At 66.4% G+C, this 54,472-nt stretch carries 58 protein-coding genes and 1 tRNA gene (2 of these 59 running past the window's edge); 32 read left to right on the top strand and 27 right to left on the bottom strand.

Annotated elements, in window-relative coordinates:
* The 5 genes from nadB to IAG41_RS19825 form a co-directional block, all read left to right on the top strand.
* On the top strand, positions 1-1,185 hold the 3' portion of the coding sequence (nadB, locus tag IAG41_RS19845) for an L-aspartate oxidase (protein ID WP_187730394.1). The gene continues 402 nt to the left of window position 1, outside the view; only the last 1,185 of its 1,587 coding nucleotides appear in the window; the start codon falls outside the window, past its left edge; it ends in the stop codon at positions 1,183-1,185.
* A 214-nt stretch (positions 1,186-1,399) separates the two neighbouring features.
* Positions 1,400-2,446 (top strand): serine hydrolase, encoded by a 1,047-nt coding sequence (locus IAG41_RS19840; protein WP_187730523.1) that lies wholly within the window; start codon positions 1,400-1,402, stop codon positions 2,444-2,446.
* A gap of 56 nt (positions 2,447-2,502) precedes the next feature.
* Positions 2,503-3,201 carry a 2OG-Fe(II) oxygenase gene (locus IAG41_RS19835; RefSeq protein ID WP_187730393.1) on the top strand — a complete coding sequence of 233 codons (699 nt, stop codon included), beginning with the start codon at positions 2,503-2,505 and terminating at the stop codon, positions 3,199-3,201.
* A 43-nt stretch (positions 3,202-3,244) separates the two neighbouring features.
* The gene (gene polA, locus IAG41_RS19830) at positions 3,245-6,001 is read left to right on the top strand and encodes a DNA polymerase I (protein ID WP_187730392.1); all 2,757 of its coding nucleotides are present in this window, start codon (positions 3,245-3,247) and stop codon (positions 5,999-6,001) included.
* A 56-nt stretch (positions 6,002-6,057) separates the two neighbouring features.
* Positions 6,058-7,512 (top strand): lipopolysaccharide biosynthesis protein, encoded by a 1,455-nt coding sequence (locus IAG41_RS19825; protein ID WP_187730522.1) that lies wholly within the window; start codon positions 6,058-6,060, stop codon positions 7,510-7,512.
* A 4-nt stretch (positions 7,513-7,516) separates the two neighbouring features.
* Here the strand turns inward: IAG41_RS19825 and purH are convergent, their stop codons facing one another.
* Genes purH through IAG41_RS19805 form a run of 4 tightly spaced genes read right to left on the bottom strand, consistent with a single transcriptional unit; the run spans position 7,517 to position 12,876 of the window.
* A complete protein-coding gene (purH, locus tag IAG41_RS19820) occupies positions 7,517-9,088 on the bottom strand; it encodes a bifunctional phosphoribosylaminoimidazolecarboxamide formyltransferase/IMP cyclohydrolase (RefSeq protein WP_187730391.1) in 1,572 nt (523 codons plus the stop codon).
* Positions 9,089-9,142: 54 nt separating this feature from the next.
* On the bottom strand, positions 9,143-10,876 hold the full coding sequence (locus IAG41_RS19815; RefSeq protein ID WP_262408778.1) for a heparinase II/III family protein: 1,734 nt from the start codon (positions 10,874-10,876) through the stop codon (positions 9,143-9,145).
* Positions 10,873-11,532 (bottom strand): ribulose-phosphate 3-epimerase, encoded by a 660-nt coding sequence (gene rpe / locus IAG41_RS19810; protein WP_187730390.1) that lies wholly within the window; start codon positions 11,530-11,532, stop codon positions 10,873-10,875. Before rpe ends, IAG41_RS19815 begins: the two co-directional genes overlap by 4 nt.
* Positions 11,533-11,580: 48 nt before the next feature.
* Positions 11,581-12,876 (bottom strand): RsmB/NOP family class I SAM-dependent RNA methyltransferase, encoded by a 1,296-nt coding sequence (locus IAG41_RS19805; protein WP_187730389.1) that lies wholly within the window; start codon positions 12,874-12,876, stop codon positions 11,581-11,583.
* A gap of 41 nt (positions 12,877-12,917) precedes the next feature.
* On the opposite strand from IAG41_RS19805, the gene IAG41_RS19800 reads away from it, so the two are divergent.
* A complete protein-coding gene (locus IAG41_RS19800; protein WP_187730388.1) occupies positions 12,918-13,076 on the top strand; it encodes a DUF1674 domain-containing protein in 159 nt (52 codons plus the stop codon).
* 20 nt (positions 13,077-13,096) lie between these two features.
* Here IAG41_RS19800 and IAG41_RS19795 read toward each other — a convergent pair whose 3' ends face one another.
* Entirely contained in the window at positions 13,097-14,068 is a 972-nt protein-coding gene (locus tag IAG41_RS19795) for an SDR family NAD(P)-dependent oxidoreductase (RefSeq protein WP_187730387.1), read from the bottom strand.
* A gap of 142 nt (positions 14,069-14,210) precedes the next feature.
* On the opposite strand from IAG41_RS19795, the gene IAG41_RS19790 reads away from it, so the two are divergent.
* Positions 14,211-14,798, top strand: a complete 588-nt coding sequence (locus IAG41_RS19790) for a TetR/AcrR family transcriptional regulator (protein ID WP_187730386.1) — start codon at positions 14,211-14,213, stop codon at positions 14,796-14,798.
* A 10-nt stretch (positions 14,799-14,808) separates the two neighbouring features.
* Here the strand turns inward: IAG41_RS19790 and IAG41_RS19785 are convergent, their stop codons facing one another.
* From IAG41_RS19785 to tsaD, 3 genes are read right to left on the bottom strand one after another with little or no spacing between them, the layout of a single operon-like run.
* A complete protein-coding gene (locus IAG41_RS19785; RefSeq protein WP_187730385.1) occupies positions 14,809-15,351 on the bottom strand; it encodes a DUF1697 domain-containing protein in 543 nt (180 codons plus the stop codon).
* Complete coding sequence (locus IAG41_RS19780; protein WP_187730384.1) at positions 15,348-16,325, bottom strand: NAD(P)H-dependent glycerol-3-phosphate dehydrogenase; 978 nt, start codon at positions 16,323-16,325, stop codon at positions 15,348-15,350. The genes IAG41_RS19785 and IAG41_RS19780 overlap by 4 nt, the downstream gene beginning before the upstream one ends.
* Positions 16,322-17,347, bottom strand: a complete 1,026-nt coding sequence (gene tsaD / locus IAG41_RS19775; protein WP_187730520.1) for a tRNA (adenosine(37)-N6)-threonylcarbamoyltransferase complex transferase subunit TsaD — start codon at positions 17,345-17,347, stop codon at positions 16,322-16,324. Before tsaD ends, IAG41_RS19780 begins: the two co-directional genes overlap by 4 nt.
* Positions 17,348-17,384: 37 nt before the next feature.
* On the opposite strand from tsaD, the gene hemC reads away from it, so the two are divergent.
* From hemC to IAG41_RS19750, 5 genes are read left to right on the top strand one after another with little or no spacing between them, the layout of a single operon-like run.
* Positions 17,385-18,290 carry a hydroxymethylbilane synthase gene (hemC, locus tag IAG41_RS19770; RefSeq protein ID WP_187730383.1) on the top strand — a complete coding sequence of 302 codons (906 nt, stop codon included), beginning with the start codon at positions 17,385-17,387 and terminating at the stop codon, positions 18,288-18,290.
* On the top strand, positions 18,287-18,955 hold the full coding sequence (locus IAG41_RS19765; RefSeq protein WP_187730382.1) for a uroporphyrinogen-III synthase: 669 nt from the start codon (positions 18,287-18,289) through the stop codon (positions 18,953-18,955). Before hemC ends, IAG41_RS19765 begins: the two co-directional genes overlap by 4 nt.
* Before the next feature lie 31 nt (positions 18,956-18,986).
* Positions 18,987-19,811, top strand: a complete 825-nt coding sequence (locus tag IAG41_RS19760; protein WP_187730381.1) for a hypothetical protein — start codon at positions 18,987-18,989, stop codon at positions 19,809-19,811.
* A gap of 10 nt (positions 19,812-19,821) precedes the next feature.
* Positions 19,822-21,006: an acyl-CoA dehydrogenase gene (locus tag IAG41_RS19755; RefSeq protein ID WP_187730380.1), complete on the top strand. Its 1,185-nt coding sequence runs from the start codon at positions 19,822-19,824 to the stop codon at positions 21,004-21,006.
* Positions 21,006-21,518, top strand: coding sequence for a GNAT family N-acetyltransferase (locus tag IAG41_RS19750; RefSeq protein ID WP_187730379.1), 513 nt, complete (start codon positions 21,006-21,008; stop codon positions 21,516-21,518). The genes IAG41_RS19755 and IAG41_RS19750 overlap by 1 nt, the downstream gene beginning before the upstream one ends.
* Here IAG41_RS19750 and IAG41_RS19745 read toward each other — a convergent pair.
* Positions 21,515-22,312: a DUF72 domain-containing protein gene (locus IAG41_RS19745; protein ID WP_187730378.1), complete on the bottom strand. Its 798-nt coding sequence runs from the start codon at positions 22,310-22,312 to the stop codon at positions 21,515-21,517. The two genes, IAG41_RS19750 and IAG41_RS19745, sit on opposite strands and share 4 nt — an antisense overlap.
* A gap of 23 nt (positions 22,313-22,335) precedes the next feature.
* Complete coding sequence (locus IAG41_RS19740) at positions 22,336-22,737, bottom strand: DUF2147 domain-containing protein (protein ID WP_187730377.1); 402 nt, start codon at positions 22,735-22,737, stop codon at positions 22,336-22,338.
* 245 nt (positions 22,738-22,982) lie between these two features.
* Between IAG41_RS19740 and IAG41_RS19735 the strand changes: the two genes are divergently transcribed.
* Positions 22,983-23,681, top strand: a complete 699-nt coding sequence (locus IAG41_RS19735) for a FadR/GntR family transcriptional regulator (protein WP_187730376.1) — start codon at positions 22,983-22,985, stop codon at positions 23,679-23,681.
* 104 nt (positions 23,682-23,785) lie between these two features.
* Here the strand turns inward: IAG41_RS19735 and IAG41_RS19730 are convergent.
* Positions 23,786-23,860, bottom strand: a tRNA-Gly gene (locus IAG41_RS19730).
* A gap of 184 nt (positions 23,861-24,044) precedes the next feature.
* Here IAG41_RS19730 and IAG41_RS19725 point away from each other — a divergent pair.
* The 3 genes from IAG41_RS19725 to IAG41_RS19715 are packed head-to-tail and all read left to right on the top strand — an operon-like array spanning position 24,045 to position 25,742.
* Positions 24,045-24,941, top strand: coding sequence for a tetratricopeptide repeat protein (locus IAG41_RS19725; RefSeq protein ID WP_187730519.1), 897 nt, complete (start codon positions 24,045-24,047; stop codon positions 24,939-24,941).
* A complete protein-coding gene (locus tag IAG41_RS19720; RefSeq protein WP_187730375.1) occupies positions 24,938-25,546 on the top strand; it encodes an LON peptidase substrate-binding domain-containing protein in 609 nt (202 codons plus the stop codon). Before IAG41_RS19725 ends, IAG41_RS19720 begins: the two co-directional genes overlap by 4 nt.
* A gap of 40 nt (positions 25,547-25,586) precedes the next feature.
* Entirely contained in the window at positions 25,587-25,742 is a 156-nt protein-coding gene (locus IAG41_RS19715) for a hypothetical protein (protein ID WP_187730374.1), read from the top strand.
* Positions 25,743-25,754: 12 nt separating this feature from the next.
* Here IAG41_RS19715 and IAG41_RS19710 read toward each other — a convergent pair whose 3' ends face one another.
* On the bottom strand, positions 25,755-26,054 hold the full coding sequence (locus IAG41_RS19710; RefSeq protein WP_187730373.1) for a hypothetical protein: 300 nt from the start codon (positions 26,052-26,054) through the stop codon (positions 25,755-25,757).
* The gene (locus IAG41_RS19705; RefSeq protein WP_187730372.1) at positions 26,054-27,271 is read right to left on the bottom strand and encodes a UbiH/UbiF/VisC/COQ6 family ubiquinone biosynthesis hydroxylase; all 1,218 of its coding nucleotides are present in this window, start codon (positions 27,269-27,271) and stop codon (positions 26,054-26,056) included. The genes IAG41_RS19710 and IAG41_RS19705 overlap by 1 nt, the downstream gene beginning before the upstream one ends.
* 128 nt (positions 27,272-27,399) lie before the next feature.
* On the opposite strand from IAG41_RS19705, the gene IAG41_RS19700 reads away from it, so the two are divergent.
* The 6 genes from IAG41_RS19700 (at position 27,400) to IAG41_RS19675 (ending at position 33,282) form a co-directional block, all read left to right on the top strand.
* Entirely contained in the window at positions 27,400-29,715 is a 2,316-nt protein-coding gene (locus IAG41_RS19700; RefSeq protein ID WP_187730371.1) for a DNA translocase FtsK, read from the top strand.
* A 131-nt stretch (positions 29,716-29,846) separates the two neighbouring features.
* Positions 29,847-30,407, top strand: coding sequence for a LolA family protein (locus tag IAG41_RS19695; protein ID WP_187730518.1), 561 nt, complete (start codon positions 29,847-29,849; stop codon positions 30,405-30,407).
* A gap of 243 nt (positions 30,408-30,650) precedes the next feature.
* Positions 30,651-31,433, top strand: coding sequence for an exodeoxyribonuclease III (locus IAG41_RS19690; RefSeq protein ID WP_187730370.1), 783 nt, complete (start codon positions 30,651-30,653; stop codon positions 31,431-31,433).
* Complete coding sequence (ribA, locus tag IAG41_RS19685) at positions 31,430-32,488, top strand: GTP cyclohydrolase II (RefSeq protein WP_187730369.1); 1,059 nt, start codon at positions 31,430-31,432, stop codon at positions 32,486-32,488. Before IAG41_RS19690 ends, ribA begins: the two co-directional genes overlap by 4 nt.
* Before the next feature lie 78 nt (positions 32,489-32,566).
* The gene (locus tag IAG41_RS19680) at positions 32,567-32,809 is read left to right on the top strand and encodes a hypothetical protein (RefSeq protein WP_187730368.1); all 243 of its coding nucleotides are present in this window, start codon (positions 32,567-32,569) and stop codon (positions 32,807-32,809) included.
* A gap of 35 nt (positions 32,810-32,844) precedes the next feature.
* On the top strand, positions 32,845-33,282 hold the full coding sequence (locus IAG41_RS19675; protein ID WP_187730367.1) for a hypothetical protein: 438 nt from the start codon (positions 32,845-32,847) through the stop codon (positions 33,280-33,282).
* Positions 33,283-33,434: 152 nt separating this feature from the next.
* On the opposite strand, the gene IAG41_RS19670 is transcribed toward IAG41_RS19675, so the two are convergent.
* Together IAG41_RS19670 and IAG41_RS19665 are read right to left on the bottom strand one after the other, a co-directional pair.
* Entirely contained in the window at positions 33,435-34,139 is a 705-nt protein-coding gene (locus IAG41_RS19670; protein WP_187730366.1) for an HAD family hydrolase, read from the bottom strand.
* Complete coding sequence (locus IAG41_RS19665; RefSeq protein WP_187730365.1) at positions 34,136-34,804, bottom strand: YggS family pyridoxal phosphate-dependent enzyme; 669 nt, start codon at positions 34,802-34,804, stop codon at positions 34,136-34,138. Before IAG41_RS19665 ends, IAG41_RS19670 begins: the two co-directional genes overlap by 4 nt.
* A gap of 22 nt (positions 34,805-34,826) precedes the next feature.
* Between IAG41_RS19665 and IAG41_RS19660 the strand changes: the two genes are divergently transcribed.
* Positions 34,827-35,354 (top strand): thiamine phosphate synthase, encoded by a 528-nt coding sequence (locus tag IAG41_RS19660; protein WP_187730364.1) that lies wholly within the window; start codon positions 34,827-34,829, stop codon positions 35,352-35,354.
* 7 nt (positions 35,355-35,361) lie between these two features.
* Here the strand turns inward: IAG41_RS19660 and IAG41_RS19655 are convergent, their stop codons facing one another.
* A complete protein-coding gene (locus tag IAG41_RS19655) occupies positions 35,362-36,084 on the bottom strand; it encodes a hypothetical protein (protein WP_316251189.1) in 723 nt (240 codons plus the stop codon).
* 173 nt (positions 36,085-36,257) lie between these two features.
* Here IAG41_RS19655 and IAG41_RS19650 point away from each other — a divergent pair, with 173 nt between their 5' ends.
* Genes IAG41_RS19650 through holA form a run of 4 tightly spaced genes read left to right on the top strand, consistent with a single transcriptional unit; the run spans position 36,258 to position 40,736 of the window.
* The gene (locus IAG41_RS19650; RefSeq protein ID WP_187730362.1) at positions 36,258-36,689 is read left to right on the top strand and encodes a DUF3576 domain-containing protein; all 432 of its coding nucleotides are present in this window, start codon (positions 36,258-36,260) and stop codon (positions 36,687-36,689) included.
* Positions 36,690-36,700: 11 nt separating this feature from the next.
* On the top strand, positions 36,701-39,208 hold the full coding sequence (gene leuS / locus IAG41_RS19645; RefSeq protein WP_187730361.1) for a leucine--tRNA ligase: 2,508 nt from the start codon (positions 36,701-36,703) through the stop codon (positions 39,206-39,208).
* Entirely contained in the window at positions 39,205-39,717 is a 513-nt protein-coding gene (gene lptE / locus IAG41_RS19640; RefSeq protein ID WP_187730360.1) for an LPS assembly lipoprotein LptE, read from the top strand. The genes leuS and lptE overlap by 4 nt, the downstream gene beginning before the upstream one ends.
* On the top strand, positions 39,714-40,736 hold the full coding sequence (holA, locus tag IAG41_RS19635) for a DNA polymerase III subunit delta (RefSeq protein WP_187730359.1): 1,023 nt from the start codon (positions 39,714-39,716) through the stop codon (positions 40,734-40,736). The genes lptE and holA overlap by 4 nt, the downstream gene beginning before the upstream one ends.
* Here holA and IAG41_RS19630 read toward each other — a convergent pair.
* From IAG41_RS19630 to IAG41_RS19605, 6 genes are read right to left on the bottom strand one after another with little or no spacing between them, the layout of a single operon-like run.
* Positions 40,733-41,626 carry a ParB/RepB/Spo0J family partition protein gene (locus IAG41_RS19630; protein WP_187730358.1) on the bottom strand — a complete coding sequence of 298 codons (894 nt, stop codon included), beginning with the start codon at positions 41,624-41,626 and terminating at the stop codon, positions 40,733-40,735. The two genes, holA and IAG41_RS19630, sit on opposite strands and share 4 nt — an antisense overlap.
* Entirely contained in the window at positions 41,623-42,405 is a 783-nt protein-coding gene (locus IAG41_RS19625) for a ParA family protein (protein ID WP_187730357.1), read from the bottom strand. The genes IAG41_RS19630 and IAG41_RS19625 overlap by 4 nt, the downstream gene beginning before the upstream one ends.
* Entirely contained in the window at positions 42,402-43,025 is a 624-nt protein-coding gene (rsmG, locus tag IAG41_RS19620) for a 16S rRNA (guanine(527)-N(7))-methyltransferase RsmG (protein ID WP_187730356.1), read from the bottom strand. The genes IAG41_RS19625 and rsmG overlap by 4 nt, the downstream gene beginning before the upstream one ends.
* The gene (gene mnmG, locus IAG41_RS19615; protein WP_187730355.1) at positions 43,022-44,854 is read right to left on the bottom strand and encodes a tRNA uridine-5-carboxymethylaminomethyl(34) synthesis enzyme MnmG; all 1,833 of its coding nucleotides are present in this window, start codon (positions 44,852-44,854) and stop codon (positions 43,022-43,024) included. The genes rsmG and mnmG overlap by 4 nt, the downstream gene beginning before the upstream one ends.
* 57 nt (positions 44,855-44,911) lie before the next feature.
* The gene (gene mnmE, locus IAG41_RS19610; protein ID WP_187730354.1) at positions 44,912-46,198 is read right to left on the bottom strand and encodes a tRNA uridine-5-carboxymethylaminomethyl(34) synthesis GTPase MnmE; all 1,287 of its coding nucleotides are present in this window, start codon (positions 46,196-46,198) and stop codon (positions 44,912-44,914) included.
* A gap of 4 nt (positions 46,199-46,202) precedes the next feature.
* Positions 46,203-46,442 (bottom strand): DUF6489 family protein, encoded by a 240-nt coding sequence (locus IAG41_RS19605; RefSeq protein WP_187730353.1) that lies wholly within the window; start codon positions 46,440-46,442, stop codon positions 46,203-46,205.
* Positions 46,443-46,497: 55 nt separating this feature from the next.
* Between IAG41_RS19605 and IAG41_RS19600 the strand changes: the two genes are divergently transcribed.
* Both IAG41_RS19600 and IAG41_RS19595 read left to right on the top strand, forming a co-directional pair.
* Positions 46,498-46,980 carry a methylated-DNA--[protein]-cysteine S-methyltransferase gene (locus IAG41_RS19600; protein WP_187730352.1) on the top strand — a complete coding sequence of 161 codons (483 nt, stop codon included), beginning with the start codon at positions 46,498-46,500 and terminating at the stop codon, positions 46,978-46,980.
* A complete protein-coding gene (locus IAG41_RS19595) occupies positions 46,977-47,675 on the top strand; it encodes a dienelactone hydrolase family protein (RefSeq protein ID WP_187730351.1) in 699 nt (232 codons plus the stop codon). Before IAG41_RS19600 ends, IAG41_RS19595 begins: the two co-directional genes overlap by 4 nt.
* A 4-nt stretch (positions 47,676-47,679) precedes the next feature.
* On the opposite strand, the gene IAG41_RS19590 is transcribed toward IAG41_RS19595, so the two are convergent.
* From IAG41_RS19590 to hemE, 5 genes are all read right to left on the bottom strand, one after another.
* Positions 47,680-48,297 (bottom strand): TerC family protein, encoded by a 618-nt coding sequence (locus tag IAG41_RS19590; protein WP_187730350.1) that lies wholly within the window; start codon positions 48,295-48,297, stop codon positions 47,680-47,682.
* A 33-nt stretch (positions 48,298-48,330) separates the two neighbouring features.
* The gene (locus IAG41_RS19585) at positions 48,331-48,975 is read right to left on the bottom strand and encodes a YjbE family putative metal transport protein (RefSeq protein WP_187730349.1); all 645 of its coding nucleotides are present in this window, start codon (positions 48,973-48,975) and stop codon (positions 48,331-48,333) included.
* A gap of 125 nt (positions 48,976-49,100) precedes the next feature.
* Positions 49,101-50,357 carry a transcription termination factor Rho gene (gene rho, locus IAG41_RS19580; protein ID WP_187730348.1) on the bottom strand — a complete coding sequence of 419 codons (1,257 nt, stop codon included), beginning with the start codon at positions 50,355-50,357 and terminating at the stop codon, positions 49,101-49,103.
* Between the two features lie 135 nt (positions 50,358-50,492).
* Positions 50,493-50,945, bottom strand: a complete 453-nt coding sequence (locus IAG41_RS19575) for a CopD family protein (RefSeq protein WP_187730347.1) — start codon at positions 50,943-50,945, stop codon at positions 50,493-50,495.
* Between the two features lie 22 nt (positions 50,946-50,967).
* Complete coding sequence (gene hemE, locus IAG41_RS19570) at positions 50,968-52,002, bottom strand: uroporphyrinogen decarboxylase (protein ID WP_187730517.1); 1,035 nt, start codon at positions 52,000-52,002, stop codon at positions 50,968-50,970.
* A 303-nt stretch (positions 52,003-52,305) separates the two neighbouring features.
* On the opposite strand from hemE, the gene IAG41_RS19565 reads away from it, so the two are divergent.
* The 3 genes in view from IAG41_RS19565 to IAG41_RS19555 are tightly spaced (each overlapping or abutting the next) and all read left to right on the top strand, a layout consistent with a single transcriptional unit that may run on beyond the window.
* Entirely contained in the window at positions 52,306-53,130 is an 825-nt protein-coding gene (locus IAG41_RS19565) for a pyruvate, water dikinase regulatory protein (RefSeq protein WP_262408791.1), read from the top strand.
* Positions 53,127-53,723 carry a Maf family protein gene (locus IAG41_RS19560; RefSeq protein ID WP_187730345.1) on the top strand — a complete coding sequence of 199 codons (597 nt, stop codon included), beginning with the start codon at positions 53,127-53,129 and terminating at the stop codon, positions 53,721-53,723. The genes IAG41_RS19565 and IAG41_RS19560 overlap by 4 nt, the downstream gene beginning before the upstream one ends.
* A protein-coding gene (locus tag IAG41_RS19555) for a shikimate dehydrogenase family protein (RefSeq protein ID WP_187730344.1) crosses the window boundary here: on the top strand, positions 53,720-54,472 show its 5' portion. It continues 69 nt past the right edge of the window; the window shows 753 of its 822 coding nt (coding positions 1-753); the start codon lies at positions 53,720-53,722; its stop codon lies beyond the right edge, outside the window. The genes IAG41_RS19560 and IAG41_RS19555 overlap by 4 nt, the downstream gene beginning before the upstream one ends.

Raw genomic sequence — 54,472 nt, 5'->3', positions numbered from 1 at the left:
GAGGCACTGCTCAACGCCGCGCGCGCCAATCCCAACATCACCTTGGTGCCCGATCTGGTCGTGATCGACCTCGCCACCAGCCGGCACGAGATCCGCTATTCGGGCGCGGGCCAAGTCTGGGGCGTCTACGCCTTCAACCGCAAAACCAACCGCGTCGAGCTGTTCACAGCGCGCGCGACCGTGCTGGCGACCGGCGGCGCGGGACGCACCTATCTGTTCTCAACCGCCCCTCGCGGGGCAACCGGCGACGGCATCGCGATGGCGTGGCGCGCGGGGTGCCGCATCTCCAACATGGAGATGATGCAGTTCCACCCGACCTGCCTCTACAATCTCGAGGTCAAGAATTTCCTGATCACCGAGGCGGTGCGCGGCGAGGGCGGACACCTCAAGATTCCCGGCACCGGCTATCGTTTCATGCCCGATTTCGATCCGCGCGCCGAGCTGGCGCCGCGCGACGTGGTGGCCCGCGCAATCGATCACGAGATCAAGCGGCTCGGCCTCGATTATGTCCATCTCGACATCAGCCAGATGGGCGCGGAGTTCGTGAAGCATCACTTCCCGACGATCCATGCCCGGCTGCTCGATCTCGACATCGACATGACCAAGGAGCCGATTCCGGTCGTCCCCGCGCAGCATTACACCTGCGGCGGCGTGGTGATCGACCGAGACGGCCGCACCGACCTGCCCAATCTCTATGCCGCGGGCGAAGTGAGCCAGTCGGGCCTGCACGGCGCCAATCGTCTGGCGAGCAATTCGCTGCTGGAATGCTTCGTGTTTGGCGAGGCCGCGGCGCACCACATCGCGGCGCATTGGGGCGATTTCGCGCCACCGCCGGCGATTCGTCCCTGGGACGAGAGCCGCGTGGCAGATTCGGACGAGGAAGTCGTCATCAAGCAAAACTGGACCGAGATCCGCCGCTTCATGTGGAATTATGTCGGCATCGTCCGCACCACCAAGCGGCTCGAGCGCGCGGCGCACCGGATCAAGGTGCTGCGCGACGAGATCAACGATTATTACGGCCATTTCCGCGTGACGCCCGACCTGATCGAGCTGCGCAATCTGCTTGAATCCGCCGACCTGATCGTACGCTCCGCGCTCCACCGCAAGGAGAGTCGCGGGCTGCATTACACGCTCGATTATCCCGAGACGCTCCCAGTGGCGGTCGACACCATCCTGATGCCCTGAAACGCCTTCTCCGGACATCTACGATCGGCTTTGTTTTCCGTAGGTTCACGCTTCGTCGTTATACTGACTCGGTTCGTCGCATCGGCGCACCTATATGCTTTGATGCGCGCCGCAGGCGCCGCATGTTGGAGAAGGGCAAGGGGTTGTAAGTTTGAGTAAATTCGGTTTCTCGAGCGTCGAGCGGGCATTGACCGTCGCAGGGCTGGGCCCTGCGATGCTGCTCGGTTGCGCGGTGCACGAGAATCCGCAGCTCGCCGCCTTTCTGCCGGCGCCCAATTACCGCGTCCTGCTGCCCATTCCGTCGGCGACCGCCGCGCCCGTCCATCCAGTGGTGCCCGCCCCCGAAGGACTTGTCTCGTCGTTGGGCACGATCACCCGCAATTTTGATGGCGTCGTCGGCATCGCGATCACCAGCGTCGATGGCGGCTGGATCGCCTCCGCCAATGGCGCCCGGAAACTGCCGCAGCAGAGCGTGAGCAAGCTCTGGGTGGCGATGACCGTGCTTGACGCGGTCGACCAGGGCCGAATCCGGCTCGACGATCCGCTCGTCATCACCCGGTCCGATTTCACCTTGTTCCACCAGCCGATCGCGGCGCTGGTCAAGGGAGACCAAGGTTATGTCAGCACCGTCGGTGAGATCATGCGCCGCGCGCTGACGATGAGCGACAATACCTGCAACGACAAATTGCTCCGCCTGGTCGGCGGTCCCGAGGCGGTGCGCTCGTTCATCGCGCGCAACGCGCTGGGCCCAATCCGCTTCGGCCCGGGCGAGAAGCTGCTCCAGGCGAATACGGCGGGGCTGCAGTGGCGCCCCGAATATTCGATGGGCAACAGCTTCGCGGTGGCCCGGGCGCAGCTGCCGCGCGCGACCCGCGTCGCCGCGTTCGACGCCTATGTCGCCGATCCGCTCGACGGTGCCGCGCCGCTGGCGATCGCCGGCGCGCTGGCGCGGCTGAAGCGCGGCGAGTTGCTCTCGCCCAGCTCGACCGCCTGGCTGATCTCGACGATGCAGAGCTCGCACACCGGCAAGCAGCGCCTGCGTGGCGCGGTGCCCCCGGGCTGGCAGTTCGGCCACAAGACCGGCACCGGCCAGGACCTGTTCGGGCGCACCGCCGGATACAACGATGTCGGCATCCTCACCGCGCCCGACGGCCGCTCCTATGCGCTCGCGGTGATGATCGGCGATACGCCGCGCCCGATCCCCGAGCGGCAGCGGCTGATGCAGGCCGTCGTCCAGGCGATTATCGCGCAGCACGGCTGAGTTCGGGCGCAATCCGCGGGACGCCTGCACCGGCTGGTGCGGCTAGAACCGGCGCCATGACCCGAACCGAACCCATCGACTGGACCCGAATCACAACCGAGCTCGACGCGCGGGGCTGGGCGGTATTGCCGCGCCTGCTGGATGCCGCTGAATGCGTCGCGACGGCGGCACTCTATGACGAGGAGAATCGCTTCCGCAGCACCGTGGTGATGGCGCGCCACGGCTTCGGTCGCGGCGAATATCGCTATTTCGCCGATCCCTTGCCCGATCCGGTGGCGCGGCTGCGGCACGATCTCTATCCGCCGCTGGCGCAGGTCGCCAATCGCTGGGCCGAGCGCATGGGGCGGTCCGAAATCTATCCCGCCACCCATCAGGCCTATCGTGACCAATGCCATCTGGCGGGGCAGATGCGCCCAACGCCGCTGCTGCTCCGCTACGGCCCCGGCGACTATAATTGCCTCCACCAGGACCTGTACGGCGCGCTGCATTTCCCGCTCCAGGCCGCGGTTTTGCTCTCCCAACCCGGCAAGGAATTCACCGGCGGCGAATTCGTTCTGAGCGAACAGCGCCCGCGGATGCAGTCGCGCGTCGAAGTCGTGCCGCTGTCACAGGGCGATGCCCTGATCTTCGCAGTCAATCATCGCCCCGTCACGGGCACGCGCGGCGAGTATCGCGTGACGATGCGCCACGGTGTCAGCACGATCCGATCGGGCCGGCGCCACACGTTGGGGATCATCTTCCACGACGCCACCTGAAAGGCTTTGTCCGGCGCAGCGCTTGGGCTATCCCCAGCGCGCAATGCCTCATCTCTATCTCGTCGACGGCTCCGGCTACATCTTCCGCGCCTATCACCGGCTGCCCCCGCTCACCAACAAGCATGGTGAGCCGGTGGGCGCGGTGTATGGCTATACCACGATGCTGTGGAAGCTCGTCGATGCGCTGAACAAGGCCGACGGCCCCACCCATATGGCGGTGATCCTCGACAAGTCCGAGCACACCTTCCGCAACGATCTCTACGACCAGTACAAGGCGCAGCGCCCGCCCGCGCCTGAGGATCTGGTACCCCAGTTCCCGATGATCCGCGACGCGACCCGCGCCTTCTCGCTCCCGTGCATCGAGGAACTGGGCTGGGAGGCGGACGACCTGATCGCGAGCTACACCAAGGCGGCGCTCGCCCAGGGCTGGCAGGTCACCATCGTCAGTTCCGACAAGGACCTGATGCAGCTGATGACCGATCCCTCGGTCGACATGCTCGATACGATGAACAATCGTCGCCTCGGGCCCGAGGCGACGATCGAGAAGTTCGGCGTGGGTCCGGAGAAACTGGGCGAAGTGCTGGCACTGATGGGCGACAGCGTCGACAACGTTCCCGGCGTTCCCGGTGTCGGTCCCAAGACCGCCGCCAAGCTGATCCTCGAACATGGCGATGTCGAAGCGGTGCTCGCCGCCGCGCCCACGATGAAGCCGGGCAAGCTGCGCGACAATCTGATCGAGCATGCCGACATGGCCCGCCTCTCCCGCAGACTCGTTGAGCTCGCCTGCGACGTGCCGCTGCCCGACCCGCTCGATGATCTCGAGCTCAAGGGCATCCCGGACGCACCGCTGCGCGCCTTTCTCGAGCATCACGGCTTCCGCACCCTGCTCAACCGTCTCTCGGCGGTGGCCGATGCGCCGGTCGAGACGCACGAGACGCCGGGGCTGGAGGAAGATCCGCCGTGCGATCATGACGCATACGAAACGGTCGTGACCGAAGAAGCGCTCGACCGCTGGATCGCCGAGGCCGGTCACCAGGGCTGGGTGGCGATCGACACCGAGACCACCGGAGTCGACGCGACCCGCGCCGAGCTGGTCGGCGTCAGCATGGCGCTCCAGCCTAACAAGGCCTGCTATATTCCGATCGCGCATGGCGGCAGCGACATGTTCGCCGAAAAGCCGGTGCAGCTCGACCGCGACACGGTCCTTTCACGGCTGAAACCGTTGTTCGAGGATCCGGCGGTGCTCAAGATCGGGCACAATCTTAAGTACGATATGATCGTGCTCGGGCGCTGCGGCATAGACGTCGCGCCGTATGACGATACGATTGTGATGAGCTTCGATCTCGATGCCGGTCTGCATGGCCACGGCATGGATGAGCTCGCCGCCACCCATCTGTCGCACAGCTGCATCGCCTACAAGGACGTGGTCGGCACCGGAAAGAGCCAGCTCGGCTTCCACGAAGTCGATCTCAAGGCCGCGACGCGCTACGCCGCCGAGGATGCCGACGTCACGCTCCGGCTATGGCGGCGCTTCAAGCCGCGGCTCGCTTATGAGAGCGCGACCCGCGTCTACGAGATGGTCGATCGGCCCCTGGTAAACGTGATCGCGGGGATGGAGCGCGCGGGCGTCAAGGTCGACGCGCAGGTGCTGTCGCGCCTGTCGGGCGAGTTCACCGAGCAGATCGCCAGGCTGGAGGAGGAAATCCACGGGCTGGCCGGGTTCAAGTTCACCATCGGCAGCCCCAAGCAATTGGGCGATGTGCTGTTCGACAAGATGGGCATCAAGGGCGGCCGCAAGGGCAAGTCCGGCGTCTATTCGACCGACGTCAACGAGCTCGAGCGTATCGCCGCCGACAAGGATTCGCCGGGCCGCGAGATGGTCGTCAAGGTGCTCGACTGGCGCCAGCTCTCGAAGCTCAAATCCACCTATACCGACGCGCTCCAGGCGCAGATCAATCCCGAGACCGGCCGCGTCCATACCAGTTACAGCCTCACCGGCGCCCAGACCGGCCGCCTGTCCTCGACCGATCCCAACCTCCAGAACATCCCGATCCGCACCGAGGTCGGCCGCCAGATCCGCGACGCCTTTGTCGCCGAGCCGGGCAATGTCATCCTCGCCGCCGATTATTCGCAGATCGAGCTGCGCCTCGCCGCGCATATCGCCGACGTCCCCGCGCTGCGCGACGCGTTCGCCAATGGCGACGACATCCACAACATGACCGCGATGGAGCTGTTCGGCGAAGTGAACCGCGACACACGCGGGCGTGCCAAGACGATCAACTTCGCGATCCTCTACGGCATCTCGCGCTGGGGACTCGCCGGACGGCTCGACGTCACGCCCGACGAGGCGCAGGCGATGATCAACCGCTATTTCGAGCGGTTCCCGGGCATCAACCGCTATATCGCCGACACGCTGAACGCCGCCAAGGAGAAGGGCTACACCACCACCCTGTTCGGCCGGAAGACGCATTTCCCCCGGCTCAAATCGCCCAACCCGAACGAGCGCGGCGGCTCCGAACGCGCCGCGATCAACGCGCCGATTCAGGGCACCAGCGCCGACATCATCAAGCGCGCGATGGCGCGGATGGGACCGGCGCTGGCCGAAGCCGGCCTGCCGAACGTCCGCATGCTGATGCAGGTGCACGACGAACTCGTGTTCGAGCTGCCACAAGGCGATGTGGAGAAGGCGCGCGAGGTGATCGGACACGTGATGGCGACCGCGGCGGAACCGGCGATCAAGCTGACCGTGCCGCTGGGCGTCGAGATCGGCGTGGGCCCGAGCTGGGGCGCCGCGCATTGAGCCAGCCGGCCGCTACCGAAGACATCAATGCCCTCGCCAAGGGCGGACGCACCAACATGCTCGGCTTCATGCTGCGCCTCGCCGCGCGGCTGCCGTTCCTGTTCATCGCGGGCCGCGTCTATGGCCCGGATATTGTCGGGCGCTATGCGATCGCGGTGCTGGTGATCGAGTTCGCGGCGCTGGTCGCGACGCTCGGCCTCAAGCGCGGCATTGCCCAGGCGATGGCGAACACGGATCGGCCTCAGTCGCATGTCGCCTATGACGCGATGATGGTGGCGATGCTCGCATCGGCGATCGCCGCCGGCCTGCTGATCGCATTTCCGCAAGCGCTGTTTCCCAATAGTCCGGTGATGGGGCTGGAACGGCTGCTGCCGCTCGTCATCTTCGCCACCGCCGCATCGGACGTGGCGCTCGCCGCGCTGGCCTATCGCCATAATATCGGCGCTTCGGTGACTGCGCGCGCGATCGTCGAACCATGGACGATCAGCATCGCGGCCTGGGGTTTCGCCTATGTCTCGGCGCGAGATGGACTGCTCTATGCCTATGTGCTGTCGATGTCGGCGGCGCTGATCGCGTCGATCGTGCCGTTCCTGCGCGAATATGGCCTGCCCAATGGCTGGCGGCCGCAGCCTGTCCAGATCTGGTCGCTCGCCCGGCGCAACGCGCCGCTGGCGGGTGCAGACACGATCGAATGGGCGACGCGCAACGTCGATCGATTCATCCTCGCATTGCTCTTCGCGCCCAGCGTGGTGGGCATCTATTACATGGCACAGCAGGTCGCATCGGTGCCGCAGAAGCTGAAATCGAGCTTCGACCCGATATTGGGCCCGGTGGTGACCCAGGCGCTGGCCGTCGGGGACCGCAAGGCAGTGGCGAAGCAGGTGCGCCAGGTCGGCTTCTGGGTGACCAGCGCGCAGGCAGCGCTGGCGGTGATGGCGTCGATTCCCGCATCGGGCGTGATGGGATTGCTCGGCCCGCAATTCGTGCCCGGCGCGCTGGCGCTCTGCATCCTGCTCGTCGCCGAGGTGCTCGCCTCCACCGGCGCGGTCTGCGAGACGGGCCTCGTCTTCATGGCCCGGCATCGCAACCTGATGATCTCGGGCACGGTGTTGCTGCTCCAGATCGCGCTGACGTTCGGCCTGCTCCTGCTGGCGCGCAACCATGATGCGCCGTTGCCGATCCAGGTGGCTGCGCCCGCCGTGGCATTGGCGATCTCGCTGACGATCGGATCGGCTGCCAAGGCATGGTTGCTCTATCGGCTGACCGGGGCGAGCGTGCTGAGCATCCGGCCGAGCTTCTTCGCCGCGATCGGCGTCGCCAGCCTGGTCGGCGCGGCGTTCATGTCGCTGCCGCACCAGTTCGAATGGGCCGAGCTTAGCCTTGGCATGCCGGCGATCCTGGCGACCTATCTGTTCGTGATCATCAAGTTTGGCTTCGGGCCGGAAGACCGCTCGCTGTTCCGCAAGATGCCGGCCGCAGGCGCGCCGCTCCCCGCCGAGAGCGTCGCCTAGCGCCTCAATGCCGGAAGTGGCGCATGCCGGTGAAGACCATCGCCAGCCCGGCTTCGTCCGCAGCCGCGATCACATCCTCGTCGCGGATCGAGCCGCCCGGCTGGATCACCGCGGTCGCGCCCGCCTCGACTGCCGCCAATAGCCCGTCCGCGAACGGGAAAAAGGCGTCCGACGCGACCGCCGAGCCGATCGTACGCGGCGTTGACCAGCCGACCTTCTCGGCGGCGTCCTTGGCCTTCCACGCGGCGATGCGCGCGGATTCGAGGCGGTTCATCTGCCCCGCACCGATGCCGGCGGTCGAACCGTCCTTGGCATAGACGATCGCGTTCGACTTGACGTGCTTGGCCACGGTCCAGGCGAACAGGCAGTCGGCGAGTTCCTGCTGGGTCGGCTGGCGCTTGGTGACGACCTTCAAGTCCGCGCCCGTGATGATGCCATTGTCGCGGCTCTGGACCAGCCAGCCGCCGGTGATCGACTTGGCCATCATGCCGGGACGCGCCGGATTGGGCAGGTCGCCGGTCAGCAGCAGGCGGAGATTTTTCTTCGCCGCGAACAGCGCGATCGCTTCCTCGTCGGCATCGGGCGCTACCACGACTTCGGTGAAGATTCCGGTGATCGCCTCGGCCGTCGCGCGGTCGAGCGGGCGGTTGACCGCGATGATTCCGCCGAAGGCCGAGACCGTGTCGCAGGCGAACGCCGCGGCATAGGCCTCGGCGAGCGATGCGCCGCTCGCGACGCCGCACGGATTGGCATGCTTGACGATCACCGCGGTGGGCGGGCCGTCGCGGAACTCGCTGGCCAGCTCGAGCGCCGCGTCGGCGTCGTTGTAATTATTGTAGCTGAGCGCCTTGCCCTGCACTTGGCGCGCCTGGCCGATGCCGGACGAAACCGGGCCGGCATGGCTGTAGAACGCCGCCTGCTGGTGCGGGTTCTCGCCATAGCGCAGCGCCTGGCCGCGCTTGAGCGAGAGGTGAATCGTTTCGGGGAAGGCCTCGCCTTGGTCGGCCAGCGCGAACCAGCTGGCGATCATCGCGTCATAGGTCGCCGTCGCCGAATAGGCCTTGGCCGCGAACTTCCTGCGCTGCTCCAGCGTGGTGCTGCCGCCCGAGACCAGCGCATAGTCGGCCGGATCGGTGACGATCGCCACCGAATCGTGGTTCTTTGCCGCCGAACGAACCATCGACGGGCCGCCAATATCGATATTCTCGATGATCGTGTCGCGATTGGCACCGCGCGCCACCGTCTCGGCGAAGGGATAGAGGTTCACCACCACCAGATCGATCGGGGCGATGGCATGATCGGCCATCGAGGCTTCGTGATCTTCGTTGCCGCGAATCGCGAGCAATCCACCATGCACCTTGGGGTGGAGCGTCTTGACCCGCCCGTCCATCATCTCGGGAAAGCCGGTCAGATCGGAGATGTCGCGCACCTCGAGCCCCGCCGCACGGAGCACCTGGGCGGTGCCGCCGGTGGAAACGAGCTCGATGCCGTGCGCCGCCAGCGCCTGTCCGAGTTCGACGATGCCCGTCTTGTCGGAGACGGAGAGAAGCGCGCGGGTGATCTTGACCTGGTCCATGGCGCGCCCTCTCCCGGATCAGGGCGGCGCGGGCAAGCCCTTATTTCGCCCACATTACTTGGCCCGGTGGAACACCCAGCTCACGCTGGTGCCACCCGCTGGCGTGTCGCCGCTGATCACGAGCTGCTCGGTCGATTGCGGACGTCCGCGCGCATCGATCCACAGCGACGCCTCGACCGCGAGCGTGCCGCCCTTGCAGCGAAACTGCCATAGCGCGCCGGATGGCGTCCGTAGGATCGCGGCCTGGCCATCGGCGGTCGGCGCGACCTCGATATGCGGCGCCAGGTGAAAGCGCACCGCGAAGCCCGTATCGCCGCGGTTGCGCCGGCGATCGGCGGGAAGCAGCATGTCCTCGCCGCGCACGTCGCGCCCATCGTGCGACAGCGCGATCAGGCGGCGGTGGAGAAAGCCATACCGCCGCGCATAGCCGTCATGGCTCGCCTCGATCCGGCTGGAATTGTCGGTCTCGTGCCGCGCCAGCTCGACCTCGCCGACGCCGCGCCCGAGCGTGCCGTCGGCATGGATCGCGGTCGAGTTGCTGTCGCCGATCACCAGGGTCGAATGCGCCGCGGTGGTCCGCAGCCCCCCGACAAGCTCCGCCGGAAGCTGTGCATCGGCCATCCACGCGCCGCCGCAATTGACGACGATCCGGTGCGCGCCGTCCGAAAGCTCGAAGGCGAGCGTCGAGGCGCAGCCGCCCTCAACCATCCGCGCGACCGGCGGCGGTGCGGCGTCCATGATCAAAACCGTATTGCCCGCCGAAAGCCGCTGATAGCCCCAGTCGCGCGCCTGCTTGAGCGGGCGGGTGCGCACGCCGGTCGCCTCAATCGTCTGGGCGATCACGTCACCGGGTATCGGTCCCGATCCCTGCCAGCTCGAAAGCCCCTTGTCGCCATGACAGACGCCGAGCAGCGCCGTGACCATGCGATTGAGCGCGGCGGGCACGAAGGCCGGCGGATCGAAACGGCGCGCGTGATAGGCCTGGACCAGCATCGTCAGCAGCTGGATCGCCTCGAGCTGGCCCGCGGGCGAGCGGCCGACGGTGCCGCCATCCTCGAACACGGACTGGGCGAGCGCGCGGGTGAGCCCCGCTTCGCCGAACGTCCGGCGGGGATCGCCGCCCGGCAGCATCAGCCCGGCCGCGAGCACGCCGCACCAGGCCGCCAGCCGCGGCACGCCGGCCTGCGCCTTGTCGGCCGCGCGATCGATATGCCGCGCACCCCGCGCGAGCGCATGCAGCACCGAGGAGCGATAGACGAGGTCGGTGCTCGACAGGATCAGCGGCGCGTGCGCAGTCCAGAACAGGATGCGGCGACCCCACAGGTCCGCGCGCCAGGCCAGGTCGGATACCTTCTCGCCATGCGCCGCCAGCCAGCGCCGCATGATTTCCTCGGCGATCGGCGCGGCATGGACGCGGGTGGTGACGCTCGACAGGTCGCGCAACCAGGCGAAGCTCTGGAGATAGTCGCCGAACCGAGCCGACCAATCGGGATGCGCGAAATCGATCGCGTCGATCGCGCGACGCTCGCCTCGGAACTGGACCATGCCGTCGAGCAGCGCATTGCCGCGCAGCACGTCGCCGAAAAACGGGTCCTCGGCGACCGCGATCAATTTGAGCGGATGGCGCCCGCGCAGCCGCATCGTGTGGAGCGGGGTGCGCCAGGCGAAGCGCTGGAAGCGTTCGGAGATTCGGTCGGCCAGCGACAGGCCGCGATCGCCGCCCAGTCGAATCAGCCGCTTGCCTTCCTCGACTCCGTCGGCACCGGAGCCGGGAGTCAGGTCGTTCAACTTCCTCTTAGCGCGGCGATATTGGCGGCATATTGGCCGTGGCCGCCGGTAAAGGTGGCAGTGCCCGCGACCAGCGCGTCGGCACCCGCCGCGATCGCCCTGGGCGCCGTCTCGCGATCGACGCCGCCATCCACCTCGAGATCGATCGCGCGGCCCGACGCGTCGATGCGACGCCGGAGCTCGGTGATCTTGGGAAGCTGGCTTTCGATGAACTTCTGTCCGCCGAATCCCGGATTGACGCTCATCACCAGGATCAGATCGATCATGTCCATGACGTGATCGACGACGTCGACCGGAGTCGCCGGATTGAGCACCACGCCGGCGCGCTTGCCCAATGCCTTGATCGTCTGGAGCGTGCGGTGAAGATGCGGCCCGGATTCAGGATGGACCGAGATGCAGTCGGCGCCGGCATCCGCGAATGCCTGGAGGAACGGATCGACCGGGGTGATCATCAGATGCACGTCGAACGGCTTGGCGGTGTGCGGGCGCAGCGCCTTCACCACCGCCGGCCCGATCGTGATGTTGGGCACGAAATGCCCGTCCATCACGTCGACATGGATCCAGTCGGCGCCCGCTTGGTCGATCGCGCGTATCTCTTCGCCCAGTCGAGCGAAGTCGGCGGAAAGAATAGATGGGGCGATGCGGACTGCGGACATGACGAGTCCTTAGCATGGCCCGAATCGCGCGCAACGCGCGATTGCATTTCAGCCGACTCGACGCAGCCTTGCGATGAAAAAACCGTCCATCCCGCCGGCATCGGCAAGCGCACCGGGAAGAAGGCGCAGCGATCCGTCGGCGCGCGGCGCCACTCCGTCGGGAAGTTCCTCGGCGCGGACCGGCTCGATCGCGAAGTCCGGATGCGCGGCAAGGAAATGCGCGAGCTGCGCCTCGCCTTCCTTCGGCTCGAGCGAGCAGGTCGAGAAGACGAGCACGCCGCCGGGCTTCACCCAGGGCGCGGCGCGGGCGAACAGCTTGGTCTGCAATTCCGCCATTTCGGAGATCAGCGAGGGGCGGACGCGGTGGAGCACGTCGGGGTGGCGGCGGAAGATGCCGGTAGCGCTGCACGGCGCGTCGAGCAGCACCGCATCTGCGGGCTCGGCGGGTGCCCATTCGAGCAGATCGGCCGCGACGATCTTCGCCGCCAGCCCGGTGCGATCGAGATTGTCGCGAAGTCGCGCCAGACGACTTTCCGAGACATCGACCGCGGTCACCTGCCAGCCATTGGCCGCAAGCTGGAGCGTCTTGCCCCCCGGCGCGGCACACAGGTCGAGCGCGGTGCCATTGCCCTTGCCGATCAGCCGGGCGGGAATCGACGCAGCAAGATCCTGCACCCACCAGCCGCCCTCGGCATAGCCTTCGAGCCCCGGCACCGAGCCCTTCTCGTCGAGCCGGAGATGCCCCGGCATCAGACTCGTGCCGGCGAGATCGGGCGCCGCTTCGGGGTCGCGCAGCGTCAGGTCGAGCGGCGGCGGCACCGCGATCGCCCGCTCGGCATCCTCGATCATCTGGTCGCCCCAGGCGGCATGCCAGCGCAGCGCCACCGCATCGGGCAGCGACGGCGGTTCGGGCAGCAGCACCCCGCTGCGCACCAGCGTGCCGAACACGCCATGCACTAGTTTCCGTGGCCCGCCATCGACCAAAGGCAGTACCGTCGCGATCGCGGCGTGGCCCGGCGTGCCGAGCACCAGCGCCTGGACAAGCGCGATGCGCAGCGCGAATCGCGCCTTGGCGTCATCGGGCAGCCGCTGCTTGGTTGCGCTGTCGATCAGCGCATCGAGATCGGGGAGGCGGCGCAGCGTTTCCGCCGCGATGGCGTGCGCCAAGCCGCGATCGTTGGGCGCGAGGCCCTGCGCGGCATTGTCCATCGCCTGTTCGAGCGCGAGCCCGCGGCGGAGCACCGCGTCGAGGAGCTTGAGGGCCGCGCGGCGCGTGGGAACGCCCGGGGCATCGGCGTTCTGCACGCGCCCGGCTCGACTTTGTTTATCTTGACCTTGCTTCATTGCGCGCCGATTTGGGCGTCATCGAGCTTGAAGGCAATGCCATGGGCCAGCGCCCCGAACATCTGAAGCCGCCCGCACATCTGACGCCGAGCCCCCCGGTGCCCGAACCCGCGCCGGCAAAGCCGACCGAGGATCCGCTCGGCAAGGACCCTACCCGCTATGGCGACTGGGAATTGAAGGGCGTGGCGGTCGATTTCTGACCGCCACGCGCCGCCGTTCGTCAGAAGCTTTCGCCGACCCACGCCTCCGTCTTGGCCCAGAGCGCCTTGGCACGCTCGGGGTCGAGCGCATAGGGGCGCACGCCTTCGCTCACCGGAGTGATAACGCCGTCGGTGATCAGCGTGGTGACGTGGCAATTCTCGCAATAGCGGCCGCCCACCTCATCGGCCCGCGCGACCGCACCCGCCCAGACCGAGGTCGCCGCGCCCTGCGGAATCGTCTTCCACTGGAAGGGCGGCTCGCCCAGCTTCGCCAGATCGGCATTGATCGACGCAAGCATCGCATTCAGCGTCTCTTCGCCGACATGGCGACCCAGCTCCGTCTGGATGCCGCCGGGATGCACCGCGGTCGCGCGGACGCCGCGCTCACGGTGGCGCCGGTCGAACTCGACGGCGAACAGGATGTTCGCGGTCTTGGAGCGGCCATAGGCAACGCGCGGATCATAGGGGGTGCGCTCGAAATTCGGACCGTCGAGATCGACATCGGCGTAGCGATGACCCGAAGAGGCGAGGTTCACCAACCGGCCACCCGACGCGATCAACGGTGCGATGCGGTTGACCAGCACGAAATGGCCGATGTGATTGGTGCCGATCTGCGTCTCGAAGCCGTCGATGGTATGCCCGAACGGCGTGGCCATCACACCGGCATTGGCGATCACCAGGTCGAACGGCTTGCCCGAATCGAGCAGCCGGTCGGCGGCGGCGCGCACGCTGGCGAGCGAGGCGAGGTCGAGCTCGACCAGCTCGATGCCGCCCCCGTTCGCGGCATCGGCCCGAACCGGCGCGGTCGCCGCTTCCGCCTTGGCGAGATCGCGGGCGGCGCCCACCACCTGCGCCCCGTGCGCGGCGAGCGCCCGCGCCGTCTCCACGCCCAGCCCGGCCGAGACGCCGGTCACCAGCACGCGCTTGCCGCGCAAATTCACGCCTGCCAGCACCTCGTCGGTGGTGGAGGTTGCGCCGAATGAATCAGCCATGATCAACTCCTTGAATCCATGAAGCAACACGCCGCCTCTGCCGGAAACGGCATTGTCGTCCGGCCTGTTGCGATATAAAGGGAGGGCAGCTCCGCTTTTAATACGGAGGAACCCTCCGTTTTTCAAGGGATGCGCGAAGAAATTGTCTGACGCGAGCGCTCCGAACTCCCGCAAGCCGCGCGCCGATGCCGAACGCAACCGGCTCCGGCTGCTCGAGGCGGCGAAGACGGTCTTTGCCGAAAAGGGGGCGGACGCCAGTCTCGAGGAGATTGCGCGCACCGCCGGCGTCGGGATCGGCACGCTCTATCGCCACTTCCCGACACGCGACGCGCTGGTCGAGCAGGTCTACCGGACCGAATCGGCGCAGCTAGCCCAAGCCGCTGCCGATCTCGCCCGTATCCACCCGCCGGTCGAGGCGCTGCGGCTGTGGATGCGACTGTTCGTCGATTATCTCGCCACCAAGCAGATCATGTCGGAAGCGCTGAACGCGATGGTCTGCGGACCTGCCGAACTCTATGCCGCGTCGGGCCCGCCGCTGAAGGCGGCTCTCGCCCAACTCGCCGAACGCGCGGTGGCGAGCGGCGCGATCCGCCTCGATGTCGATCCGCTCGACATGCTCCGGGCGCTGGTAGGGGTGGCCCAGCCCGAGGCTGGAAACGCCGGTCGCGAAACCGCCAAGCGCCTGGTCGACATCATGATCGCCGGCGCGCGCCTGGAAGCTGTCGGCTAGGCTGCCGGGACTATCCGTCCGCCAGCATCGCCGCGAGCTTGTTCACCGTGTTCCAGTTGCGCGCCGTTGCGATCTTCGGGAATTTCGCCTTCGCCATTGTCTGGAGCAGCTTCGAGTCGCGCATCGCCTGCTGGCTCGTATAGTCGACATAGAGCTCGCGCCCGATCGCCTGCATTCGCTCGGGGCCGGCGTGAATCTCCGCGTGGCGCTCGAGCGGTCCTTCCGGAAAGGGATCGCGGTGGAACGTCACCAGCATATGACTGGGATGATCGATCGCGGCCTCTTCATAGGGATTGGCGGCGATCGCCGCGCGCATCTCGTCCAGATCGCGGACGATCACATCGGTCTTCAGGCCGTGCTCCAGGAAGGCCGCTTCCAGCCGGCGCTCGATCTCGGGGCCGCTTTCCGTACTGTCGAAGACGACATTGCCCGAAGCGAGCAACGTCTCCACCCGCTCATAGCCCAGGCCCTCGGTGATCGCCTTGAGATCGGACGAAAGCAGCTTGCGCCCGCCCAGATTGACGCCGCGCAGCAGGGCCGTCCAGCGCTTCACACCGCCTCCGCGCGCAACGGCCGGCTGAGCAGCGCCTCGACCACCGCGCGGACGTCCGCGCCTTCGAGCAGCGCGTTGACCGCCTCGGTGACTGGCATGTCCACACCCGCTTCCGCCGCCGCTTCGCGAAGCACCGGCGCGGTGAACGCGCCTTCCGCCACCGTCTTGCGATCGGCCATCAGCTCGACGGCGCTGCGGCCTTGGCCCAGCCCGAGCCCCAGCGAGAAGTTGCGCGAATTGGTCGACGAGCAGGTGAGGACCAGGTCACCCAGGCCCGAAAGCCCGGTCAGCGTCTCGGCCTGCGCGCCGCGCGCCAGGCCGAAGCGCGTCATCTCGGCAAAGCCGCGCGCGATGAGCGCGGCGCGGGCGTTGAGCCCCAGCCCCGCGCCCTCGACCACGCCACAGGCGATCGCGAGCACATTCTTGACCGCGCCGCCGATCTCCGCGCCAATCACGTCGGTGGAGGCATAGGTGCGGAAGGCAGGACCGGCGAGCCGAGCGGCGAGCCGCGCGCCCAGATCCTCGTCCTCGCAAGCCAGCGTGACCGCAGTCGGCTTGCCCGCCGCGACTTCGCTGGCGAAAGTCGGTCCGGAGAGCACCGCAATCGGCGCGCCCGGTGCCGCCGCGCGGGCGACTTCACCGACGAGCAGGCGCGTGCCCGCCTCAATCCCCTTGGCACAGAGCACCAGCGGCGTGCTTCCCACCGGTGTCGCACCGAGCACCGCGCGGACATGCTGGGCAGGCGCGACGACGAGCAGCGCGTCGAGCCTGGCGAGTTCGCCCAAGTCACCCGTCGCCCGAATCGAAGGCGAAAGCGGCACGCCTGCGAGGAACTGGCTGTTCTCGTGACGCGCGTTGACGCTCTCGACGACCTCCGCCTCGCGCGCCCAGAGCAATACCGACTGCCCGCCCCGCGCCGCTACTGCCGCGAGCGCCGTGCCCCAGGCACCGCCGCCGATCACGCCGATCCTCATGCTTTCACTCCCGCGCCACGCACCTTTTCCGCATCCGGATCGAGCGGCCAGCGGGGGCGTGCCGGGAAATCGAGCGGGTCGGTAAAGCCGGCGGCAAAGCGCTCGGCCCCCGCCCAGGCGATCATCGCGGCATTGTCAGTGCACAGCCAGAGCGGCGGCGCGACGAAACGCAGGCCGTGCTCGGCGGCCAGGCCCTCGAGCGCCGAGCGCACCGCCTTGTTCGCCGCGACGCCGCCGGCAACAACCAGCGCGGTGGGATTGACCCCGGCGAGCGCGCGGCGGGTGCGGTCGATCAGGCAGTCGACCACCGCCTGCTGGAAGGAAGCGGCCAGATCCTCGGCTTTATGGTCGTTCACCGCACGCGCGACGGCGCTCTTCAGCCCCGCGAAGGAGAAATGCGGCTCGGCCGATCCGACCAGCGGGCGCGGCAGCGGAACTGCCTTCGGATTCCCCCGGGCGGCGGCTTCCTCGACCGCCGGCCCACCGGGAAAGCCCAGGCCGAGCAGCTTGGCAGTCTTGTCGAAGGCCTCGCCCGCGGCATCGTCGATCGTGGTGGCGAGCCGGCGATAGCTGCCGACGCCCTCGACTAGCAGCAATTGGCAATGTCCGCCCGAGACGAGCAGCAGCAGATAGGGAAATTCGAGGCTGGGATCGCTCAGCCGCGGTGACAGCGCATGGCCTTCGAGGTGATTGACCGCGACCAGCGGCTTGCCACTCGCCAGCGCCAGCGCCTTGCCGGTCACAAGCCCCACCATGACGCCACCGATCAGCCCCGGTCCCGCCGTCGCGGCGATCGCGTCGACGTCGGCGAGCGTCACGCCCGCTTCCGCCAGCGCCGCTTCGACCAAGGGCGCCAGCACCTCGACATGCGCGCGCGCCGCGATTTCAGGAACGACCCCGCCATAAGGGCGATGCGCCTCATCCTGGCGCGCGAGCTGGTGCGCGCGGATCGTGCCGTCGCTTTCCACCAGCGCCGCCGCCGTCTCGTCGCAGCTCGATTCAAGCCCCAGGATCAGTGCCATCGCTTCCATCTAGGCCGCCCAGCCGCTAGCACAAGCCATGCCTCCGTTCCGCCTCGGTACCCGCGGGTCTCCGCTCGCCCTTGTCCAAGCCAATATCGTCCGCGATGCGCTGGCCGCCGCGCATGGAATCACGGCCGAGATCGTCGTGATCCGCACCACCGGCGACAAGGTGCAGGACCGCGCGCTCGCTGAGATCGGCGGCAAGTCGCTCTGGACCAAGGAGCTCGATCGCGCGCTGCTGGGCGGCGATATCGATTGCGCGGTGCATTCGATGAAGGATGTCGAGACCTTCCGCCCGGACATGATCGCGATCGCCGCGATCCTGCCTCGCGCCGATGTGCGTGACCGGCTGGTCGGCGCCGATAGCATCGCGGCGCTCAGGCAGGGCGCAGTGGTCGGCACCGCATCGCCCCGCCGCGCGGCGCAGTTGAAACGGCTGCGGCCCGATATCGAGACCGTCTTGTTCCGCGGCAATGTCGATACCCGCCTCGCCAAGCTGGCGGCGGGCGAGGCCGACGCCACGTTGCTCGCCGCGGCGGGTCTGGAGCGCCTGGGACGTCATGACGTCGGATTTGCCGTCCCCACCAATGTGATGCTGCCCGCACCGGCGCAGGGCGCGGTCGGGATCGAAGTGCGTGCGGACGACGCCCATGCCCGCGCGCTGATCGCAGCGATCGACGATCCGCACACCCGTGTCTGCGTCCTTGCCGAACGCGCGCTGCTCGCGGCGCTCAAGGCCGATTGCCATTCGCCGGTCGCGGCGCTCGCCACGCTGGAGGGCGCGATCCTGACGATCGAGGCGGAGCTCCTCTCTGAGGACGGCGGCGCGCATGTCCATGGCCAGATCGAGGGCGCGCCGCTCGATCACGACCTCCCCGCCGCGCTCGCCCGCGACCTGCTCGACCGCGCGCCGGAAAGCGTGCGGCGGTTGTTCGAGGGATGAGTCGCGCGATCGCGGTGCTGCGGCCCGAGCCCGGCAACCGCGTCACCACGGCGGCGATCGAGGCACGCGGGCGCCGCGCGATCCGCCTGCCCTTGTTCGAAGCGCGCGCCGTGGCGTGGGAAGTGCCCGATCCGGAACGGTTCGACGCCCTGCTGCTCACCAGCGCCAATGCCGTGCGCCACGCTGGAGCGGGCCTGACGCAATTGCGGGAATTGCCCGTGCACGCGGTGGGTGACGTCACCGCCGAGGCGGCGCGGCGGGCGGGCTTTGCCGTCGCATCGATCGGCGAGTCGGGGGCCGAGGCGCTGGTCGCGCGGGCGGAAGCAATGGGCGTACAGCGGGCGCTTCATCTCGCGGGGCGCGAGCGGACACTGGAGATCGGCGGCATTATCGCGGAGGTGGTGACCATCTACGTAAGCGAGGCGCTGCCGATCACCGCGGACATGGCAGCTAGGCTCGCGGGTTCGGTCGCGCTGATCCAGTCGGCGCGCGCAGGCGCCCGGCTCGCGGAGATTGTCGCGCTCGCCCAACGCAAGGACATCATTCTGGTCGCGACCAGCGAACGCGCCGCCGCCGCCGCGGGAGCGGGTTGGGAGCGCGTTTTGGTCCCTCCCGAATTCCGCGGAACCGCGCTGATCGACGCCGCAATCGCGCTCGCCGATTGACCGGGCCGACCGGGACGGCGAAAAGGGCCCTATGAGCGACGAGCCCCTCGCCCCGCAGTCTCCGCTGCGCAACCGGATACTGATCGGCGGCCTAGGCTTTCTGGGCGGCGTGGCCCTGACCGCGGGATTGATCCAGCTGACCGGCATGCCGGCGCTTAGCCCCGCCAAGGCCCCGCCACCCCAGAGCAGCCCCCAGCCGCAGCCTTTGGCCGTGCCCGCGCTCCCCCCGGGCACCGACATGGCAACGCTGAACGCGCGCGAGGCCGAGTTGGCCGGCAAGCTCGACCAGCTCGAGCAGCGCATCGCCGACACCAATGGCAGCGCGCGCAACGCCGCTTCCTATGCCACCCAGGCCGAACGACTGATGATCGCCTTCTCGGTGCGCCGCGCGATCGAGCGCGGCCAGCCACTCGGCAGCCTGGAGAACCAGCTCCGCGCTCGTTTCGGCGAACAGCATGTTGAGGCGGTGGCTGCGATCGTCGCCGCGGCGGCGCAGCCAGTGACGCTCGAGGATCTGCGCCTCGCGCTCGACACGATCGGGCCGCGGCTGGCGAGCGGTCCCAATGACAGCCTATGGGCGCGCTTCCGCGGTTTCATCGGCGACATGATCGTGGTGCGCCAGGCCGATGTGCCGAGCCCGCGCACCTCCGATCGCCTGCGTCGTGCCCGGCGCGCGCTCGATCAGGGCGATGTCGAGGCGTCGCTCGCCGAAGTCGCGCACCTTCCCGGCGCCGCCAATGCCGAGAGCTGGACCGGCGCCGCGCGCCGTTTCCTGGCCGCGCGCAACGGCCTGAACGAAATCGAGCGGGCGGCCGTGGAGACCGCCCCCGCACAGCCGGCACGCCCGGCGATCTGAGGAACTGATTATGGCAGAGATGGGCCGGTTCGACTGGCAGGATCCGTTTGGGCTCGAATCGCAGCTCACCGACGAGGAACAGATGGTGCAGGCCGCCGCGCGCGATTACGCGCAGGGCGAGTTGCTGCCGCGTGTGACCACGGCGTTCCTCGAGGAGCGATTCGACCGCGAGATCATGTCCGAGATGGGCGCGCTCGGCCTGCTCGGGCCGACCATCCCCGAAACCTATGGCGGCGCCGGTCTCGGTTATGTCGCCTATGGCCTGGTCGCGCGCGAGGTCGAACGCGTCGATTCGGGCTATCGCTCGGCGATGAGCGTCCAGAGCTCGCTCGTGATGCACCCGATCTATGCGTACGGTACCGAGGAGCAGCGGCGGAAATATCTGCCCAGGCTCGCCAGCGGCGAATGGGTCGGCTGTTTCGGCCTGACCGAGCCAGATGCTGGCTCGGACCCCGGCGGGATGCGCACCCGCGCGGAGAAGATCGACGGCGGCTATCGCCTTACCGGCACCAAGATGTGGATCACCAACTCCCCGATCGCTGACGTCATGGTGGTCTGGGCCAAGTCCGATGCGCATGGCGGCGGGATCAAGGGCTTCGTCCTCGAACGCGGCATGAAGGGGCTTTCGACACCCAAGATCGAAGGCAAGCTAAGCTTGCGCGCCTCGATCACCGGCGAGATCGTGATGGACGGCGTCGAGGTGGGCGAGGATGCGCTGCTGCCCGAAGTGCAGGGCCTAAAGGGTCCGTTCGGCTGCCTCAACCGCGCGCGCTACGGCATCGCCTGGGGCACGATGGGCGCGGCCGAGGCCTGCATGCACGCCGCCCGGCAATATACGCTCGATCGCGCCCAGTTCGGCCGCCCGCTCGCGGCGACCCAGTTGGTCCAGCTCAAGCTCGCCAATATGGAGACCGAGATCGCGCTCGGCCTGCAAGCGGCTTTGCGCTGCGGGCGCATGTTCGAGGAAGGGACGCTCTCCCCGGAGGCGATCTCGATCATCAAGCGCAACAATTGCGGCAAGGCGCTCGACATCGCCCGCGTCGCCCGCGACATGCATGGCGGCAACGGCATCTCGGCCGAGTTCCATGTGCTGCGCCACGCGATCAACCTCGAGACGGTCAACACCTATGAGGGCACGCACGACGTGCACGGGCTGATCCTCGGCCGGGCGATCACCGGGATCGCCGCCTTCTGATGGATCTGCAGCCGACTCTGACCGGCGATCTCGTGGTGCTGCGCCCGACCGTCCCCGAGGACTGGGACGCGATGTACGCGGTCGCCTCCGATCCGCTGATCTGGGAACAGCATCCGGCCAACGACCGCTGGCAGGAAGACGAGTTCCGCAAATATTTCGCGGACGCACTGGCATCGGGCGGCGGCCTGACGATCCTCGACAAGGCGACGGGCGCGATTATCGGTGCCAGCCGCTATTACGGCTATGCGCCCGAACGCGACGAAATCGAGATCGGCTGGACCTTCCTCGCCCGCAGCTATTGGGGCGGCGCCTATAATCGCGAGGTCAAGCGGCTGATGGTCGATCACATCCATCTCTATGTCGGCTGCGCGATCTTTCTGGTGGGCGAAGGCAATCTGCGATCGCAGGGAGCCATGGCCAAGATCGGCGGGGTCCGCCGCACCGAGATGCTCAGCCGCGAATATAACAGCGGCGTCCACCCCCAGGTCGTGTTCGAGATCCGTCGCTCCTAAGCCAGCCGCCGAATCAGCTCCTGCGCCGCGGCCGGCGCGCGGACTTTGCCGCCATGGATGAAGAAGACGAAGGTCTCGCGCGGAGTCACTGGCGGCACCTCGTCGCTCGCATAGGGCAGGCCCTCGGGCCGCCCGCCCGCCGCCCAGCTTTTCACCACCTCGGTCCAGCGCGGAAAATGCGCCCCGGGATAGCACAGCGGATTCTCGTCCTCGCCGGCCTCGAGCCGCGCATAGACGAAGTCCGCGCTGATATCGGCGATCGCGGGATATTGCGGCGAATCGGCATAGACGATCGCCACCCCCGCCTTGCGGCACATCGCGACGAATTCGGGCACGTGGAAACTGTCGTGCCGCACCTGCACGGCGTGACGCAGCGCCACGCCCTCGTGCTTGCGCGGAAGCAGGTCGAGGAACGCCTGGAAATCGGCGGCGTCGAACTTCTTGGTCGCCATGAACTGCCAGAAGAGCGGCCCGAGCTTGTCGCCCAGCTCGACCAGCCCCTGGCCGACGAAGCGCTGCACCGATTCGCCCGCTTCTGCCAGCACCTTGCGGTTGGTGCAGAAGCGCGAGCCCTTGACCGTATAGACGAACCCCTCGGGCGCCGCCGCCGCCCAGCCGGCGAAGCTCGCGGGCTTGAACGTCGAATAATAGGTCCCGTTGATCTCGATCGCGGTGAGCGCGCGCGCGGCGAACTCCAGCTCCTTCTTCTGCGCCAGGCCCGGCGGATAGAAGGTCCCGCGCCAGGGCTCGAACGTCCAGCCGCCGATGCCGACATGAATAAGTGCGCTGCTCATGCCCTGCGGCATAACGCGGCCAGTCACTCGATTCGAGTCCAGGTCTGCGATTTGCACCCGATCCCGAACGCCAGACACCCCTTTCCGACGATCTTGTCGGGGCCGACCAACGTCACCGTGCCTGAAAAGGTCTTGTTGATGTCGGGGACGAACACCTTGCCCTTCCACACGCCGGGACGGATCAGCTTGAAATTGCGGAACAGCTGCGTGCCGACCAGGTTCTTCGTCCCTCCGCGCGCCGCATCGGCCTTCGCCTTGTCGTTCGCCCAGACGACGGTGCCGCACATCGCCTGTCCGCCGCATGGGTGCGAACGGATGTGCACGCTGTTGCTGGGATTGGCCCAGACCTTGGGCGTCGGAAGTGCCTGGCCGGTAAGCGCCAGGAACAAGCCGGCGATCGCGGCAGGGATTAGGCGTGACGGCATTTGGCTCTCCCGATTCGGTCGCGCCCATATTGCCGCGGACCCGGCCAGGCGCGAAGCGCGGTTAGATGGATCCTGCATATCGGTTGGACAGATTGCAGCAGTATTTGCTTCTTTGGCCACCAACGCTTCGATCTAACCGGTTACTTGGCAAACTTGTCCTACCAAAGCGATGATGGCGGGTCGCGGCGCACTGGCGCTGTCCGTCGCTGCGCGGTATCATTTTGGCGATGACGGAGCGCCGCCCCATGCCGGAAGTCGATCGCCGATGGGGCGAAGGCCGACTGGCGGATCGCGCTTATTCGCGAATCGTCGAGATCATCAACGACGACGATCTGCGCGTTGGCGATCGACTCCCTTCCGAATCGCGGCTCGCCGAGACCTTCGGCATGTCGCGCACGATAATCCGCGAGGCATTGGTCCGGCTCGCCGCCGACGGCATCACCGAGGCGCGGCGCGGCGCCGGCTCCTATGTCATGCGTCGCCCGTCTGAACGGCTGGGTGCACATATGCCCTGGTCGGATCTGTCGGCGACGCTCGGCACCTATGAGGTCCGCTTCGTGCTCGAGGCGGAGGCCGCGCGGCTTGCGGCGATGCGCCGGTCGAGCGAGCAGCTCGCCGCGATCGAAGCCGCGCTGGAGGATCTGCGCCGCGCATTGCTATCCGACGCCCCCGCGCATGACGAGGATTGGGAGCTCCACCGCGCGATCGTGCTGGCGACCGCGAACACCGCGTTCGTCTCGACGTTTGAGCATCTCCATGAGGAAGTGTTGCGTATCCTCAAGGCTGGCGTCGACATATCGCGCGCGCGGCCGCCCGAGGCGATCGGCGCGATGATGCGCGAGCACGAGATGGTGGTGGAGGCAATACGCGCCCAGGATGCCGATGGCGCCGCGCTCGCGATGCGCTGGCATCTCACCCAGGGGCGGAAAAGGCTGATGCCCTGACGGTTTGGGTCGCGGCGAAGCCATGCCGTCGGTCGTCGCTATGCGACGCCGACCGCGCTTCGCTGATTTTCGCGATTTAGCCGCACTAAATCGCGCAGCGAAGCTGGAGCGGGCGAAGGGATTCGAACCCTCGACCCCGACCTTGGCAAGGTCGTGCTCTACCCCTGAGCTACGCCCGCTCTGGCGTTGCCCCGTGCCGCCGAAGCGCACCGGGCGGGTGAGGCGCGGCCACTAGCAGCGGGTCACACCCAACGCAAGCCCCTAAGCGCTCTCCCCGAAAAGGCTTGGCGCCGTGGGCGCAAACCCCCACATAGGCGGCTAACCCCACCAATTCCCAGGAGCACCCCGTTGGCCACGCTTGGTTTGAGCCCCGCCGAGAAGGAAGCCGTCGACGCATTCCGCCGCGACATCGTCGAGCCTTCGATGACGAGCCTCGTCATCCTCGATTTCTGGGCCGAATGGTGCGGGCCGTGCAAGGCGCTGAGCCCGGTGCTCGAAAAGGTCGCCGCGGAATATGCGGCGAAGGGCGTGACGCTCGCCAAGATCGATGTCGACAAGAACCAGTTCATCGCCTCGCAATTCCAGGTCAAGTCGATCCCGACCGTCTATGCGATGTTCCAGGGCCAGCTCGTCGCCGATCTGACCAGCGCGCGTACCGAGACCCAGGTCCGCACCATGCTCGACCAGATCCTCCGCCAGCTCCCGGTGCAGAGCGAGGAAGCTCAGGTCGAGGCCGAGCTGGAGCCGCTGATCGCGATGGGCGAACAGGTGCTGCAGGACGGCGACAATGAGCGCGCGCTATCGATCTTCGAGCAGCTGGCCGAAATGGCGCCCGAGCATCCCACGGTGATCGCCGGCCGCGTCCGCGCGCTCGTCGCACTGGGCCGTACCGACGAAGCGGCGGCCGCTCTCGCCGCGCTTCCCGAGGAAGCCGCCAAGGCCCCCGAGATCGAGCGCGCCCGCGCCGCGCTGACGCTCGCCCAGGAAGCGCAGCCGGTCGCCGATCTGTCCGGCCTCGCCGCACAGGCGGCCGCCAATCCCGAGGACATGGATGCGCGCTACGAACTCGCCGGCGGCCAGATGGCGGCGGGAGACCGCGACGGCGCCGCCACGACCCTGCTCGCGATGGTCCAGGACGATCGCGACTGGAATGAAGGCGCGGCACGCCAGCGACTTCTCAAGCTGTTCGAGGTTGTCGGGCTCGAGGATCCCTGGGTTTCGGCGCAGCGCCGCAAGCTCTCCGCGATCCTGTTCGGATGAAGCCGACGCGGCTTTCGATATTCCCGCTGGGGGGCGCCTTGCTGTTTCCGCGGATGCAGCTGCCGCTCCACATTTTCGAGCCGCGCTACCGCGCGATGATCACCGATTCGCTGGCGCGCGACCGGCGCATCGGCATGATTCAGCCGCGCGACGCGAACGAGCCGCCGGCGCTGTTCGACGTGGGTTGCGTCGGCCGGATCGCCGATGTGGAGGCGCTGCCCGACGGCCGGTTCGACATCGTGCTTGAGGGGCTGGCGCGCTTCACGATCCTGCGCGAACTCGACGTGACGACGCCGTTCCGCCAGGTCGAGGCCGAGCTGGAAGAAGGCCGTGAGGACGAGTTCCTGTCGCTCGGCGAGCGCGCTTCGCTCGAGATGGAATCGCGCAGGTTCGCTGACGGGCTCGGCTATGCGGTCGATTGGGAAGCGGTGACGCGGCTCGACGATGAAGCGCTGGTCAACGGCATCGCCCAGATCGCTCCGTTCGACGTGGCATCGAAACAGGCGCTGCTCGAAGCCGATTCGCTCGGCGACCGCGCCCGACTGATCGTCCAGCTGATGCAGTTCTTCGGCCGCCACGGCGACGACGGCGGCACGCTGCAATAGGCGCGTACGTTAACAGGATCGTCGCCGGTTCGCGCTAGCCATGGGCGCGATGGGGCAACATCATTCCGAGCGGAATCGCGAATCGGAGGCGGTCGCCGACGAGCGATCGCTGCCGAGCACGCCGGACCTGGTCTTCACGACCGGGTTGTCGCTGGCGATAGTCGCAGGCCTGGCGCTCGGATTCATCTTCCGCTGAGAAGGCATTCCGTCATAGCCGCGGCGCAAGCACAAGACACATCGCAACAGCAAGCCAGGCGAGCGTAACGGGCCATATTGCCAATCTCGCGTTCAAAACTGCCTTGGTGACGACAGGATCGCCGAGCTTCCGATGTCGGCCGCTCCAGACGTACCCATTCATATGAGCACAGCCGAGGCCGATGCGCTGAAGTAGGGAAAGCGAAGTGCCGTTTCGATCATGGAGCGCGCGCAGGACTTGCTTCAGCCTGTGCTCGTAGAAGCACATAGCGACGATGAAGGCGCCCACGCCGATCAGCAATGGCACCGTCATCACACCGCCACGCCCTGCAGCAGCTTGGGCACATCGCCGCTCTCACCGCGCGCCTCGCCCATGAACCAGCGCTTCAGGGGTGGCATCTTGTCGACCGCGGACAGGCCAAAGCGCCGCACCGCGTTCGCGGTCCTGCCGGGCACACCGAACAAACGGGTCAGCCCGTCGGTGGCCGCGGCGACCATGAACGTGTCGAGCCCGCGCCAGCGCTGGTAGCGCGCCAGCAACTGGGAGTCGCCCAGGTCCATGCCCAGCCGCTTTCCGTCGACGAGCACTTCGACCAGAGTCGCGACGTCGCGGAAGCCGACATTGACGCCCTGGCCCGCGATCGGATGGATGCCGTGTGCCGCATCGCCGACCAAAGCGAGGCGGTCGGCCGTGATCCAGGCGGCGTGGTGAAAGCCGAGCGGATGGCTGAAGCGGGTCGAGAGCGGACCGAGCTCGCCCAGGAAGCCGCCCATCCGTTTCTCCGCCTCCGCCAGATAGGCGCGATCGGAGATCTTGTTCATCCCCGCCGCATCGCGCGCATTGACCGTCCAGACCACCGCCGAGCGATGACCATTCTCGTCGTCAAGCAGCGGCAGGATCGCGAACGGCCCTTCGGGATAGAAGATCTCGAACGCGATATTCTCGTGGCTGCGCTCGTGTCCGAGCGTGGCGACCATCGCGGCATGGTCGTAGGTCCAGCGCGCGACCTTCAAGCCCGCGGCGTCACGCGTCGGCGAATTGCGGCCCTCCGCGGCGACCAGCAGCTGGGCACGCACCGTCACGCCCGAATCGAGCGTCGCGGTCACGCCGAATTCGCCGCGCTCGACGGAAACGGCGCGCGTCTGCATGCGCAGATCGACGCCGGGCGCCGCCCGCGCCGCCTCGAGCAGCGCTGCGCGCAGCACGCGATTCTCGAACATATGGCCCAGCGCGCCTTCGCCCTCGTCCGGCGCGAAATCGAGCTTGCCCGGCGCCAGCCCGTCCGAGACGCGGATGCCCTCGATCGGATTGCCCTTGCCGGCCAGACGTGGCGCGACACCAATCGCCTCGAACATCCGCATCGGCGCGCTGGCGATCGCCGAGGCGCGGCCATCGAAGCTCGCGGCCAGCGTCTTTTCCAGATCGGCGGGATCGATCACGATCGAGGTCAGGCCATGCGCGTCGAGCGCAACCGCCAGCGCGCTGCCGACCAGCCCGCCGCCGAGGATGAGTATGTCCGCTGAATCCATAAGTCCGCACTAGCACTTTCGCTCGGCGGTGCCAGCCCGCCGAGCCGGTACAAAACAGGTCCATCTTGACGCCGGACTCGGCAAAGGCGATGGTTGCGCCGCACCCCTGACAATCTGGAGGCTGGGCCATGGCGTCCCGGGCACAAGCGCCGCTGTGGCGCGACACGATGAAGGCTGGTGCGCGCCGCAGCGGCGCGCTGATCGGCGGAACCTTGCTGTTCCTCGCCACGATGGCGCTTATTTTCGCATTGCTGACTTATCACTCCTCGGATCCTTCGCTGAACACCGCCGCTGCGGGTCCGGCGCGCAACCTACTGGGCGGCGGCGGCGCCTGGGCCGCCGATCTGCTGCTCACCGCCCTCGGACTGCCCGTGGCTCTGCTCGCGCCGGTGGGGCTGATCGTCGCGCACCGGCTGTGGCTCGATCGGCCGATCGGCCATTGGGTGAAGATGCTGCGCGGCGCGTTGATCGGCGTGGTGCTGATCGCCACCGCGCTCGCCTTCTTCTCCAGTGACGCGGTGCTCTCGCTGCCCGGCGGCTGGGGCGGCCTAATCGGGCTCAGCATCGCCGGCCTGTTCAACTGGCTGATCGGTTTCGTCGGCGATCCGACCGCCGCCTTCTGGGCCGGACGCGGCCTCGGCCTGATCTTTGCGCTGGCCGGTGCCTTCCTCTGGTGGCGCAGCCTCGATTTCACTCTGCCCGAGCGCAGCCGCGGACCCGTGATCCGCATGCCGAGCCTCACCGGGCCCGCCAAGCTGCCGCTGCTGCGCGGCCCCGAGCCCGAGGAGCGCATGCCCTCGCGCGAATCGCGCGAGCCGCGCAAGGTGGTGGTGCCCGATAATCGCCCCGGCCCGGTGATCGCCGATCGCTCGATCTCGCCCTCGCCCGCCAAGGCCAAGCCGCCGGTCCAGTCGTCGCTCGATTTCAAGGACAGCTACAAGCTGCCGCCGCTCGACCTGCTCAAGGCCGCGCCGGTCAACAAGAATGCCGGGATCGACAAGGCCGCGCTGGAGCGCAACGCCCGGCTGCTCGAAAGCGTGCTCGACGATTTCAACGTCAAGGGCCAGATCGTCGAGGTCCGCCCCGGCCCCGTCGTCACCATGTATGAGCTTGAGCCCGCTTCGGGGATCAAGGCGAGCCGAGTCATCCAGCTTGCCGACGACATCGCCCGCAACATGAGCGCCATCTCGGCCCGCGTCGCAACCATTCCCGGACGTAGCGTGATCGGCATCGAGCTGCCCAACGCCACGCGCGAGCCGGTCAATCTCCACGAGCTGGTCGGCAGCCAGAGCTTCGAGGATCAGGGCGCATCGCTGCCCCTCGTCCTGGGCAAGAACATCGCCGGCGAACCGATCATCGCCGATCTCGCGCCGATGCCGCATCTGCTCGTCGCCGGCACGACCGGCTCGGGCAAGTCGGTGGGCCTCAACTGCATGATCCTGTCCTTGCTCTACCGGCTGACGCCGGATCAGTGCCGGATGATCATGATCGATCCCAAGATGCTCGAATTGAGCATGTACAAGGGCATCCCGCATCTGCTCGCGGACGTCGTCACCGATCCACCCAAGGCGGTGCGCGCGCTCAAATGGGCGGTCGAGCAGATGGAGGACCGCTACCGGATGATGGCCTCGGTCAACGTCCGCAGCCTGGCGAGCTTCAACGACAAGGTGCGCCAGGCGAAAGCGAAGGGCCAGAAGCTCGGCCGCAAGGTCCAGGTCGGCTATGATTCGGACACCGGCAAGCCGCTCTACGAGGAGGAGACGCTCGATCTCCAGCCGCTGCCGCAGATCGTCGTGATCGTCGACGAGCTGGCGGACCTGATGATGACCGCGGGCAAGGAAGTCGAGTTCCTCATCCAGCGCCTCGCGCAAAAGGCCCGCGCGGCGGGCATCCACCTGATCATGGCGACCCAGCGCCCCTCGGTTGACGTCATCACCGGCGTGATCAAGGCGAACCTGCCCACCCGGATCAGCTTCCACGTCACCTCGAAGATCGATTCGCGCACCATATTGGGTGAGCAGGGCGCTGAGCAGCTGCTCGGCAAGGGCGACATGCTCTACATGCCCGGTGGCAAGCAGATCGTCCGCGTCCATGGCCCGTTCGTCAGCGACGACGAGGTCCAGGCGGTGTCGGACTTCTGGCGCTCGCAGGGCGCGCCCGACTATATCACCGCAGTCACCGAGGAACCCGAGGACGGCGGCTTCGCGCTGGAGGGCAGCCCCGACGGCGACGACAGCCCCGAGGAACAGCTCTATCGCCGCGCCACCCAACTGGTTGCCGAAAGCCAGAAGGCATCGACGTCATGGCTGCAACGCCAGCTCCGCGTCGGCTATAACAGCGCGGCGCGCCTGATCGAGCGGATGGAGAAGGACGGGCTCGTCTCACGCCCCGATCATGTCGGCCGCCGCGAAGTGCTGATGGATACTGACGGAAGGCCCCTCTAAGGGATCGAATCGCGGGCGCAGCGGGTTCAGGGGACATTCAATCCCCGCCGCCTAGCGGCATCAGCCTGCAATTGGAGAGATTTCACGTGTTTGCACGGCCCCTCGCCTTCACCCTCGCCCTCGCGGCGCCGATGCTGGTCTCCGCCGCCGAGCCTGAGCTCCTGCAGGTGCAGCAACACCTTCAGGGCGTCAGCTCGATGGTCGCCAATTTCGCGCAGACTGACCGCAACGGCCGCACGCTGACCGGCACGATGACGCTCAAGCGCCCCGGCAAGATCCGCTTCCAGTATCAGAAGGGCGTGCCGCAGCTGATCGTCGCGGACGGCTCCAGCCTCTATTTCATCGATTATCAGGTCCGCCAGGTCGATCGCTGGCCGATCGGCAATTCGCCGCTCGCGGTGCTGCTCAATCCCAAGCGCGACATCACCAAATTCTCGAAGCTGCTGCCCACGCGCGATCCCAACGTGGTCTCGATCGAGGTGCATGATTCGCAGCATCCCGAATATGGCCGGATCACGATGATCTTCCAGAAGCAGCCCGGCGCTCCGGCGGGATTGATGCTCCAGGGCTGGGTCGCGCTCGATTCGCAGAACAACCGCACGACGATCCGTCTCTCCGATCAACGTTTCAACACCAACGTCTCGGACGGTACCTTCCGCTGGAACGACCCACGGCCGCAGGGACGCCGCTGACCGCATTCTGTGAATATCTGTGAATATCGTTCATGTGAGCGACAGGTTCGGGCACCTAGAAGGGCAGTCGCGGAAGTGGGGATCAACCCCAGGATTTTCCCCCTGTTGCCTGGGTGGCTCCATTTCCTGCCTGCGTGACGAACGCTAGGTCGGCCCTCGCTCCATTGCCCCCGGAGCGGGGGCCTTTCCTTTTTTGGCGTCGCCCCGACTGGCACTGCTTCACAAAAACGCTACATCGCAGCGATGAAGATCGCCTCGTGGAACATCAACTCGGTCCGCTTCCGCATCGAAATCGTCGAACAGTTCCTGCGCGAGGAATCGCCGGACATATTGTGTCTCCAGGAGACCAAGGTGATCGACGGCGATTTCCCCGAAGCGCCGTTTCGCGCGCTCGGCTATGACCGCGTCATCAAGCACGGCCAGAAGATGCACCATGGCGTGGCGATCATCAGCCGCGTGCCGGTGGTCGAGGACGACCGGTTCGACTGGCAGGCCAACCAGGAAGCGCGCCATGTCGGCGTGCGGCTTCCCAACGGCGTGCGGCTCGAAAATGTCTATGTTCCCGCCGGCGGCGACATCCCCGATCGCGAGGTGAACCCCAAGTTCGGCCAGAAGCTCGATTTCGTCGAACGGATGACTGAGTGGGCGGCCGATCTCAGCGTCCCCACGATCCTGACCGGCGACTTCAACATTGCTCCGCTAGAATGCGACGTCTGGAGCCACAAGCAATTGCTCGATGTCGTCAGCCATACGCCGATCGAGGTCGAGGCGCTGGGCCGACTCCAGGCGGCGCATGACTGGGTCGATCTCGGCCGCCGCTTCATCCCTGCGCCCGAGCGCAACTTCACCTGGTGGAGCTACCGTTCCAAGGACTGGACCGCGAACGATCGCGGCCGCCGGCTCGATCATATGTGGGCAAGCCGCGAAGTCGCCGACAAGGCGACCAGCCATAAGGTGTGCGAGCCGTGCCGCTCCTGGCTCAAGCCGTCGGACCATGTCCCGATCATCACCGAGTTCGACTTTTGAGCGGCGCCCGCGCCGCGGCCGAGGCAGTCGACGCGCTCCGGCGCGGCTGGCCGATCGCGATTCGCGGGAATGGCGGTACGCTCCGACTCCTCGCGGTCGAGACCGCCGATGCCGAGCGGCTGGCGGCGTTCGATCCCGACGCCCATGCGCCCGTGCTGCTCTCCGCCGGCCGCGCGGCGACGCTCAAGCTCTCCAACCAGCTCGAGGCGGCGGCGCCCGATTGCCCGGTGCTGGTCGAGCGCGTGCCCTGGCTTGATTTCGACACCGCGACCGCGCTTTCCGATCCGCAATTCGATCTCGCCACCCCGCTCAAGGGCCCCTTCCGCGCAATTCCGGTCGAGGCGCCCGACGCGGCCGAGGCCGCGCTCCGTCTTGCGCGGATCGCCGGGCTGCTCCCCGCCTTCTTCGCGATCGCGGCCGAGGATGCGAACGCGATCACCCTCGCCGATATCGATGCGCATGAGGACGCCGATCGCCTGCGTATCGTCGGCCGCGCGCGATTGCCGATCGAGGGGGCCGAGGAAGCCGAGATCGTCGCCTTCCGCACCGACGAGATGCCCGGCGAGCATGTCGCGCTGCTGATCGGCCAGCCCGACGGCAAGCCGCCCTTGGTGCGGCTCCACAGCGAATGCCTGACCGGCGACGTGCTCGGCAGCCTCAAATGCGATTGCGGGCCGCAGCTCCAGGGGGCGATCGGCGAGATCGAGAAGAGCGGCTGGGGCATATTGCTCTATCTGCGCCAGGAGGGCCGCGGCATCGGCCTGATCAACAAGCTCCGCGCCTATGCGCTACAGGACCAGGGCTTCGACACGGTCGACGCCAATACCAGGCTCGGCTTCGCGGTCGACGCGCGCAACTTCCGCATCGCCGCGCGGATGCTAGCCTTGCTCGGGCAGCGGCAAATCCGCCTGCTCACCAACAATCCGCAAAAGGTCGAGACGCTGCGCGCAGCCGGCGTCGACGTGATCGAGCGCGTGCCGCACATCCTCCCCGCCAATCCCCACAATATCCGCTATCTCGCCACCAAGCGCGACCGGACGGGGCATGATTTCTAGCGGCGCGCGCACGAACCTGATCGCGCAGGACCGGCCCCGGGGATTGACACCATCGCCTTCCGCATCTCAGCTTCTGCCATGCTTCGATTGAGCGCTTGGCTGGTTCAGGTTCGCGGTGCCGGGTGGTTCACCCGCGGCGCATCGGGTTCGCTGTTTCCCTTCCCGTTCCTCTGGCAGGGCTGGGCGCTGTTCGGCGGATTCCTCCTGTTGTTGGTCGGCACGATCCTGATCCGGGGCGGTGACATCGCCTGGCCGATGAGGATCCTTGCCGTCCTCGCCTATCTCGGCATCGCTTATTGGACGATCGAGCCCGACCGCTGACCCTCGCCGCACGCGCAATTTTCCAGGGGCAATCGATGCGCTACTTCCTCGACACCGAATTCAACGGCTTTTGCGGCGATCTGATCGCGCTGGCGCTGGTGCCTGAGGACGCGGCGCTGCCGCCCTTCTATGCGGCGCTGGAATGCCCAAAGCCCACCCTCTGGGTCGCCGAGCACATCCTGCCCGTCCTGAACACCGAACTCGTATCGCGCGACACGCTCGGTCATGGCCTCGCCGCCTATCTGAGCAACGATCCCGAACCCTTGCTCTTCGCCGACTGGCCCGAGGATATCGCCCATGCCGCGATGATGCTGGTCGCTGGCCCTGGGCGGCGATACGCGATCGATCGCATCAAGTTCGAGCTGTGCGACGCCTTGGGCTTCGATTCGGCGGCACTCAGCCAGGTACCGCACAATGCACTAAGCGACGCCACAGCGCTGCGCGCTTTCATCCTGCGGCGGGAGGGGCGTTAGGGGCCTTGCGATGTAGGATTTCACCTGCAACGCCGTGCAGGCCCTTTCTCATCGTCAAAGTCCCAAAAACCCCGATTTCGGGGGAAGGTTTTTCGACATAGTGGGTGTCAACCGTGTCAACTTCCCCCGCCGGCGAATCGCGACTCGAGCCCTCAGGCGATCAGTCGAGCGACCTCATCGAAATCATGCGCGATATCGCGAACGCCCAGCGCCCGCAGCCGATCGGCATGGTCGGGCGCGCAGTGCGATCCCGCGCACAGCCCGATGACATGCGCGCCGGAGGCGACTGCCCCGGTCACGCCCACCGGCGAATCCTCCAGGATCACGCAATCGGCGATGTCCACGCCCAGCGCCGCGGCCGCATGCAGATAGAGATCGGGCGCCGGCTTGCCCCGCGTGACATGCTCACGGCCGCTGAAGATCTTGTCGCCGAACGCATCGCGGATTCCGAGATGCTCAAGATGGCGACTGATCCATTTGGTCGAGCTGGACGAAGCGATGGCGCGCGGCAGTGAGGGTGGCAGCGAACAGACGAAGCGGATTGCCCCCGCCACCTCGGGCAGTCCCTCCTCCAGCACGCGGCGATCCTCATCGGCGCGCGCGGCGTGGAAATCGTCGGGAATCGCCCGCCCGATCCAGCGCTCGATCGCGGAGAGAAAGTCCGCGCCCGCCAGCCCCATGAAGTTCGCCATCGAATCTTCAGGGCTCGTCGGATGGCCGATGCTGGTCAGATATTCGGCGATCTGGCGGTTGCCGGCATATTCGCTTTCGAGCAGCACCCCGTCGAAATCGAACAGAATCGCGCGGAACCGCGTGGCAAGCGGCACGATCGGCCGATTGGGCTCGTCGAGCTTCATGTCCGTGCTCCGAACAAAGCAGTGCCGACGCGGACATGTGTCGCGCCGATCGTCACCGCGGTCTCGTAATCGCCCGACATGCCCATGCTGAGGCAATCCAGCCCGTGGTCGCGCGCCAACTTGGCGAGCAAGGCGAAATAGGGCGCGGGCTCCAGGTCGGCCGGCGGCACACACATCAGGCCGGCGAGTGGCAGGTCGGCAGCGCGCGCCTCGGCGAGCAACCCGGGCAGCGCCGCGACCGCGCAGCCGCCCTTTTGCGGCTCGTCGCCGATATTGACCTGGACGAAGCAAAGCGGCCGCTTGCCCGCTCTGTCCATCGCATGCGCGAGCGCGGTCACCAGCGAGAGACGGTCGACCGAATGAATTGCGTCAAACAGCGCGACCGCCTCGTCCGCCTTGTTCGACTGCAGCTGACCGACCAGGTGGAGCGCAAGTCCAGAAGTCGTCTCGCGCAACTCCGGCCATTTGCCCGCGGCCTCCTGGACGCGATTCTCGCCGAAGGCGCGCTGGCCGGCGGCGATCAGCGGGCGGATCGCATCCGCATCGTGCATCTTGGAGACGGCGATCAACGTCACCGCCTCCACCTTCCGGCTGGCAAGCTCTGCGGCGCGGGCAATCGCGGTGCGTACTTCCGCGAGCTGCTGACTGGCGTCGTCACTGGGCATGCGCGGCGCTATAGGCAGGGCGATGCGCCGCCGCTACCCTCTCCCGCAGCTCTGGCTGATGACCGATGAGCGGATGGGCGAGAAATTATGGCTCGCGCTCGAGCGGCTGCCGCCGGGCAGCGGCGTGGTCTTCCGCCATTATTCGCTGCCCCTCGCCGAGCGCCGCGCGCTGTTCGGCCGCGTCACCCGCGTGGCGCGAAGGCGGCGGCTGGTCCTGCTGCGCGCGGGATCGACGCCTCTCGGGCGCGACGAGACGGGAACCCACGGCACCAATCGCCGCCGACAGGGCCTCCATACCCGCTCCGCCCATTCGCGGCGCGAGGCCGTTGCGGCCCAGCGCGCCGGCGCGGACGCGATCTTCGTCTCGCCGGTCTTCGCCACCCGATCCCATCCCGGCGCCAGCGCATTGGGGCGGGCCCGATTCGGGTTGCTGGTGCGAAACCTGGACGTTCCGGTAATCGCGCTGGGCGGCTTGGACGCCCGGCGCGCGGCCGGGCTCTGGCAGATCGGGCCTTATGGCTGGGCGGCGATCGACGCCTGGACCGCTTGACGATCGCTTAGAAGCGGAAGGCCGTTCCCACATACACCGCCTGGCTGTCGCGGCGGTTGTCGGTGATCTTGGGCAGGCGATCACGCTCGCTCTTGTAGCGCACGCCTGCGGTCACATCGAGATTGCGGGTCAGCGAATAGGAGCCGCCGAGATCGACCGAATAGCTCGGCTTGTCGCCGATCAGGATCGGCGTGTCGACCAGCGGACGATCGCTGGCGGCCTGGAGACGGCCGCTGACGCGCTTGCCGGTGTAGCTCACACCGACATCGGCATGCTCGCGGCTGCCCGGCTGGGTAATCAGGTCGATATGCGCGACGTCGCCCGAGACGGCGAAGCGCTTCCAACCGACCGAGACGCCCAGATTATAGGCGATCGGCGCGAGGCTGACCGAAGGCGCCGCTGCGCCCGGCACACGGCTGGCGCTCTGCAGCGCACGAGTCGAACGGGCGCGGACCGCTACCGTCACGGCGCGACCGGTGCCGCGACGCGACTCGGCCGGCGTGAAGCGGAAGCCGTTGTCGGGCAGGCCGCTGCGCGCGAGGATCGCAGCTAGCTTGGGATCGGCGGCGGCGGGGGTGAAGGCTCCCAGCCCACCCAGAACCGCCTCGCTCCTCTGAGCGACCGCGCGTTCGCGGTTCCGCTCCTGTGCCTGAAGCGCGGGCGACGCGACGATACCGGCGGCGCAAATGGCCCCCAGTCCCAGTCCCGTCATCCAGCGTCCAACACGCATTTGCATCCCTCTTCTATGGTGAGCGCTACCATGATTCGGAACCAAGGTTCCACCGGTGGCACAAATATAGTGCGAGTGTTGCCGGACTCACACAGATTCGCGGCGCCTTGCTCCCGCCACACGAGCCCCTATAGATGCTCTCCGCTAATCCCTTGCCCTGTAGGAATCTACCGATGAACCGCCTGTTGCGCACCGCGATCCTGGGGTCGCTCGCTCTTTCGATCACCGCTTGCGGCGGCAAGTCACGTCCCGAAGCCGATCTCGCAGCCTCGAAGGTGACGACGATCGGCGTCAATTCCTATCTGTGGCGCGCTACGCTCGACACGCTGAGCTTCATGCCTTTGCTCCAGACCGATTCCAACGGCGGCGTGATCGTCACCGACTGGTACGTGAACCCCAACACGCCGACCGAGCGGATGAAGGTGACCGTGACCGTGCTCGACCAGGATCTGCGCGCCGATGCGCTCCGCGTCGCCGCGCTGCGCGAGATCAACCGTTCGGGCGCCTGGGTGGCGGCTCCGGTGCAGGCAGCGACGGTGCAGAAGCTTGAGGATATCATCCTCACGCGTGCCCGCGACCTGCGCCGCGCCGCGATCGCAAACTAACGGACAAGCCCATGGCGTCGCGCTTCAACCCGCTCAAGGCGGACGCGACGTGGCAGAAGGCGTGGGAAGAACGCCGCACCTTCGCCGCGCGTGACGATTCGCCCAAGCCCAAGAGCTATGTGCTCGAGATGTTCCCGTACCCATCGGGCCGCATCCATATGGGGCATGTCCGCAACTATACGATGGGCGACGTGCTCGCGCGCTTCCGCCGGATGCGCGGCATGGAAGTGCTCCACCCGATGGGCTGGGACGCGTTCGGCATGCCCGCCGAAAATGCCGCGATGGAGAAGAAGGTCCATCCCGGCACCTGGACCCGTGCCAATATCGCGACGATGAAGGCGCAGCTCAAGCGGCTGGGCTTCGCACTCGACTGGACGCGCGAGATCGCGACCTGCGAGCCCGAATATTACGGCCACGAACAGGCGCTGTTCCTCGATTTCTTCGAATCCGGGCTGGTCTATCGCAAGGAATCGGCGGTCAACTGGGATCCGGTCGACATGACCGTGCTGGCCAATGAGCAGGTGATCGACGGGCGCGGTTGGCGCTCGGGGGCGCTGATCGAGCGGCGCAAGCTCAGCCAATGGTTCCTCAAGATCACGCAGTTCGCCGACGAACTGTTGGAGGGCGTCCAGGCGCTCGAGCATTGGCCCGACAAGGTCAAGCTGATGCAGGAGAACTGGATCGGCAAGTCCGAGGGCCTGCAGTTCCGCTTCAAGCTGTCTGACGGCGGCGAGGTCGAGGTGTTCACGACGCGCCCGGACACGATCTTCGGGTCTAGCTTCGTCGCGATCGCGGCCGATCATCCGATCGCGCAGAAGCTAGCGGCCGGAAATCCCGAAGCTGCTGCGTTCATCGAGCTGTGCAAGCAGGGCGGCACCACCGCGGCCGAATTGGAGACGCAGGAGAAGCTGGGCTTCGACACCGGCATCCGTGCCACGCATCCCTTTGATCCGGCATGGGAATTGCCGGTCTATATCGCAAACTTCGTGCTGATGGACTATGGCACCGGCGCCGTGTTCGGCGTGCCGGCGCATGACCAGCGCGATTTCGAGTTCGCGACCAAGTACAAACTGCCGATCCGTCGCGTCGTCTCCGAAGGCGACAAGACCGATCCCGAATTCCACGACAACGAAGCCTATACCGGCCCGGGGACGCTGGTGAATTCGCATTTCCTCGACGGGATGGACGTGACCGACGCCAAGCGCGCGGTGATCCGCCGCGCCGAGGAGGGCGGCTGGGGCACCGGGACCACGGTTTGGCGCCTGCGCGACTGGGGTGTGAGCCGCCAGCGCTATTGGGGCACGCCGATTCCGATCATCCATTGCGAGAGCTGCGGCGTCGTCGCGGCCCCGCGCGGATCGCTGCCGATCAAGCTGCCCGAGGATGTCAGCTTCGACATTCCCGGCAATCCGCTCGATCGCCACCCGACCTGGAAGAATGTCGACTGTCCGAAATGCGGCGCGCCTGCACGGCGCGAGACCGACACGCTCGACACCTTCGTCGATTCATCCTGGTATTTCATACGCTTCGCCAGCCAGCCCGACGACAAGCCGTTCGACAAGGCGGTCGCCGAGCAATGGCTGCCGGTCGGCCAGTATATCGGCGGCGTCGAGCATGCGATCCTGCACCTGCTCTATGCCCGCTTCTGGACCCGCGCGCTCAGCCATCTCGGCAAGCTCGACGTGGCCGAGCCTTTCTCGGGTCTGTTCACCCAGGGCATGGTGACGCACGAAACCTACAAGTCCCTGGATGGTCGCTGGCTCTCCCCGGAGGAAATCCGCAAGGACAGCGCCGGCGTCCTCGAAATCACCTCGGGCGAGCCGGCGGAAGTCGGCCGCATCGAGAAGATGTCCAAGTCCAAGAAGAACACCGTCGATCCCGAACCGATCGTCGACCAGTATGGCGCCGACGCAGTGCGCTGGTTCATGCTCTCTGACAGCCCGCCCGAGCGTGATCTGGAGTGGAGCGAGAATGGCATCGAAGGCGCCTGGCGCTTTGTCCAGCGGCTATGGCGGCTGTTCGACGGGCTCGAAGATGCTTCGGGCGAGGACAAGGATCTCGACCGCAAGCTCCACCGCACGATTGCCGGCGTCGCCGAGGATATCGAGGCGCTGACCTTCAACAAGGCGGTCGCCAAGCTCTACGAGCTGGTCAACGCGATCGAGCGCGCCGATCCCTCCGCCTCGCGCACCAATGCGATCCGCAGTCTCGCCCGCGTCGTTGCGCCGATGGTGCCGCATCTCGCCGAGGAAGCCTGGGCCGCGATGGGCAATGCGGAGATGATCGCCGACGCGCCCTGGCCCGAAGTCGACCCCGCCCTGCTCGTCGACGATGAGGTGACGATCGCAGTGCAGGTCAATGGCAAGCTGCGCGATACGCTGGTGATGCCAAAGGGTGCGCCACGCGATATCGTCGAGGCCGCGGCACTTGCGTCCGACAAGATCGTTCGGGTGCTCGAAGGCAAGCCGCCAAGGAAAGTGATCGTCGTGCCCGATCGTCTGGTGAATCTCGTCGCATGAAGCGCGCCGCGCTCCTGTTCATCGCCATGGTGGCGCTTTCGGGCTGCGGCCTGCGCCCGCTCTATGGCGGCGGCTCGGCGGGTACGGTGCAATCGACGCTAGCGGCGATCCAGGTCGCGCCGATCCAGGGTCAATCGGGCTGGTTGGTCGCAAACGCGTTGCGCGACCGGCTCGGCGCCGGCGGCGAATCGACTGCGCGCTATGAGCTTCAGGTGCGGCTCGACGATTCCATCGCCGGCCTGGGCGTTCGGCGCGACGATTCGGTCGCCCGCGAGCGCCGCACCCTGCGTGCGCGCTACCAGCTCATCGATCTGAGCAACGGATCGGTGGTGCTCGATGCAACCGCGGGCTCAGACGCGGGCATCGATGTCGTCGGGTCCGAATATGCGACGATTGCAGCCGAAAAGAGCGCGCTCGAGCGGCTTTCGGGCATCGTCGCCGACCAGATCATCGCGCGCGTCGGCCGCTACGCCCAGTCCCGCGCTGCGGCGCCCGCCGCACCGCAATGAAGGCAAGCGCGGTCCAGATCCGCGCTGCTGTCGACGCGCCCAAGCCGGAGACGCGGCTTTATCTGTTCCACGGCCCCGACGAAGCCGGCGCCTCCGATCTCGCGGCGCGGCTAGCGCGCGCGCTGGGGCCCGAAGCCGAGCGGATCGACATCGACATGAAGGCGCTGCGCGAACAGCCCGGCCGCCTCGCCGACGAGGCCGCGTCGATGTCGCTGTTCGGCGGCGTGCGCTATGTGCGCGTGCAGGGTATCGAAGAAGGTGCGGCTGAGGCGGTTACGCTGCTGCTCAACGCCGAACGCGCCGGCAACCCGGTGGTAGCGATCGGTCCCGGGCTCAAGGCAAGCGGCAAGCTGGTCAAAATGGCGATCGCCGCCCCCGCCGCGATGGCGCATGCCTGTTATGTGCCCGAGGGCGTGGATGCAGCACGGCTTGCCTCGACCGTAGCGCGCGAACATGGCTTGCGCCTCACCGGAGATGTGCCGCAAAGGCTGGCTTCCGCCAGTGGTGGCGACCGGGCGATCCTAGCGCGCGAGATTGAGAAGCTAGCGCTCTATCTCGACGCCGCACACGATCGACCGCGCGACGCCGACGGCGTGGCGCTCGATGCGATCGGCGCCGATCTGAACGATGTCGAACTCCATCACGCCATCGACGCGGTGATCGATGGCCGCGTCGCCGACATCGGTAGCGAACTCGCGCATCTGAGCGAAGGAGGCGGATCGGCAATTCCCCTGCTCCGCCAACTGGCGCGGCGGCTGATGACGCTGGCAGAGCTGCGCAGCGACATGGACTCCGGCATAAGTTCCGATGAAGTTATTGAAAAACATAGAATTTTTTTCAGAGAAAAGGCTGCCTACAGCCGTGCCCTACGGCGCTGGAATTCCCCCCAGATCGCCCGTGCTCTTGATCGCGTTCGCCAGACAGAACGCGCGCTAATGCATTCCGCCAGCGCAGGCGAAGTCCTTGCCGATGCCGAATGCACCGCGATCGCCCGGGCCGCGGCGCGCGCCCGGGGCTAGATCCGTTCGCCGCTGAGCCGCTGGCAAACCATGTCAAGCTGATCGAGCGTCGAATAGCTCAGCGTCAGCGTGCCGCCCTTGGGGCCATAGGACACCTTGACGTTCAGGCCGAGCACATCGCCGAGTTGGCGCTCGAGCGCCGCGATATCGGCATCGCGGCCGCTGATTTCCCCGTCGCCGCGTTTCGTCGAAGGTTTGGCCGCGCGCGCCAGCTTCTCGGTCTCGCGTACCGACAATCCCTTGGCCGCAACTTCGCGCGCCAGCTTCTCGGGATCGGGCGCGCCGAGCAGCGCCCGGGCATGACCCATGTCGATCTCGCCCCGAACCACCATCTCGCGCACCGCAGGCGGCAGATCGAGCAAGCGCAACAGATTAGCGACATGGCTACGGGATTTGTGGACGATCTTACCCAGCACTTCCTGGGTATGGCCGAACTCGCCAATCAGCCGGGCATAGCCCTCGGCCTCTTCGATCGCATTGAGATCCTGCCGTTGGATATTCTCGATCAGCGCGATCTCGAGCGCTTCGACGTCGCTCAGCTCACGGACGACGACTGGTACTTCGTGGAGTCGCGCCCGCTGTGCCGCACGCCAGCGGCGCTCGCCGGCGACGATCTGATAGCTGTGCCCGTGCGGCCGCACGAAGATCGGCTGGATCATCCCGCGCGCCGCGATCGACTCCGCCAGGTTCTGAAGCGCTTCTTCATCGAAATGACGGCGCGGCTGGTTCGGATCGGGAACGAGTGAGCTGATCGGCAGCATGCGAATGCCCGAATTCGCTTCGGGCGTGCCGGCGATCGGCTCTTCGCGGATATTGTCGCCGAGTAGCGAGGAAAGGCCGCGGCCGAGACCAGGGCGAGGCTTGCGGGAAGCGGCTGTCGGTTCGGTCATGCGGCTTTCTTCAACTTAGGCAGTCGATCGATCACTTCGCGTGCGAGCGCGATATAGGCCTCCGAGCCCGCGCATTTGTAATCATAGATCAGCGCCGGGACGCCGTGGCTGGGCGCTTCCGACAAGCGCACGTTGCGCGGAATCACCGTGTCGAACACCACCTTGCCGAGCACCGCGCGCACGTCGTCCGAAACCTGGTCGGTCAGCCGGTTGCGGCGATCATACATGGTCAGCGCGACGCCGAGGATAGACAGGCCAGGGTTGAAGCGGCTCCGAATGCGCTCGACGGTGTTGAGCAACTGGCTGAGCCCCTCCAGCGCGAAGAACTCGCACTGCAGCGGCACGAGCAATGCGTGCGCCGCTACCATTGCGTTGATCGTCAGCAACCCCAGCGACGGCGGGCAGTCGATCAGCACGACATCCCATCGATTAGCGACGTGACGGGCAAGTGCGGCATCCAGCCGGTGCGTGCGCGCATCGAACTCTATCAGCTCGATTTCCGCACCCGACAGATCCTGCGTCGCTGGGATGATATCGAGCCCAGGAACGCGCGTGCTGATGACGACGTCCTCAAGATTCACGTCGCTCACGAGCAGATCATAGCTCGATCGTTCGCGCTCCGCCCGGCCAATGCCGAGCCCGGTCGACGCATTGCCCTGCGGATCGAGATCGATCAGCAACACGCGCATTCCCGTAGCGGCCAGCGCGGTGCCGACATTGATCGCCGTCGTGGTCTTGCCGACGCCACCCTTCTGGTTCGCGATCGTGATGCAGATCATCTTGGGCGTACCCCTTGCGCGATCACGATTCCCGAATCTGGCTGCGTGATGCTTGGTTCCACGTGAAACGAACCTTGCCAGTTCGAGCGCGCTGCTTCCACCTCCGAATGCGCATTCCGACCCTTTGGCAACAACCAGACTGTGGATGAATCTGTGCAGTGTTGCGTGGATAGGATGAGTTGAGACAATTCGGCGACTGCGCGCGCCGAAACCACTGCCGCGCGATTGACAGGATGGTAGCTTTCGATCTTGCTCCCCTGCACCGTGACGCGCTTCTCCAGTCCGAGCTCGGCGGCAGCCTCGCGGAGAAACGCGACTCGCCTGGCACGCGGTTCGACGAGCACTAGCGGCCGGTCGAGCAAAATCGCCACCACCAGTCCCGGCAAGCCCGCACCGCTTCCAACGTCGACCCAAGCGCCCCTGCCGGCACCAACCGCGAGCGGCACAAGCTGCGCAGAATCGACGAGATGTCGCGCCCACAGCGTATCCAGTGTCGACGCCGCGATCAGATTTTGATGCGTTGCTTCGCGTCGCAAGATCACATCGAAGCGCTCTAACAGCGTTTCACGTGAAACACCGAAATTTGTGCGAACCCATTCGCGCGCGTCGCCCTCGGTCACGCGGCGAACCGACGCGCATGAAGCAGGATGGCGCTTAGTGCAGCGGGCGTAATGCCCCGGATCCGCGATGCCGCGCCCAAAGTGTCGGGCCTAGCCGCGTCCAGCCGCTCGACCATTTCATTCGAGAGCCCGGGCACGGCGGCATAGTCTATCGTCTGGCTGAGCCGAACATTGTCATTTCCGCGCAACTCCGTGACCTCGGCCTGCTGCCGCTCCAAATAGGGCGCATAGCGCGCATCCTCGACGAACTCTGCGAGCATCGCGGGGTCGATGTCGGTCTCGATGCCTACATGCTCCAGCGACACCATCGGAAAGCGCAGCCAATCGCGCGCGAACCGCCGCGTTCCATCCTGCGCCACCACCGCGCCACGTGCGCGAAGCACGCTCGGAGTCAGCTCGACCGAGAATGCCCGATCCAAGTCCGCGCGTTGCACCGCTCGGTCACGCTGCCGTTCGATACGCTCGGGCCCGAGGCAACCCACCTCCCCGGCGAGCGGTGACAGCCGCGTCTCCGCATTGTCGGCGCGCAGCCGCAGGCGGAACTCTGCGCGGGCAGTGAGCATGCGATAGGGCTCGGTCACGCCCTGCAGGACGAGATCGTCGATCATCACGCCGAGATAGCTGGTCGCGCGGTCAAGTAGTAGCGGCTCGGTCGAAAAAGCATGGCCCGCCGCATTGAGTCCGGCCACCAGGCCCTGCCCCGCCGCTTCCTCATAACCGGTCGTGCCGTTGATCTGCCCGGCAAAGTAGAGCCCGGGGATCGCGCCGAGCGCCAGCGTGCGATCCAGTGCACGCGGATCGATATAGTCATACTCGACCGCGTAGCCCGGCACGACGATCTCCGCCCGCTCCAGACCCGGAATCGAGGCGACCATTGCCCGTTGGACGTCAACCGGCAACGATGTCGACATCCCATTGGGATAGATCAGATGTGTGTCCAGGCCTTCGGGCTCGAGGAAGATCTGGTGCCCGTCGCGATCGCCGAAACGATGCACCTTGTCCTCGATCGACGGGCAATAACGCGGGCCCTGCGCATCGATCGCGCCGGTGAACAGCGGCGAGCGGTCCAGGCTGGAGCGGATCGCATCATGTGTGGCGCCAGTGGTTCGGGTCACGGCGCAGTGCAGCTGCGGCAGACGACGCGCCCTCGACACCGGCGACATCGTCCACGGATCGGCGTCGCTCGGCTGCTCGGCGGTGCGCGTCCAGTCGATCGTGCGACCGTCGATTCGCGGTGGCGTCCCCGTCTTGAGTCGCCCCATCGGTAGCGTAAGTTCGCGAAGCTGCTCGGCGAGACGCACCGCTGAGGACTCGTTGACGCGTCCACCTTCGAAACGCTCCTCGCCGCGAAACATCCGTCCACCCAGGAAAGTGCCGGTCGCCAGCACGATGGCCCGAGCGCGAATCGACGTGCCGTCCGCAAGTCTCACCCCCGCGATCTTCCCGCCGTCGATCAGCAATTGAGCAGCTTCGCCGGGCACGACGCGCAGATTTACTGTTGCCGCCAGCATCGCCTGGATCGCGGCGGCATAACGCGCCCGATCCGCCTGGACGCGCGGACCCTGGACCGCAGTTCCCTTGCTGCGGTTGAGCATGCGGTAATGAATGCCCGCCAAATCAGCTGCCCGAGCAATGAGCCCATCGAACGCATCTACCTCGCGAACCAGATGCCCTTTGCCCAACCCGCCGATCGCCGGATTGCACGACATCGCGCCCAGCTTGGACAGGTCGAAGCTCAGCAGCGCCGTGCGTGCGCCGCGCCGCGCTGCCGCCGCGGCTGCTTCGGTGCCGGCATGCCCGCCGCCGATGACGATAACGTCGAATTCCATGCCGGCTCGCTAGTGGCTCATGTTCGTCGCGTCAAAACTGTTCCATGTGGAACGTGTCTATTTTCCAATACAGAACCGCGCGAACAGCGCGTCGAGCACATCCTCGGTCCCCGCCCTACCTGTGATTGCATCCAGCGCCGCGCGGGCGGCGCGGAGCTCCTCCGCGAAGAATAAAGGATCGAACTGGAGCGAAGCGCGCTCCAGTGCCCCACGAGCGCGTTGGCATAGTGTCCGCTGCCTCGCATTGAGCGCCACCAGATCGGGCGGCGGCAACAGCCCCCTCGCCAGCGCACCGATGCGGTCCCAAAGCTCGGTCAAGCCGGTTCCTTCGATCGCTGAGATGGAAACATCCTCGCCAGCGGCCGGAGCACGGCCCGGTGCATCCGCACGCGCGCGAACCCAGATAACGCTCGGCAGCCCCTGCGGCGGCGCATCCCCCAGCCAGAGAACGATGTCCGCCGCGTCCATCGCATATAGCGCGCGCTCCACCCCGATCCGCTCGATGGGATCGGAGGTCGCATCCGCGAGGCCCGCCGTATCGGTCAGCACATAGGCGATGCCATCCCGGACCACCGGTGCCTCGATCCGGTCGCGTGTGGTCCCCGCTATCGGAGAGACGATCGCGGCATCGCGCTCGGCGAGCGTATTGAACAAAGTCGACTTGCCCGCATTGGTCGGACCGGCAAGCACGACCCGCAGCCCATCACGCAGCCGTTCCACCGGCGGTCGCGACGCAACGACCGCAATCGCCTCGGCAAGTTGCGATGCTCGATTTTGCAGGCCGGCCAGCGGATCGTAGCGCGCAACATCATCTTCGTCGCCATGATCGAGCACCGCTTCGACCCGCGCCGAGAGCTCGAGCAACTGCACAGTCCAGCCCTCGACCTCACGCCGAACCGCGCCTTCCGCCGATCGCACTGCCGCGCGGCGCTGTGCCTCGGTCTCTGCCATCAGCAGATCGCCGAGTCCCTCGGCCTCGCTCACATCGAGCCGTCCGTTCATGAGCGCGCGGCGCGTGAACTCGCCCGGCTCAGCCGCCCGTAGCCCCGGCATCGCGCCAAGTCCGGCCTCCACCGCCCGCACAACGGCGCGTCCGCCATGCAGATGGAGTTCGACAACATCTTCCCCGGTCGCGCTGAGCGGCCCGCGGAAGCAAAGCAGCAACGCGCGATCGAGCAGTTCGCCGTCGCGCGGATCACGCAGCGCGCGAAGTCCCGCCTGGCGCGGCTTGGGCAACGGACCAGCCAATGCCTCGGCTGCGGCGAACGCGACCGGTCCGCTCAGCCGCAGCACCGCTATCGCAGCGGGCGGCGCTCCACTGGAGACCGCGAAAATCGTGTCCATTCCGTCAGCTGCCGGACTTGGTCCCCGCGCTGGCGTCGAACAGCCCGCGCCAGAAATTCATGCCCGCCTCGCCCATCGGTGCCCAGCCACGCATCATCTGCTCGAAACCTTCAGGAGTTCCTTGTTTCTCAATAGCTTCTACCATCATTTTGACATATCGGTCGTGCACCGGAGCAAGATCGGGCAGTCCCATAGCGCGGCGAGCCTCTTCGGGCGTGCATTCGACTTCGACGTTGATCTTCATGGAAATGCTTCTCCGCTTGAGCGCCATACCGGGCGCCTGCTAGGGGCCTTGCGTCATGTATGCGCGCGACCATGCCCTGATCGCAACGCCTCTCGGCACGATCCGACTCGAGGGCGACGATGCGCAGATCATTTCGGTGCGGATCGGTACCGGCGAAACTCCTTTACGGGGCAATGCCGCCGCGGTGCGCGAGGCGACCGAGCAGCTCGAGCAATGGTTCGCGGGCGAACTCTATGATTTCTCTATCGCGATGGCGCCCGCTGGCACACCGAGAGGCGAGGAATTGCGGGCCGGACTGATCGCGGTCGGTTATGGTGATACCCTCAGCTATGGCGCGCTCGCCCGCCAGCTCGGATCCAGCCCGCGCGCGATCGGCCAGCTTTGCGCGCGCAATCCCTTCCCGATCCTCGTCCCCTGCCACCGTGTGCTCGGCGCCGGCGGCGCGCTCGGCCATTATTCGGGTGGCGAGGGACCCAAGACCAAATCCTGGCTGCTCGAACATGAGCGGCTTTTCTCGTCGAAAGGCACCCTGTTATGAGCGGCACCATCAGCATCGACACGATCGACGGCAGCGGCAGCTTTGATGCCTATGTCGCCGAGCCCGAAGGCGCGCCGCGCGCGGCGATCGTCGTGATTCAGGAGATCTTCGGCGTGAACCCTGGGATCCGCGCCAAGTGCGATCACTGGGCGGCGGCTGGCTATCTCGCGATCGCGCCCGACCTGTTCTGGCGGCTCGAGCCCGGCATCCAGCTCGATCCCGACGTGCCCGAGCAGTTCCAGCAGGCACTCGCATGGATGGGCAAGTTCAACCAGGACGCCGGCATCCGCGACATCGAGGCAACGATCCGGGCCGCACGCGCGAAGCTGAGTGGCGGCAAGATCGGCGCCGTCGGCTATTGCCTGGGCGGCCGACTGGCATTCATGACCGCGACACGCACCGATATCGATGCGACGGTCGGCTATTACGGCGTCGGGATCGACAATCTGCTCGGCGAGAAGCACGCCATCGCCCATCCCGTGCTGCTCCACATCGCCGGCGACGACCATTTCGTGACGCCCGACATCCAGGCTAAGATGCACGAGGGCCTTGACGATCATCCCAAGGTGACGCTGGAAACTTATCCGGGCGTCGATCACGGCTTCGCGACCGAATCGGGCAAGCGCCGCAGCGATGAAGCGGCGAAGCTGGCGGACAAGCGGACGGCGGAGTTCTTCGCGGCGAACCTCGCCTGAAGGATCAGACGAGCGCGACCAGCCCGGTCTCGTGGTTGACCACGCCTTCATAGACCATCCGCACCGCGACCCACAGGATCACCGCCAGGCCGACGAACCCGATCCAGCGGTAGCGATCGATCACGCGCGCGATGAAATTGGCGGCGAGGCCCATCATCGCGATCGAGAAGAGCAGGCCGAAAACGAGGATGCCGGGGTGCTCGCGCGCCGCCCCGGCGACACCGAGGACATTGTCCAGACTCATGCTGACGTCCGCCAGCGCGACCGACCAGGCCGCGGCCAGGAAGCTCTTCGGCGGCCTGGTCGTGATCTCCTCGTGCTGGTTGCCGGCGCGCAGCTCGCGCCACATCCGCCACGCGACCCAGAGCAGCAACAAACCGCCGGCAAACAACAGGCCGACGACCTGGAGCAGCTGCGTCGCGACCAGCGCGAAGGCGATCCGCATCACCAGTGCAGCACCGATCCCGACCAGAATGACCTGACGCTGCTGCTTCGCCGGAAGGCCCGCGGCGAGCGCCCCCACCACCACGGCATTGTCGCCGGCGAGAACGAGATCGATCACGATCACTTCACCGAGCGCCTGGAGCGCATCGGGCGTCAGAAAGGAGGCCAACATACGCATGCGGTTACGAACGCACGGGCTAGACCGCAAGCCTCAGACGAGCAGATGAAGAATGCCGATCTTGTTGTCGACGATACCTTCATAGATCATCCGCCCAGCGACCCAGAGGATCACGACCAGCCCGATATATCCGATCCAGGGATAACGCTGGATCAGCCGCGCGACAAAATTGGCGGCCAGACCCATCAGCAGTACCGAGAAGCTCAGGCCGATGAACAGCAAGGCAGGATTCTCGCGCGCGATCGACGCGACGAGCAGGACATTGTCGAGGCTCATCGACAGGTCGGCGAGGGTGATCTGAATCGCGGCCTGGAGGAAGGTCTTGGCGACCTTGGGCGGCGCCGCTTCCCCAGCCTCCGCCGCGTGGCTGCGGTGCCGCGCCTCGCGCAGCTCACGGAACATATTGTAGGCGACCCAGAGCAGCAGCAGTCCGCCCGCCAGCACCAGTCCGGTCACCTGGAGCAGCTCGACCGCGATCAGCGAGAAGCCGATCAGGAACACCAGTGCGATCCCGACGCCAAGCAGCAGCACGCGCCGCCGATCTCGCTCGGGAAGGCCCGAAGCCAGCGATCCCATCACGACGACATTGTCGCCGGCCATAGTCAGGTCGCCAAGGATGATCTGGCCCAGGCTGGCGAGGCCGCCGGGCGTGGCGATGGCTGCGAAGTTGAAGTGCATGGGATAGGCTTAGCCACAGCGCTCGCTTCGCTGCAAGCGAATGACCCCACGGAAACGGCCGGAGCGTTACCGCCCCGGCCTTTCCTGAATTCCTCGGTTTCTTCCCTCGCGAAAAGAAGACGGCGCTACTGGTTCATGCTGTCGAAGAAATCCTCGTTGGTCTTCGAATCCTTCATCTTGTCGAGCAGGAACTCCATCGCATCGATGGTGCCCATCTGCATGAGGATGCGGCGCAGCACCCACATCTTGGAGAGCTTGTTCTTGTCGACCAGCAGCTCCTCCTTGCGGGTACCGGACTTGCCGACGTCGAGCGCCGGGAAGATGCGCTTATCGGCCACCTTGCGGTCGAGGACGATTTCCGAATTGCCGGTGCCCTTGAACTCTTCGAAGATGACTTCGTCCATGCGGCTGCCGGTATCGATCAGCGCGGTGGCGATGATCGAAAGCGAGCCGCCTTCCTCGATGTTGCGCGCGGCGCCGAAGAAGCGCTTCGGGCGCTGCAGGGCGTTGGCGTCGACACCGCCGGTCAGCACCTTGCCCGAGCTGGGCACGACGGTGTTGTAGGCACGGCCGAGACGCGTGATCGAATCGAGCAGGATGACGACATCCTTCTTGTGCTCGACCAGGCGCTTGGCTTTTTCTATAACCATTTCAGCAACTTGCACATGGCGCGTCGCAGGCTCGTCAAAGGTCGAGGAGACGACCTCGCCCTTCACGCTGCGCTGCATGTCGGTGACTTCCTCGGGCCGCTCGTCGATCAGCAGCACTAGCAGGAACACTTCGGGATGGTTCTCGGTGATCGCGCGGGCGATGTTCTGGAGCATCACCGTCTTGCCGACGCGTGGCGGCGCGACGATCAGCGTGCGCTGGCCCTTCCCCTGCGGGCTGACGATGTCGATCACCCGCGCCGACTTGTCCTTCTGGGTCGGATCGAGCGTGTCGAGCGTCAGCTTGCTCTCGGGATAGAGTGGGGTCAGGTTGTCGAAGTTGACACGGTGGCGCACCGCATCGGGATCGTCGAAATTGACCGAGACCAAGCGGGTCAGTGCGAAATAGCGCTCGCCGTCCTTGGGCGCGCGGATTTCGCCTTCCACGGTATCACCCGTGCGCAGGCCGAACTTGCGGACCTGGTTGGGCGAGACATAGATGTCGTCGGGGCCGGCGAGATAATTGGCCTGCGGGCTGCGCAGGAAGCCGAAGCCGTCGGGCAGCACTTCGATCGTGCCTTCGCCCATGATCATGTCGCCATTCTCGGCCTGGGCCTTGAGGATGGCGAAGAGCAGGTCCTGCTTGCGCAGCGTCGACGCGCTTTCGACGCCAAGCTCCTCGGCCATCGTGACCAATTCGGCGGGGGGTTTTTTCTTGAGGTCCTTGAGATGCATTTAGGGAATCCGGAACTTTGGGGGGAGCGTCGGCCGGCGAATTGCGCACGAGAAACGATGCTGGAAGGAAGGATGCCGCCGGCGAACCGGGACACAGAGCGGAATTAGGTGGGGGCTCCCCTCAAGTCAACCGACTTAGAAGGGTTTCACCACTACCACGATGACGATCAATATCACGGCGAGCGCGGGCAATTCGCCGACCATGCGTAGCGTACGCGGAGACAGGCTCCCCTGGCCCTTTGCGAGCTTCTTCGAATAACCGATGGCCCAGCCATGGAAACCCGACAGCAGCACGACCAGAAACAGCTTGGCATGGAGCCATCCAAGGCCCGCCCCGCTATCGAAAAGACCGATATTCACGGCGAGACTGAGACCCAGGATCCAGACGAGAACAATCGAGGGCGACAGGATCATCCGACGAAGCAGCGCCTCGCGTTTCTCCCAATCGGCCGCTTGGGGCGTCCCCAGCGCCTCCTGATGATGCACCAGATAGCGCGGCAGCATGAACAGACCGGCCATCCAGAAGATCACGAAGATGATATGGAACGCCTTGACCCACAGATAGGCGCCGCCCAGAAATCCGCTCATGCTCGCCTCCGCTCGCGGGCGCTCATCGCGATCCCCTCAGTCGGGCCAGCAGCCGCTCGACATGCTCGATCGGCGTGTCCTGCTGGATGCCGTGACCCAGATTGAAGATGTGGGGACGATCGACGAACGCGGCAAGGATGCGGTCGACCGTCTGATCGAGCACCGTGCCGCCGGCGATCAGCGCAAGCGGATCAAGATTGCCCTGCACCGGCAGGTCGGCGGGGAGCGACGCATGTGCCCAGGCCGGATCGACGGTCTCGTCCACGCCCACCGCATCAATACCCGTTTCGCGCGCATAGGCGGGTAGTTTCCCACCCGCGCCCTTAGGAAAGCCGATCACCGGCACCTGTGGCGCCTTGTCCTTGAGCGCCGCGACGATCCGCACGGTCGGCGCGATCACCCATTGCTCGAATTGCGCGGGCGAAAGGCTGCCCGACCAGCTGTCAAACAGCTGCACCGCCTCGACGCCCGCCTCGATCTGGCCGAGCAGATAGGTGATCGTGCAATCGGCGATGCGATCGACCAGGTCCTGCATCAGCGCCGGATCGCGATAGGCCAGCCGCCGCGCCTCGCTCTGCTCGCGGCTGCCCTGGCCGGCGATCATATAGGTCGCCACGGTCCAAGGGCTGCCCGCAAAGCCCAGGAAGGTCGTTTGGGCAGGAAGCGCCGCCGCGACCTGCCGAACCGTCTCATAGACCGGGGCAAGTGCTTCAGGCGCCAATTGCAGGGCCTCCAGCACCGCACGCGCCTGCACGACGGGCGCCAGCCGCGGTCCCTCGCCGGTTTCGAACCACAGGTCCTGCCCCAGCGCCATCGGGACGATCAGAATGTCGGAAAACAGGATCGCGCCGTCCATGCCGAAGCGGCGGATCGGCTGTAGCGTCACTTCGGCGGCGGCTTCGCTGTCGCTCACCAGCTCGAGGAAGCCGCCCTTCTCGGCCCTCAGCGCACGATATTCGGGCAGATACCGCCCTGCCTGGCGCATCAGCCAGACGGGTGGAATCTGCTGCTTTTCGCCGCGCAGCGTCGCGAGCAAGGGCTTGGGAGACGGGGAGATCAGGGCCTCTATCCTAACTCTATAAGATAAGAATCTAAGGATTGTTGGAGTCAGTTGGTGCGTGGAAGCTGGGGCTTATGCGCTTGCCCTGGACTTGCCAACAGCTTGACTCCGCGGCCCCCACGGCGCCGCCCGGATTCGAACTCGCCGTCCCCGTTTTCCACAGATTGTGGATCGAGACGCTGGACTGGGGACGCCGCTGTGGACGAATCACGCGTGGGAGTCCCGGTTTCCGCCGCTTGGCCGACGCGCCCGGTTGCGCTAGCGCCTGTCCATCATGTTTTCCACAGAGTCCCCCACGGCCTGATGCGGCTCCATCTCCACCTTCTCTCGGATTCGACCGGCGAGACGCTGGAGAATATCGCCAAGGCCGCGCTGGCGCAGTTCGACGATGTCGAGACGTTGCGTCATTTCTGGCCGATGGTGCGCAGCGAGGCACATCTCGAGCGCATCCTGCTAGAGATTGCGCAGAATCCCGGTCTGGTGATCTTCACCCTCGTCAACAGCGAGATCCGCCGCACATTGGAGAGCCGCTGCCGAGCGATGGGCTTGCCGGCGATCGCGCCGCTCGATCCGGTGAGCCATGCGCTGTCCAATCTGCTCGGCCAAGAAGCCAAGGCGCGCCCTGGTCGGCAGCATACGCTCGATGCCGCTTATTTCGCCCGCGTCGACGCGATCCAGTTCACCATCGCGCACGACGACGGCATCCTCGCCGAGGATTGGGAGGAAGCCGATATCGTGCTCGCGGGCGTCTCGCGCTCGTCCAAGACGCCAACCTCCATCTATCTCGCCAATCGCGGCTACAAGACCGCCAATATCCCGATCGTCGTCGAATCGCCACCGCCGGCCGAGCTGTTCTCGCTCAAGAATCCGCTTATCGTCGGCCTGACAACCAGCGCGGATCGTCTGGTGCAGATCCGCCGCAACCGGCTACTCTCGCTCAACCAGGCGACTGAGACCAATTATGTCGACCAGGATTCGGTCCAGCGCGAGCTCGCCTTTGCCCGCCGCATGTTTGCCGATAATGGATGGCCGGTGATCGACGTGACGCGCCGCTCGATCGAGGAGACCGCAGCAGCGATCATCCAGCTCGCCAACGAGCGCACGCTCCAGGCCAAGGGCGCATGAATCTTGTCCTTGCTTCGCAAAGCGCGTCGCGTCGGGCGATGCTGAGCGCGGCCGGCGTGCCGCACGAGGCGGTCGCCGCGCAGGTCGACGAGGCGTCGGTCAAGGATTCGTTGGTCGCCTCGCAAGTCGCGCCGCGCGACTTGGCGGACGCACTGGCCGAGATGAAGGCGCTCAAGGTCTCGAGTCTCGCACCTCAGGCTTTGGTGCTGGGCTGCGATTCCGTCGTCGCGCTCGACGACGGCACTCTACTCGACAAGCCGGTCAGCCGTGAGGATGCCGCCGATCATCTGCGCCGCATGTCGGGCCGGCACCATGATCTCTACAGCGCCGCGGTGATCGCCGAGGGCACCCGCCCGGTATGGCGGCATGTCGATCGCGCGCGGGTACATGTCCGCACGCTCTCCGAAGCCTTCATCCAGGAATATCTCGATATGGAATGGCCCGCTATCAGCGGCTGCGTCGGCTGCTACCGGATCGAGGGCTTGGGCGTGCAACTATTCGCGCGCGCTGAGGGCAGCCATTTCACCATATTGGGCCTGCCATTACTGCCTTTGCTCGATTATCTGCGCGTCCGCGGAGTGATGACGTCATGACACCCTATGCCGAGGTGATCGGCGATCCGATCGGCCACACCAAGTCCCCGGCCATCCACGGCTTCTGGCTTGATGCACTCGATATCGACGGCGAGTATCGCGCGACGCATGTCATGCCCGACGGTCTGGCCGCCTATTTCAACGCCCGACGCGCCGATCCGGCCTGGCGTGGCTGCAACATCACGATCCCGCACAAACAGACGGCGCTTGATCATGTCGAGGATCGCGGCGGCGTCCGCATGACGATCGGCGCGATCAACACGGTGATCCGTGCCGAAGACGGTGCCTTGATCGGAACCAATACCGATGCCGGCGGCTTCTATTCGCCGATCGCAGGACTCGATCTCGAAGGATGCCATGCGGTGGTGATCGGCGCGGGCGGCGGCGCCCGCGCGATCCTGTTCGCGCTGTCGAAGGTCGGCATCGGCCGCGTGACATTGTTCAACCGCAATGTCCTCAAGGCCGCGGGCTTGCTGGCGAGCTTCGGGCTCAAGGGCGACGCACTCCCGCTCACTGCGCCGCTCACTGCGCCGCTCCCTGCAGCCGCATTAGTGGTGAACGCCAGCCCGCTCGGCATGACCGGCCAGCCAGCGCTCGACATCGACCTGTCGCCGCTTCCCGAAGACGCTGTGGTCTACGACATCGTCTATGCCCCGCTCGAAACCCCTCTGCTCGCCCAGGCCCGCGCCCGCGAGCTCGACACTGTCGACGGCCTCGACATGCTGATCGGCCAGGCGGCGCTCGCCTTC

The organism is Sphingomonas sp. JC676, assembly GCF_014489075.1.
GTDB lineage: Bacteria > Pseudomonadota > Alphaproteobacteria > Sphingomonadales > Sphingomonadaceae > Sphingomonas.
The sequence above is the reverse complement of the archived record's forward strand: the minus strand, read 5'-3'. Positions and strand labels throughout refer to the sequence as shown.

Excerpts from the sequence above, each read along its gene's own strand:
- IAG41_RS19840 (WP_187730523.1), top strand. The coding sequence starts at position 1,400 with ATGCTGCTCGGTTGCGCGGTGCACGAGAATCCGCAGCTCGCCGCCTTT.
- IAG41_RS19835 (WP_187730393.1), top strand. The coding sequence starts at position 2,503 with ATGACCCGAACCGAACCCATCGACTGGACCCGAATCACAACCGAGCTC.
- polA (WP_187730392.1), top strand. The coding sequence starts at position 3,245 with ATGCCTCATCTCTATCTCGTCGACGGCTCCGGCTACATCTTCCGCGCC.
- IAG41_RS19825 (WP_187730522.1), top strand. The coding sequence starts at position 6,058 with ATGCTCGGCTTCATGCTGCGCCTCGCCGCGCGGCTGCCGTTCCTGTTC.
- purH (WP_187730391.1), bottom strand. The coding sequence starts at position 9,088 with ATGGACCAGGTCAAGATCACCCGCGCGCTTCTCTCCGTCTCCGACAAG.
- rpe (WP_187730390.1), bottom strand. The coding sequence starts at position 11,532 with ATGTCCGCAGTCCGCATCGCCCCATCTATTCTTTCCGCCGACTTCGCT.
- IAG41_RS19805 (WP_187730389.1), bottom strand. The coding sequence starts at position 12,876 with ATGAAGCAAGGTCAAGATAAACAAAGTCGAGCCGGGCGCGTGCAGAAC.
- IAG41_RS19800 (WP_187730388.1), top strand. The coding sequence starts at position 12,918 with ATGGGCCAGCGCCCCGAACATCTGAAGCCGCCCGCACATCTGACGCCG.
- IAG41_RS19795 (WP_187730387.1), bottom strand. The coding sequence starts at position 14,068 with ATGGCTGATTCATTCGGCGCAACCTCCACCACCGACGAGGTGCTGGCA.
- IAG41_RS19780 (WP_187730384.1), bottom strand. The coding sequence starts at position 16,325 with ATGAGGATCGGCGTGATCGGCGGCGGTGCCTGGGGCACGGCGCTCGCG.
- tsaD (WP_187730520.1), bottom strand. The coding sequence starts at position 17,347 with ATGGCACTGATCCTGGGGCTTGAATCGAGCTGCGACGAGACGGCGGCG.
- hemC (WP_187730383.1), top strand. The coding sequence starts at position 17,385 with ATGCCTCCGTTCCGCCTCGGTACCCGCGGGTCTCCGCTCGCCCTTGTC.
- IAG41_RS19765 (WP_187730382.1), top strand. The coding sequence starts at position 18,287 with ATGAGTCGCGCGATCGCGGTGCTGCGGCCCGAGCCCGGCAACCGCGTC.
- IAG41_RS19760 (WP_187730381.1), top strand. The coding sequence starts at position 18,987 with ATGAGCGACGAGCCCCTCGCCCCGCAGTCTCCGCTGCGCAACCGGATA.
- IAG41_RS19755 (WP_187730380.1), top strand. The coding sequence starts at position 19,822 with ATGGCAGAGATGGGCCGGTTCGACTGGCAGGATCCGTTTGGGCTCGAA.
- IAG41_RS19750 (WP_187730379.1), top strand. The coding sequence starts at position 21,006 with ATGGATCTGCAGCCGACTCTGACCGGCGATCTCGTGGTGCTGCGCCCG.
- IAG41_RS19745 (WP_187730378.1), bottom strand. The coding sequence starts at position 22,312 with ATGAGCAGCGCACTTATTCATGTCGGCATCGGCGGCTGGACGTTCGAG.
- IAG41_RS19740 (WP_187730377.1), bottom strand. The coding sequence starts at position 22,737 with ATGCCGTCACGCCTAATCCCTGCCGCGATCGCCGGCTTGTTCCTGGCG.
- IAG41_RS19735 (WP_187730376.1), top strand. The coding sequence starts at position 22,983 with ATGCCGGAAGTCGATCGCCGATGGGGCGAAGGCCGACTGGCGGATCGC.
- IAG41_RS19720 (WP_187730375.1), top strand. The coding sequence starts at position 24,938 with ATGAAGCCGACGCGGCTTTCGATATTCCCGCTGGGGGGCGCCTTGCTG.
- IAG41_RS19715 (WP_187730374.1), top strand. The coding sequence starts at position 25,587 with ATGGGCGCGATGGGGCAACATCATTCCGAGCGGAATCGCGAATCGGAG.
- IAG41_RS19710 (WP_187730373.1), bottom strand. The coding sequence starts at position 26,054 with ATGACGGTGCCATTGCTGATCGGCGTGGGCGCCTTCATCGTCGCTATG.
- IAG41_RS19705 (WP_187730372.1), bottom strand. The coding sequence starts at position 27,271 with ATGGATTCAGCGGACATACTCATCCTCGGCGGCGGGCTGGTCGGCAGC.
- IAG41_RS19700 (WP_187730371.1), top strand. The coding sequence starts at position 27,400 with ATGGCGTCCCGGGCACAAGCGCCGCTGTGGCGCGACACGATGAAGGCT.
- IAG41_RS19695 (WP_187730518.1), top strand. The coding sequence starts at position 29,847 with ATGCTGGTCTCCGCCGCCGAGCCTGAGCTCCTGCAGGTGCAGCAACAC.
- IAG41_RS19690 (WP_187730370.1), top strand. The coding sequence starts at position 30,651 with ATGAAGATCGCCTCGTGGAACATCAACTCGGTCCGCTTCCGCATCGAA.
- IAG41_RS19680 (WP_187730368.1), top strand. The coding sequence starts at position 32,567 with ATGCTTCGATTGAGCGCTTGGCTGGTTCAGGTTCGCGGTGCCGGGTGG.
- IAG41_RS19675 (WP_187730367.1), top strand. The coding sequence starts at position 32,845 with ATGCGCTACTTCCTCGACACCGAATTCAACGGCTTTTGCGGCGATCTG.
- IAG41_RS19670 (WP_187730366.1), bottom strand. The coding sequence starts at position 34,139 with ATGAAGCTCGACGAGCCCAATCGGCCGATCGTGCCGCTTGCCACGCGG.
- IAG41_RS19665 (WP_187730365.1), bottom strand. The coding sequence starts at position 34,804 with ATGCCCAGTGACGACGCCAGTCAGCAGCTCGCGGAAGTACGCACCGCG.
- IAG41_RS19660 (WP_187730364.1), top strand. The coding sequence starts at position 34,827 with ATGCGCCGCCGCTACCCTCTCCCGCAGCTCTGGCTGATGACCGATGAG.
- IAG41_RS19655 (WP_316251189.1), bottom strand. The coding sequence starts at position 36,084 with ATGCGTGTTGGACGCTGGATGACGGGACTGGGACTGGGGGCCATTTGC.
- IAG41_RS19650 (WP_187730362.1), top strand. The coding sequence starts at position 36,258 with ATGAACCGCCTGTTGCGCACCGCGATCCTGGGGTCGCTCGCTCTTTCG.
- leuS (WP_187730361.1), top strand. The coding sequence starts at position 36,701 with ATGGCGTCGCGCTTCAACCCGCTCAAGGCGGACGCGACGTGGCAGAAG.
- lptE (WP_187730360.1), top strand. The coding sequence starts at position 39,205 with ATGAAGCGCGCCGCGCTCCTGTTCATCGCCATGGTGGCGCTTTCGGGC.
- holA (WP_187730359.1), top strand. The coding sequence starts at position 39,714 with ATGAAGGCAAGCGCGGTCCAGATCCGCGCTGCTGTCGACGCGCCCAAG.
- IAG41_RS19630 (WP_187730358.1), bottom strand. The coding sequence starts at position 41,626 with ATGACCGAACCGACAGCCGCTTCCCGCAAGCCTCGCCCTGGTCTCGGC.
- IAG41_RS19625 (WP_187730357.1), bottom strand. The coding sequence starts at position 42,405 with ATGATCTGCATCACGATCGCGAACCAGAAGGGTGGCGTCGGCAAGACC.
- mnmG (WP_187730355.1), bottom strand. The coding sequence starts at position 44,854 with ATGGAATTCGACGTTATCGTCATCGGCGGCGGGCATGCCGGCACCGAA.
- mnmE (WP_187730354.1), bottom strand. The coding sequence starts at position 46,198 with ATGGACACGATTTTCGCGGTCTCCAGTGGAGCGCCGCCCGCTGCGATA.
- IAG41_RS19605 (WP_187730353.1), bottom strand. The coding sequence starts at position 46,442 with ATGAAGATCAACGTCGAAGTCGAATGCACGCCCGAAGAGGCTCGCCGC.
- IAG41_RS19600 (WP_187730352.1), top strand. The coding sequence starts at position 46,498 with ATGTATGCGCGCGACCATGCCCTGATCGCAACGCCTCTCGGCACGATC.
- IAG41_RS19595 (WP_187730351.1), top strand. The coding sequence starts at position 46,977 with ATGAGCGGCACCATCAGCATCGACACGATCGACGGCAGCGGCAGCTTT.
- IAG41_RS19590 (WP_187730350.1), bottom strand. The coding sequence starts at position 48,297 with ATGCGTATGTTGGCCTCCTTTCTGACGCCCGATGCGCTCCAGGCGCTC.
- IAG41_RS19585 (WP_187730349.1), bottom strand. The coding sequence starts at position 48,975 with ATGCACTTCAACTTCGCAGCCATCGCCACGCCCGGCGGCCTCGCCAGC.
- rho (WP_187730348.1), bottom strand. The coding sequence starts at position 50,357 with ATGCATCTCAAGGACCTCAAGAAAAAACCCCCCGCCGAATTGGTCACG.
- IAG41_RS19575 (WP_187730347.1), bottom strand. The coding sequence starts at position 50,945 with ATGAGCGGATTTCTGGGCGGCGCCTATCTGTGGGTCAAGGCGTTCCAT.
- IAG41_RS19560 (WP_187730345.1), top strand. The coding sequence starts at position 53,127 with ATGAATCTTGTCCTTGCTTCGCAAAGCGCGTCGCGTCGGGCGATGCTG.